Source organism: Rhodococcus sp. C1 (genome assembly GCF_020809065.1).
Classification (GTDB): Bacteria; Actinomycetota; Actinomycetes; order Mycobacteriales; family Mycobacteriaceae; genus Rhodococcus_F; species Rhodococcus_F qingshengii.
The window spans coordinates 2,647,178-2,704,056 of the sequence record NZ_CP078080.1; the positions used below are offsets into that span (position 1 = coordinate 2,647,178).

The window sequence follows — 56,879 nt, forward strand, 5'->3', positions numbered from 1 at the left end:
TCCTCGGAGCCAAGCAGGTCGGAAGTCGAGATCTCGAAGACGTCCGACGGGTACTCGACGCCGATCCGGTGGCGGCCTGCATGATTGCCGCGCGCGTCGAAGAATGCGGCGTCGACCCACGAATGATTCACGGCGAGCTGTGGAGTCGAGGCGGGCCGTTGTCCTCACTGTGCTTTGCCGGGGCGAACCTGGTTCCGCTTCGAGGCGATCCAGATGACATTCGGGCATTCGCCGACCGTGCCTGTCGGATTCCGCGCATGTGCTCGTCGGTGGTCGGCCGCGCCGAATTGGCGTTGCCGCTGTGGGAGATGCTCGAGCTCGATTGGGGAACTGCGCGGGAGGTTCGCCCCGAACAGCCGTTGCTCGCGGTTTCCGAGCCGTTGGCATGTCCGTCGGATCCGCTGGTCCGGCAGGTTCGCTCGGACGAACTCGAGATCTATCTGCCTGCCGCGATCGCGATGTTCATCGAAGAGGTCGGCGTCGACCCGCGTGCCAACGACGGTGGGCGCGGATACCGGCACCGTGTCGCTAGCCTGATCGCCGCTGGTCGAGCGTGGGCGCACATCGAGGACGGCCAGGTCGTTTTCAAGGCTGAGGTCGGTTCGATGTCTGCTCGCTGTGGCCAGATCCAGGGTGTGTGGGTCAACCCGGAATTTCGTGGGCAGGGCTTCGGCGTGACCGGTACAGCGGCTGTAGCGGAGTCGATCATGGCGACCGGTCGCATTGCGAGCCTGTACGTCAACAGCTTCAATACGATTGCGCGGTCGACCTATTCGCGGGTGGGGTTCCGACAGGTCGCGACCTTCTCGACGGTGCTGCTCGACTGACCGTACAAGCTGCGTGCAATGGTCGCGCCTACGCTGGGTGGAGCATTTGTCGCCCTACTATGGGGCTCGATGAACACTCGGCATTTCTCTCGTAGTCGCTCGGCCCAACTGTTGGCCTCCTGCACCGTGATTCTCTTGGCGGTGGGGATCAGTTCGTGTACTCCGAAACCCGCCGGCCCCGAGCCCGTCGCGCAGCAGTTCCTGAGTGCGTTCGGTGACAGGGATATCGACGAGGCAGCAAAACTGACGGACCGGCCTGACTCCGCGGGTCCTGTATTGAGTGACACCTGGGATGCGCTCCAGGCCGAGTCGATGACTGCCGAGACCACGTCGGTGAAGATGAACGGTGACACTGCGACGGTCGGCTACACCTACGAGTGGCACCTTCCGAAAGACCGCGTGTGGACGTACGACGGCGAGCTGCAGATGGGACGCAAGGACGGCGACTGGTCCGTCCGGTGGAGTTCGACGGACGTTCATCCGCGCCTTGGTGACAAGCAGACGATGTCGTTGCGGGCAACCGCGGCGCCGCGAGCGCGGGTCAACGAGCATTCAGGCACGGATGTCCTGGTGCCGGGAATCGTCTACCGAGTGAAGTTCGATCGCTCGAAGAGCAACGACATCATCGGTTCCGCGAACAGTCTCGCAAGTGTTCTCGGTCGGTTCGATTCTTCTCTGACGGGTCAATCGATCGCAGAATCCTCGACGGCCGTCAAGGGCGACTATCTGGTGACCCGCCTGCGCAGTGACGACTACGACCAGGTATCGGCGCAACTGGGAGCCATCTCGGGAGTATCTGTCTCGGACGAATCGGATCTCGTCTCGACGGACCCGGAGTTCGCGCCTGACCTTCTCGGGCAGATCAAGAAGACGATCATCGACGAGGTCGACGGCAAAGCCGGCTGGAGTGTCGTCACGGTCAACCAGAACGGCGTCGACACCGATGTGCTGACCGAGACTGCGCCGCAACCTGTTCCGTCGTTCAGTATCAGTTTGGACCGCAACATTCAGATCGCTGCTCAGCGTGCCGTGAACGTGAACAAGGATCAGGCGATGATGGTGGTCATCGAACCGTCGAGTGGGGCGATCCTGGCTGTCGCACAGAACAAGGCAGCAGACCGCGACGGACCGGTCGCGACGATGGGTCAGTACCCGCCCGGTTCGACGTTCAAGATCATCACGGCAGGCGCCGCAATTTCGACCGGTCAGGCGACCCCCGACACGATGGTGCCATGTCCTGGCCGGATCGAGATCGGTGAGCGCAGCGTCCCCAACTACAACGAGTTCTCACTCGGCACGGTGCCGATGGCAACGGCCTTCGCGCGTTCGTGCAACACGTCCTTCGCCAAGCTGGCCAGCGAGATGCAACCAGACACGTTGACCACTGCCGCAGCGCAGTTCGGCATCGGCCAGGACTACAACGTGGTGGGATTGCCGATCGATTCCGGTTCGGTGCCGCCGGCGTCGGACCTGGTGCAGCGGACCGAAGACGGGTTCGGTCAGGGAAAGGTCGTGGTCAGTCCGTTCGGAATGGCGATGGCAGCGGCGACGGTCGCGAACGGTTCGACTCCGGTGCCGCAACTGATTTCAGGGCGCGAAACCACCATCGACGGTGAGCGCCCGGCGATCTCGCCCGCCATGGTCGACGGCCTGCGCGGCATGATGCGACTCGTGGTCACCAGCGGTACTGCAGAACGCGTCGAAGATCAGGGTGAGGTGTACGGCAAGACCGGTGAAGCCGAGGTCGAAGGGGGATCGCACGCGTGGTTCGTCGGCTATCGCGGGAACCTGGCCTTCGCGACTCTGGTTGTGCGGGGCGGAAGTTCGGACAACGCCGTCGCAGTCACCCGCGACATGCTCACCGCCCTGCCTGAAGGCTACTGACCCGTCAGGGGAGCAGTCCCAACCTCCGGGCGGTCACCACGGCTTCGTGGCGTGAGCTCGCGTCCAGCTTTCCCATCGCGCTTCGCAGATAGCTCTTGACTGTTTCCGGGCGAAGGGAAAGCCGTTGGCCGGCTTCGATGTTGGTGCAGCCGAGTGCGACCTGAGAGAGAACGTCCACTTCACGCGGGGTGAGCGTGACGTCGGATTCGGCGTCGGCGGTAGGACGCAGCAGGTTGGCCAAACGCTGGGAGAGTCCGCGGAGTTTGGTCTGCAAGTCGGTGTCGGTGACGGTCTGGGCGACACTGCGTAGTTCGGCGTGGACTCCGCGGATCTCTTCCGAAGACATACCGTCGGCGGTAGTCGCGGCGGCGGCCTGCAGTAGTTGCAGGCGACGATCGACTTCGTCGCGGATGGCGAACTCCATCCCGAGACGCCGGGATGCGCCGACCATGACGTCTGCTGTGCGGTCACCCAACGGAGCGGAATCGCGGATCGCGGCGTAGAGCACAGCGCGCGATTTTCCCGAAACCATGACCGGAACGGCGATGATCGAATGCAGGCCCTCGCTGAGAACAGGACGGTCGAAGTGATGAGTGATGGACTGCGAATTGCCGTAATCGTTGACGGTGATCGGTGAACCCTGGGCTACGACGCGTCCGCCCATGCCCGAGCGCGGCGGGATGGCCAAGCCCTTGAGGTTGTTGGTGCGGGTGCCGACGAATTCGCTCAGGTGCAGGGTTCCGTCCTGGACCTCGCCTCCGAACAGCACGGGAACAACGCCCTGAGCTGCGATTGTTCGGAGTTCACCTCGCATTGCGTCCCCGTCGCGGGGGCGCAGAAGTGACGAAGCATGTCGGTTCACGCAGGTACCCCTTTCTGGGGGTAGTGAAGTTCTCTTGTGAGCTAGATCATAGGGGGTGAACAGTACGTATGACGAGCCGCCAACGTAACCGGTCGGGCCAACCATACGACGATCGATAAGGAGCAAGTTGATGAGCACCGATCCCACCGCACGGGTGCGCGAGCTGCTGGACCAGTACGACACCCCGCATGCCAGCGCCGCAGAATTGCTCTGCGATCGGCATCCCGCGGATGGCGTTGCATTCACCGTCGTCGAGGCAGACCTTAGCTCGGTGGACCTCACTTACGGTCATCTACGTGAGCAGTCGGCGCGTTTCGCGGCAGCTCTGGCCGACCTCGGAGTAGAGCCGGGTGACAACGTCGCGACCTTGATGGGTAAGTCTGCGGACCTGGTGGTCGCGCTCCTCGGAATCTGGCGCCGCGGAGCAGTCCACGTGCCCTTGTTCACGGCGTTCGCTTCGCCGGCCATCGCTTTCCGCTTGACGGCCAGCGGCGCGAAGGTGGTCATTTCCGACGCCAATCAGCTCGAGAAGCTCGCGCCGGGAGAGGACATCCCCGCCGACGCAGCGTGGCAGGTCATCGTCGCGGGCGGCGCGGCCGGTGACGAGTTGGACTTCGACGCACTTGTCGCAGCTCAGGATGCCGAAGACGCGAAGGGCGCTGCTCAGGCAGTCGGCGGCAACGCACCGATGGTGCAGTTGTTCACCAGTGGCACCACGGGAACACCCAAGGGCGTGCCGGTTCCGGTGCGCGCGCTCGCCTCGTTCCACGCCTACCAGGAGTTCGGCCTCGACGTCCGAGAGGACGACGTGTTCTGGAACGCCGCAGACCCGGGCTGGGCGTACGGGCTGTACTACGCGTTGCTCGGCCCGCTTGCCGCCGGCACGCGAAGCCTTCTGCTGCACGCCGGATTCTCCGCGCCGCTGACGTGGCAGATCATCGAGAAGTTCGGTGTCACCAATTTTGCCGCCGCTCCGACCGTCTACCGCAGTCTGCGTGCCGACAAGGCTCCCGTTCCGGAAGGCATCTCGCTGCGCCGCGCTTCCTCGGCCGGTGAGCCCTTGACTCCGGATGTTGTTGCGTGGTCGAAGAACTCGTTGGGCGTCGAGGTCCGTGATCACTACGGCCAGACCGAGCACGGCATGTTCATCGTCAACGCCTGGGCCGACGGACTTCGCGACGATGTCCGTCCCGGATCCATGGGTCGTCCGTTGCCGGGTTGGTCTGCCGCTGTGCTGGAAGACAATTCGGATGACATTGCACCGGCCCGCACTCAGGGCCGCGTGGCGATCGATACTCACAACAGCCCGTTGATGTGGTTCACCGGGTACGTCGATGCGCCGGAGAAGACGAAGCAGCGATTCAGCGAAGACGGCCGCTGGTACATCACCGGTGATGCGGGAATGACGGACGAGGACGGATTCTTCTTCTTCTCCTCGCGCGACGACGACGTCATCATCATGGCGGGCTACCGCATCGGTCCCTTCGACGTCGAGAGCGTGCTGGTCATGCACGAGCACGTCATCGAGGCCGCCGTGGTGGGCATGCCCGACGAGTTGCGCGGTGAGGTTCTCGAGGCGTTCGTCGTTCTTCGCGAAGGCGTCGACGGCGACGACGAACTCGAGAAGGAACTGCAGACGTTGGTGAAGAAGAAGTTCGCCGCGCACGCGTACCCACGCACGGTGCACTTTGTTCCGAACCTGCCCAAGACCCCGAGTGGCAAGGTTCAGCGGTACATCTTGAGGAAGGGATAAACCCTGCTGTGCGCCTTTATTAACCCCCGGCGGTTAATAAAGGCGCACAGCAAGGTCAGCGCCGACGAATTCTGCCGACCACCATGAGGGCGACCAGTGTGACTGCAAGCAGCAGTGTCGTATTTGCTGCGGCAAGAAATACCTGGCCACGGTCGGTGAGTCCGAAGATGCTGACCGGCAAGGTCTTCCATGTCGCCGGGTAGACCATGACCGTTGCGCCCAGCTCACCCATCGACAGTGCGATGGAAAGCCCGGCGGCCGCACCCAACGCTGGGAGCAGCATCGGTAGCGTTACCCGTGTCAGCACCCGCACCGGGCCGGCGCCGAGTGATTCGGCAGCTTGACGGTAGGCGGGATCGAGCCGTTCGAGCGCGGCCGATACGGAACTGAAGGCAAAGGCAAGCACCAAAACCGTGTGAGCGAGAATCACGATCCACTTGGTGCCGCCGAGCAGTAGCGGGCGCTCGTTGAAAGTGATGAGCAGACCCAAGCCGATCGCGACCGACGGAACCGCAATCGGTAAATGGAATACGGCATCGGTGATGCGCCGCAGCCACATCGGTGCCTCACGCGCGGCCAGCGCGGCCCACGTTCCGACGATCAATGCCAATGCCCCCGCGATGAATGCAGTCTGCAAACTGACGATCAGGCTGGCGAAGTTCTCGTCGGACAGCGCCGTGGAGAAGTTCTTGCCGCCGAGATTCGACGGAAGTGGACCGGTCCACGATCCGGCCAAGGCAGCCGCGACGACGGTGGCGATGGGCGCGACGAAAACCACCGCGACGACCAGGGTGAAGAATCCGAGTACGAGGGCCCTAGAGCTTCGTGTCCACAGCAGCACGGCTGCCTCCCATCAATCTGTTGAAGGTGAATCGGTAGAGGCAGTACAGGCCGAGTGAGAGTGCGACCTGGACCGTCGCGATCACTGCCGCGCCGGGCAAGTCGAAGGTGACAATGCCGCGGGTGTAGATGAGGACCGGAAGAGTTACGACGTCTTTAGCCCCGGTGAAGAGCACGATGCCGAATTCATTCAGCGTCATCAGAAGTACGAGCGATCCACCGGCCAGGAGGGCCGGCCACGCTTCCGGCATCACCACCTGCCGCAGAACTCGGACGGGTGACGCACCGAGACTGGCTGCCACGTCGAGTTGTTCACGCGGAATCTGGGTGAACGCTGCCAATAGCGGACGCACGACAAAGGGTGTGAAGAAAGTGATTTCGGCCGCGATCACACCGAACGGAGTGTTGAGGAAATTCAGTGGGCCGCTCGCATCGCCGGTGATGCGGACGATCAAGGCGTTGACGGCGCCGGCTGTCCCGTACAGGAACGTGAACGCCAGCGTGATCAGGAAAGACGGCAGGGCGAGCACCGTGTCGATCAATCGCCCCACCACCTTGGATCCGGCGAACGGAACGAAGGCCAGCACCAAGGCGAGGAAGGTTCCCAGGATCAGGCAACCCAGGGTCGACGCCACGGCGATTTGGATGGTCCGCCAGAGCGCGGTTCTGAACAGTTCCGAACCGAGCACCGAAGACCACGTGGACAACCCGGTGCCATCTGCGGTGCTCAGAGATTCCGTGAGGACACGTGCGGTGGGATAGACAGCAAACACGAGGACAAGAAGCAGTGGTGGCAGCGTCCAGCCGATCCGGCGCCACGGGATCGGGTCTTTGTGCTGGGGCGCAGCGGTTTCGGGGCGTTCCAGGGTTGTCGTCATGGGTGGCGATCCGCCGGAACCAGGACACTGCCGTCCGTGGGCAGGACGACGCCCACTTCGGTGTCGACCGGTCGTTCGTCGTGCCCTGGAACATCCGCGTCGACGCGGACATCGTCGAGGCCACATACAGCCAGCGTCAGACGCGTCGTGGAACCGCGCCAGACGCTCGAGACGATGCGCGCCGGGAATGATCCTCGTGTGCCGACGCCGCTTACGCCTACCGCATGTGGACGAACACACAGGTAGGCGTCCATGTCGGACTCCCATTCGATGTGCCCGATCTCGGGCTGCGGGGCGTGAGCAGTGAACGGCGTGCCACCGATCGAGACCAGCGCGGAGGTGCCGATGACGCGTGTGACGGTGCAGGGCAGCAGGTTGGCACCCCCGAGGAACGCCGCGGTGAAGCTGGACGGCGGACGTTTCCACAAGGCCTCAGCGGTGTCGATGTCCGCGAGTCTGGCGTTGCGCATCACTGCGATTCGGTCTGCGAGCGCCAGGGCTTCACTCTGATCGTGCGTCACATAGAGCATGGCTGTGTCAGGTAGTGCTGCGCGCAGTCTCGCCAGTTCGCCGAGCATGCTCTCGCGAAGTTGAGCATCCAGGGCGGCTAACGGTTCGTCGAGGAGGAGTACTCCAGGGCGAATTGCCAACGCTCGGGCAATGGCGATTCGCTGCTGTTGACCGCCGGAAAGTTCACGGGGAAGCCGCTTTCCGTACGCCGACATCCCGACCATGTCGAGGGCTTCGGCCACGCGAGTGCCGATCTCCGACCGCGGCACGCGATGGGCTCGGAGTCCGAAGGCTACGTTTTCGGATACTCGCATGTGCGGGAAGAGAGCGTACGACTGGACGACGACGCCGATACCGCGTCGTGCGGGAGGCAGATTGGTGATGTCTCGGGTGCCGAGCTTGACGGAACCGGACGTGGGGCGGACAAATCCCGCGAGGGCCTTCAGGGCGGTCGACTTGCCGGATCCGCTGGGCCCCAGCAGTGCCACAGTTTCACCCGGCGCCACTCGTAGATTGAAATCGACGAGTGCATGGGTTGCGGTCTTCCCGCGGCCGTAGGCGACGTTCACACGATCGAACGTGATGGCCGGAGCGGAATGTTCGATCGCTCCGTGAACACCGACGGTCTCGGGGAGCGTCCGCCCCAGTCTGGTTCTTGCCATGATCAGCTCCCGGTGGCTTTCTGGTAAGCGGCGATGTCGGCGTCGAGCGAGCTGAGGACGTCGTTCCAGTTCGGGGTCCACACGTTGACGCCCTGCAGAACTCCGGAAGGCGTGTTCTTGTCGGTGGATTTACCGGCAGCGCTTCGGACGTCCTCGCGGACCGATACGCCGAGTGCATCGGTGGCGACGGTCTTCTGGGATTCTTCGGAGAGCAGGAACTCCATCAACTTCTTGGCTTGTTCGCTGCTCGGTGCGCTCTTGGCGAGGCCCATTACGTAGGGCAGTGCAATGGTGGTGCGAGTGCCGTCGGCTCCAGCGGGGAAGAAGATGTCGAACTTCGATCCGTCGTCGGCGATGGAGGCGAGGTTCATCTGGACGTCACCGTTGGCGACCAGCAGCTCTCCGTTACTGACCTTGGGCTGGAGCTTTCCGGTGGAAGACGAGGGTCCGACGTTGTTGGCCTGGAGCTTTCCGAGGTAGTCGAGTGCTCCTTCCTTACCCATCAGGTGCTGGAGCAGCAAGAGCACCGCGGTGCCGTCGCCGGCCTGGCCGGGCGTGGAGTACTGCAACTTGCCCTTGAACTGGTCAGTGAGCAGATCGTCCCAAGATTGTGGGGCGGGTGATGCAGTCGGATTGGCGATGAACGAGAGGTAATTCTCGACGACGGGTACGTACTTGCCGGCGTCGTCCTTCTCGTCGGTAGGAACGGCGGAGGTGTCGATTCCGCTGGGCTCGAGCAGACCTTGGGCGTCGGCCTTCTGGATGAACGGGGGCAGCGTGATGATCACGTCTGCCTGTGGGTTGGACTGCTCCTTTTCGACGCGGGAGACGACCTCGCCGGATCCGGCTTCCACGAGGTTGACGGCGATACCGGTCTGCGCGGTGAAGGCGTCGAATCTTCCCTTGTACCAACCGGACAGGCCGTCGGCGCTGTAGACGGTGACGGTCTCGGTATCTGATCCGGCAGCAGTGCCGGTGCCACCGCAGGCAGTGGTGAACGAAAGGACGGACACGGCGAGAGCGGCCGCAGCGATGCTCGGGCGTAGACGCATGACGATTCCTTTTTCGGAGGTGAGATCAGGAGTGGGTGAGGAGTTCGGCGAACTCCGTCACGGACGGGACGATGTGGGTGGCTCCGGCGTCGCGAAGCTGTTGCTCGTCGTGTGCGCCGGTCAGAGTTCCGGCGACGACGGATGCGCCGGAACGAATGCCGCTGAGCACGTCGTTGGACGTGTCGCCGAGTACGGCGATCTGGTGGACGTCGTCGATCGAAAGTTTGAGCAGGGCAGTTAGAATCAGGTCCGGGTACGGGCGACCGCGACCGGCCTCGGCGGGGGAGAGGGTGAGATCGGCGAGGGTTTCCCAGCCGAGCGCGACGAGGAGTTTGTCCTGCGTCGATCGGCTGAACCCGGTGGTCAAGGCAACTTTGATGCCGGCCTCGCGCAAAGTGGTGATGGCTTTCTCGGCGCCGGGGATAGGCTCGGCCAGGCCCTGGTCGATGAGGGAGTCGTACGTGGTTTCGAAGGCCGCGTTCGCGGCCTGGGCGCGGTCTTCGTCACCGAAGATCGCCCGGAACACGACGATCTTCGACTGGCCCATCGTGTCGAGGACGTACTGGCGAGCGGCGTCGGCTTCCGGGCCTTCGGCGGGCAGTCCGCCGGCTTCAGCGGCGGCAGCGAAGGCGCGAAGAACCAGTCCGTCGTCGGCGACGGTGGTGCCGGCCATGTCGAGAACGGCAAGGGTGATCGGAGACATGAGAAGTCTTTCTTGTCGGAGAGATTCAGAGACCGAGCTGGTCGGCGGTTTGTTCCGCCAGTGCCGGGCCGAGCGTCATACCGCGGCCACCGGGGCCGGCAACCACCCAGACGTTGTCGGCGGCTTGTGCGCGGTGAACAAGTTGTGAGGGGTCGATGCACTGGCTGTAGACGCCCGCCCAACGCTTGACGATTGGCGGAAGATCGCGTCCCAGAAGTGTTTCCACGACTCCGGACAGATGGCGATAGGGCGCCTCGTCGACATCGAAGTCGAAGGGTTCCTCGTATTCGTGGGTGTCGCCGATGGTCAGCCCGCCGTGCAAGCGCTGCACGCACAGGAGTTGCATGCGGTGTTCCTCGGCAGTCGGTTCCTGCGGCTGCACTGTGCGGAGGTGATCGAGGGCAGATCCGGCGAAACCGGGGTAGTAGCGGAAGCTGTCACCGTCAGCGATTGCGGTGGTGAGCTTTTCGCCGAGTGGGGCGCTCTGCATCATCTGCAGGCGCACACGGCGCAACGGGAGATCGCCGGCGAGATCGCGAGCCAATCCGCCGAGTGTTGCTCCGGGGCAGACGATCACGAGATCGGCGTCGAAGCTGCGACCGTGGTCGTCGCGGATGTGTGCGCCGGAGGTGGTCGTCGTGATCTCGCGGGCTTCCGTTCCGGCGTGGAAAGTGTAACGGCCGGTGGATTCGAGGTAAGAACGGATGGCGGGGAGCGCTTGCCGTGACTCGACAGCGGCGTCCAGCGTGCAGTGCAGTCCGCCGAGAAACTTGCCCCGGAGCGCGGGGTTGACGACGCGAACGGCGTCGGGATCCAGAAGCGCGAACCCTCGGTTGTCGGCGTCCGGCCGAGAGAACGCTTCCTGCGCGACCGCGACCTCCTCCTCGGTGCGCATGAGGGTGATGGAGCCGGCTGGGCGGTATCCGACGCCGGGGACACGGGCGGCAAGGTCTGCCCACAGTTCGCGCGAGCGCAGCGCAGCTTCGAGTTCGTGCGGGGCTCGCCCGGATACCCAGACGAGGCCGAAGTTCCGTACCGTGGCACCGCGGGCTTCGGGCTCACGTTCGAGATGGATGACGTCGTGTCCCCGACGGATTGCCTCGTCGGCGTGCGCAGTTCCGAGGATCCCTCCGCCCACAATCAAAATTCGCATGTAGAGATAGTGACGTTTGGTCTAGACCAATAGGGGGAATCGAGACGAACTCCAGGTTAACAATTGGTATAGACCGAATTCTTGTACGCTTGCGCCATGAATCAGCAGACGTCCACCGGGCCGGGGACCTCGAGCGTCGTGATCGAACCGGAGTTGAAGTACTACCGGGTGCGCACCGAGATCGAGACCATTCTCAGTGGGCTCGAGGAGGGCGACGCAGTCCCGTCCGAGCGGGAATTGGCGGCGCGGTTCACAGTCGCACGCGAGACGGTCCGTCAAGCGCTTCGTGATCTTCTTGTCGAAGGGCGAATCGAGCGGCGGGGGCGGGGCACTGTCGTCGCGAGTCCGAAGTTGGTTCAGCCGCTATCGATTCGTTCCTATACCGAAGGTGCTCTGAGCGCTGGGCGAGTACCCAGTCGTAAGGTTGTGACCTTCGAACGAATGTCGGCCGACGACGGTCTCGCCACGGAATTGGGTATCGAACCAGGTGACAGCGTCGTTCACCTCGAGCGTGTCCTCTTCGCCGACGGAGAGAAGATCGGACTCGAATCAACGTTCCTGCCGGACAGCAGGTTCGGTGAGATGCTCGACGCTTTCGATGCGACGACGTCGCTGTACGCGGCTATCCGTTCCATCGGCGTGGTCTTTGCCTCCGCAACCGAACGGATCGAGACGGTGCTCGCTTCACCGCGGGAGGCAACCCTCGTCGAGTCCACCACCTCGATGCCGATGCTTCTATTACACCGGACGTCTGTCGACCCGGATGGTGTGCCGATCGAGCGCGTTCGTTCGCTCTACCGTGGTGACCGTATTGCCTTCTTGACGACTCTTCGCGAGTAGGAGGGGCGTCGAGGGGGTCTGCTGTTACCGGGAACGATAGGCACTCCCAGGCCCGTGGAATTTGTTCTGTACTGGACTCCATCAAACGGGAGGACAGTGAACATGGGTGACAAGAAGGTCTGGTTCGTAACCGGCGCAGGCCGGGGGATGGGAGTCGATATTGCTCAGGCTGCTCTTGCTGCCGGGCACGCGGTGGTGGCTACGGGGCGTGATGCGGACCGTGTTTCTGCAGCGATCGGTGCGCATGACGACCTGTTGGTGATTGCCTTGGACATCACCGACGAACAAGCCGCATATGCTGCGGTGGACACGGCAGTTGCACGATTTGGTGGAATCGATGTACTGGTGAACAACGCCGGAAACTTCTACGCCGGGTTCTTCGAGGTTGTCAGTCCGGCGCAACTTCGCGCTCAGATGGAGACCAACTTTTTCGGGCCGATCAATGTGACACGGGCGGTGTTGCCGGTAATGCGTAGGCAACGGAGTGGACGTGTCGTGACTGTCAGCTCGCTTGCGGGCCTGGTTGGTCAGGAGTTTTGCGCAGCCTACGCGGCGTCGAAGTTTGCGCTGGAGGGTTGGATGGAATCATTGCAATTCGATGTCGAACCGTACGGAATCGGGACGATGATCGTGGAGCCGGGATTCTTCCGGACCGAACTGCTTGTCGAGGGTGCGTCGTCGGTCTGGCCGGAATTGTCGATAGACGATTACGACGCTCGGACTGGCGAGACCGTCGAAGCGTGGAAGAGTATGAACGGTGCCCAGGGCGGGGATCCGGTGAAACTTGCCGCGGCACTTGTGGCACTTGTCGATTCGCCGCTACCCCCACGTCGTTGGGTCGCCGGTGCCGATGCAGTGTCCGTGGTTGAGCAGAAAGCCCACCAACTACTCGATCAAGTTGAAGCCCATCGCGGTTTGTCCTCGTCGCTTGCCCACGTGGACGTGACGACCTGATCCGAGTTTGTCAGGTCACGGGAGTGAGGTGAACATGTCCACGAGCCCCTGGGGTGCGTTCTCGCCGAAGCACATGTCCAGTCCATCAGCGGACTGTTGTGCCGATGCGGCGCTGCGTGGGAATAGGCGCTCTTCGTAGACAGCTAGCCCTTCCTCCGTGCTGCTGTGCGACGCGATCGCCTGGCCGAGTTCCGCGCCGTCGAGCATTGCCAGGTTCGCGCCCTCTCCGGCAAACGGCGACATGACGTGGGCCGCGTCCCCGAGCAGAGTGACCCCGGGAGTACGGCTCCAACTGTGGCCGATGGGAAGGGCATGGATGGGGCGAGGGGTCAGCGAGCTGTCGGCTTCGACGATCAGTGAACGCAGTGACTCGTCCCAGTCCGAGAAGTGTTCCAGCAGAACCTTCTTCGCGATGTGATCGTCGGAGAAGTCGACACTCGCTGCCCAGCTCTCGGGAACTCGCAGGGCGGCATAGATGTGCAGACTGTTGTCGGTCTCACGGTGGGCAAGGAAGCCCTTGTCGGCACTGAGTGCGAACATCATTCCGCCGCCGACGGTTTCAGTGGCATCCACGTGCTGGTTGTCGGCGTCGTGAAGGTCGAACTCCACGAAAGATATTCCGGTGTACGCAGGAGTGTCGTTTGAAACCAATGGACGGATTTTCGACCACGCACCGTCGGCGCCGACCAGGAGATCGGTGGTGAAGTGGGTTCCATCCGCGAGGTGAACTTCGTGTCGACCATCCGGCAACGGATGAGCACTGCGGACCTTGGCTCCCCAGTGGATTGTTTCCTTCGGAATTGAGCTGAGCAGTAGGTCACGGAGCTGGCCGCGGTCGATTTCCGGGCGGTCGCCGTCTCCGGTGTCCTGCTCGCTCAGGTGCACGACGGCATTTCGATCGAGGACGCGTGTCTCTTCCCCGCCTTGATGAACGAGGGCGCGGAACTCCTCATAGAGGCCGGCGGCACGAAGCGCGATCTGACCCGAGTCTTCGTGGATGTCGAGCATCCCGCCTTGAGTTCTGGCTGTCGGTCCGGATTCGAGATCGAATACCGCCGAATCGATTCCGCGGAGATGGAGGACTCGGGCGAGGGTGAGGCCACCGAGGCCGGCGCCGATGATTGCGATGGGGTAGTGGTTCATGGTGGGTTCCTAAGAAGTGAGTGGGGTGTTCTCGATGCCCGTGATGAGCGTGCGGAATCCCCAGGAGAGGCGCGCGGTGGGTTCACCGGCAAGTAGAGCTGTTGCATGTCTTGCGACGAGTGGGTGCGTCTGCGGGTTTGCGTTCTGGATTGCGTCGGTCAGCGCGCTCCATTGGGCATCCGCGTCGGCGGAACTGTTCGGCGCAGAGTGTTCGGCGGCAGTGGACGTCGCGTACTGCAGTAGCAAGTCCACGCCCCACGCGGCTTGACCTGGAGGGACTTCGCCTTCGTCGAGCAATGCCAGCAGGCGCTCGAGCAGGCGCACGTAGTGAACTCCGCTGGGCCGGGAAACGAGAGCCGACTGGGCGAGGCCGGGATGATCGAACAGCACGGCCGTGTACGAGGTCAACACCCGTTCAAGGCGAGCTTGCCAAGTGCCGGAGGAATTTTCGGCGAGGTCGACCACTCCGAGAAGTGTGTCCAGAACGGCGGCGTGCAATTCGGCGGTATTGCGCACGTACACGTACATCGATGCCGGCCCGGTGTCGAGTTCGAGGGCGAGTCGACGCATCGTCAATTTCTGCAAGCCCTCCGACCGCAAGATTTCCACCGCGGTACTGACGATGCTCTCGCGTGTCAGAGCGGGTTTGGCCGGACGATTGCGACGGCTCGACGGACTTGTTGGCTGAGTGGGCATGATTTCACCGTACACGAACATGTTCGTAACGAACATGTTCGTTGGATCACGCACTGAACGTCCACCGCTGTGCGGAGCCATATCGGGAGCGGTGGGTTACATGCCTGTACCGCCGGAGAGCATTGCGATCGTCAGTAGGATGCCACCCACAATCCCCACGAGCGGGCTGTCGCTGTCGAGAAGCCAGTCGTTCAACGATCCCATGAGTGCCTCTTTCGGGTTTCGATCTGCCGACGGTCGAGCCTATCGACAGATCGAAACCCGAGATGTCACTTTCGTCCGAATTGTGGATCGGACCCGAGGTGATCAGCCGTAGACGTTGCCCGGGCTGATCAACTTGGTGATCGGCACCATCAAAGCACTGGTCAGGTCGGTCTCTCCGTCGATGTCGGTGTTGATGAAGACGACCAGGGTTGTGTCCTTCTCGGGCAAGTAGACCGAGACTGTCTTGTAGCCGGGCAGGCTTCCGTTGTGACCGATCCAGCCGCCGCTGTTGAACAAACCGAGTCCGTAGCCGGAGCTGTCGTCCCCTTCGCTCAAGCTCACGGTTTGCAGGCGCTGCTTCTGAGTGGCGTCGGTCAGGAGATCGCCTTTGGCCAGCGCCGGAACCCAAATGCGCATGTCGTCCAACGACGAGATCATTGCACCCGCGGCGCCGCCCCACGACGGATTCCAGTCCGTCGCCGCGGTCACGGATTCGTCGAGCGTTTGGTTGGTGTACCCCTGAGCGTGTGGTGTCGGGAACGCGCTGGTGGTGGGAAAGCTGGTGTGCTCCATTCCGAGTGGTGTCGTGATCTTGGTGTCGATGACTTCCGACAGTTTTGAGCCGGAGACCTTTTCGATCACCATGCCCAGCAGAACAGTGTTGGTGTTCGAATAGTCGACGGTGGTCCCTGGTCGAAGTTGGAGTGGGAGGTCCTTGACGTACCCGACGAGTTCCTCCGGTGTGAAAGTTCGGCGGGGATCCGAAAGATATTCCATCACAAACTGTTCGGACGTCGTGTAGTCCACGAGGCCGCTGCGCATTCCTGCCAGGTGACGCAAGCTGATCGCATCACCTTCCATGACGCCGTCGACGTACTTGGAGATCGGATCATCGAGACCGATCTTTCCCTCGTCGACCAATTGCAGCAGGGCGGTCACGGTAAATGTTTTGGTGACGCTGCCGATCCGGTGGTAGAAGTCGGTTTCCATCGGCGCTTTGGTTGCCGTATCCGAGACTCCTGCAACCTTGACGTAGTTGCCGTCGGGCCCCCAAATGCCCACCATCGCACCGGGAATCCCGGTCGAATTCACCGCTGCGTCGACGATCGAATCGAGCTGGTCGGTGATGGCAGAGTCCATGACCTTGTCAGTGGTGGATGTGGGATTGTCTGCGGATTTGTCCGTGCTGCAGCTGATTACAGCGCCGGCAACCATGGCGCTGCACAGGCCGACAAGCATGATGCGTCTTGCTCCGGTTTTCATGAGTCGAACTCTGCCTGTCCGAGGGCACTCACACATCGACCCCGGGTACGGCAGACGCAGTCCCCAGGTACCTCCTCAACCGGTACCGGGGGACTACGGAACCCTGGTCTGAACCCTTGACTTGGGTCAGAGCCCGCCGTTGAAGAACGCCGCCAGGGCCAGCGCGGGGTCTGCCGCGGTGCCCATATTTGCTACGCCGACAACGATCAATCCCAGCGTGAACAGTGCAGTGAGAAGACCTATCGACCCCGACATGAATCTCGTCCGTCGCTCGGATCGTGCCGTTCTCGCGAAGCGTGCCCACACGACCACAGTCACGGCCAGTGATATTGCTGCCGCGATCAGCGCGATCACCGCCATGGCCAAGTGATACCGCGCGAAGTCGCTGATCATCAGTTCGAGGGCGGGACTTTGCTGATTTCCGGTGCCCGTCGACTGAGCGAGCTGTTGTCGGACCTGCCCGACAGTTTCGGAGAGTGCCCCATCCGTCTGGGCCACGGGCAACATCGAGATCAGCGAAGAGAAGGGTGCAACGACACCTTGGATATTTGCCATCACGAGTACCGAGGAAAACATCGCGAGGAGCGTGACCAGCCCTCCCGCCGAGACGAATGCGAGTTTCTTTCCAGCCGTCAGAGGGCCGGCGTTCACGAACGACGCCTTGAGCATCCGGCCGAGTGCGAGCAGAACCGTCAGCAGGATTACCGCGATCACGGCCTTGGCCACGTGGTACCGCAGCCAGTAGTCGACAGCGGACTCCAAGCTCGGCGAGAAGGCTTGGACACCGGAACTCCAGTATTCGACGAACGCGGCGCGGACCGTCTCGACGAGTTCTCCCTGGTCTGCGTACCCATCACCCGGCCTACTCGTCAGCATGCCCGGGGCGAGAACGAAGGCAGCGGAGAAACCGGCGACCAACGCGATCAACGCGGCGATCTTGCGACCTGAGGACTGCGTCGAGCGCGACGGCCCCGCAGTGTTGTGCCGTGAAGAATTGTGCAGTGGGATTCCTCCAGCGTGATGAGCGATCATCTGGTCACCGTCCACAAAGTCATGTCACCGAGTGTAGAAATCGGTACACCGGACTTCATCGTTCGAGAGGATGATATTTCCGGCGACGGCGACGGCGTCCGCCCGCCCTCGCCGCTGCCGTCGACATCCTCCTCAGCACTCGACGACATTGACGGCGAGCCCGCCTTCACTTGTTTCCTTGTAACGCACGGACATGTCGTTTCCGGTTTGGCGCATGGTTTCGATGACGGTATCGAGGCTCACCACATGCGTCCCGTCACCGAGGTATGCGAGCTGAGCTGCGGTGACTGCAGTCGAGGCGGCTACGGCATTTCGTTCGATGCAGGGGATTTGGACCAGGCCACCAACCGGATCGCAGGTCAGCCCCAGATGGTGTTCCATGGCAATCTCAGCTGCATTCTCGATTTGTCGTGGTGATCCGCCCATGACAGCGCACAAGCCGGCTGCCGCCATCGCGCAGGCAGCTCCGACCTCGCCTTGGCACCCCGCCTCCGCGCCCGAGATCGAGGCATTCGCCTTGATGATCGATCCGATTGCGGCAGCGGTGAGGAGAAAGGTTCGAACGTCGTGAACGCCGGCGCCCGTAGCGCGTATGTGGTGATAGAGCACCGCCGGCACGATGCCCGCAGCGCCGTTCGTCGGAGCCGTTACCACGCGGCCACCTGCTGCATTTTCTTCGTTGACCGCCATGGCGTAGACGGTCAGCCACTCGCGTGAGGAGGGTGCGCAGTTACGTTGTTCCAGTTGAATGTTCGCAGACCGTGCTCTTCGGCGAACTCCGAGACGCCCGGGCAATACACCTTCGGTCTGGGTGCCGCGTTCGATGCATGTGCGCATCGCGGACCAGATCGCGTCGATGCCGGTGAATGCCCGATCCTGGCCGTGTATCGCGATTTCGTCCGACAGTGCCAACTCGGCGATAGTTACGGAGCCGCATTCCGCCAGTAGCTCTTTCGCGGTTCGATAGCGTGAGTTGATCGAATGCGCGCTTGCTTGCGTCTCCGTTCCGGCGCGCAGTACGAATCCGCCACCGATCGACAGATATATACTCGTACAGACGATTTCGCGACCGATGAAGGCGGTCAGTGTCATCGAGTTGGGGTGCCCGTGACGGCGAACGAGCGGCTCGAACACCATGTCCTCGTGAGTGAACACAACGTGCCCGAGTGAGCCGCCGACGAGCTTCACCGATCCGCCGTCCGAGAGCTCGGCCCAACGCCCGTGAACGTCGTTCGGCTCGCACGTTTCAGGATCCAACCCACGAAGTCCCGCGATCACCGCGTCGGGAGTGCAGTGCCCTATTCCGGTGGCGGCGAGAGAGCCGTGCAGATTGCAGCGAATTCGGTCGACCGACGCGGTCAAGCCGGCGTCGGAGAGCTCGCCGACAAAAGTGCGGGCGGCTCGCATCGGACCGACCGTGTGTGAACTGGAGGGCCCGATGCCGATGGAGAAGAATTCGAGCGCGGAAACATAGACGCCGGTGGTGCTCATTCGGCGCTCGTGACGGTAGTCGCTCCTGACTCGCGCTGGGCCGCAATCGTCAGGAGGTTGGAGCGCGAGTCCCCGGTGGCGGCTCGGATCACAGTGCGTGCCATTGCAATTGCTCCGTGCAGAACAGCTTCGTCGCCCGCTGCGGAGCGGGCATCAGCGGCAAACTCGATCGTGTGAGGAACTCCGGTAACGCCGCGTAACGCGATCATCGGGTGGATCGAGGGAACCACCTTCGACACATTGCCCATGTCTGTCGAGCCGCCGGTCAGGGGAGTTCGGGCGGCCGCGGTGCGGCCCAGGCTCGCGATCTCCTCGTCCCAGATCGTCGCCAGCACGCGATGTTGAACAAGCTCCTCGTAGCGCGGTTCGGCGCGTTCGGTCGACCAGGAGCAGTCGCTGGCCACAGCTGCGCCCTCGAAGCAGGAGAGCATACGACGCTTGGCGTCCAACAGCACGTCGAGTTCTGCGGCCCGAACTTCCGCTCGCACCAACGTCGAGGCCGGAATGATGTTTGTTGCTTCGCCGCCGTGCTCGACATAGGCGTTGAGCCTGACGTCGGACGGAAGTTGTTGACGGAGAAGTCCGATGGCGACCAAGGCGATCGTGGCGGCGTCGCCTGCGTTGATGCCCTTGTGTGGCGCAGCGGCCGCGTGTGCGGCTCTTCCGGTGTAGGTCACGTCGAACCGGTCGACTGCCTGCGTTCCGGTGACGGTGCAGCTGACGTCTTCACCTGCAGCGCCGTGGACCATGATCGACATCGCCGCGCCCTCCCATGCGCCACGTTCGAGCAGCAAGACTTTCCCGCCGCCATGTTCTTCGGCCGGCGTACCGAGAAGGACGACGGTCAGACCGTGTTCCTCCGCGACCTCTCCGAGCGCGATCGCTGCTCCCAGTCCGGCAGCGGCGATGACATTGTGTCCACACGCATGACCGATGTCGGGAAGGGCGTCGTACTCGGCGCAGACGACGACGCGGAAGGGGCCGGAGCCCCGCACCGCTTCGAATGCCGTCTCGAGGCCGTAGGCGGCGCGAGTAACCGTGAAGCCGGCTTCCTGCGCGGCGTCCGCCAAGAGGGCCGACGCATGATGCTCTTCGAATGCCAACTCTGGGTGAGCATGGATGGTGTGGCTGACGTCGATGAGGCGTGATGCCCACTTCTCGATCGTGCTCGAAACCGAGTCTGTGCGGGTGCGGGTGTCAGCGATGGACATGGGTATTGGTTCCTTTCAACATCTTTGGTTCTCTGTGTCTTCGGATCGCGGTGTCTTCGGTTCTCAGCGTCTTCGGGTGCAGTTCTAGTGCCAGAGGCCCAGCGCGAACTCCGCGACGACCACGGAAAGTAGGTAAGAGGCGAGGATCGCGACGATTCCGACGGGCACGATCTTCCAGCCGATCGTCTTGAGCAAGGGAAGGTCCTTGCCGAGGCTGAGACCTGCGACAGTCAAGGTGAGGGTGCAGATCGAGAGAAAGTCTATAGTCCCGACGGTGCTCGAGACGAAATCACCGATGGGGGACCACGGTGTTGTCGCCAAGGCACCGATGGTGATGATTGCGATCATCGCCGCGATCTTGCCGCGGGTCAGGCGGGCCACGCCGACGCCCAGGAGCAACAATCCGGTGAGGATCAAGTAACCGACGATGATCGATCGAGATACGCCACCCGCTGCGATCGAAGAGACGATGACCCCACCGACGAACAGAATCGGAACGATGGTGGTCAGCGGCACGGTGACGCTCGGCGCAACCGCTCGTGGGGCAGTGTCGGCTTTCCGTTCGCTGGTCGTCTTCGAGCGCTTGGTGAGTGCGCCGTAGATTCGATCAGCAAGGGGGAGTGCGACATACATGCCGACATACACGCCGAGGAGGCCGGTGATGATGTTGGATGTGGCCGCCACGGCGAGTACCTGGTCGGCCATCTCGGGGTGCGCCGAAACGACGCTGGCGGCAGCGGCAGCCATCATCGAGCCGGATCCGACGCCGGCACCCATCGCCAACGCGAGGGGGTCGAAGATGTTGAAGGATGTAGCCAGTGACGCAATCAGGCTGATCAGCACGGCACCGAACAGAGTGCCGAAGACGTACATCGACAGGACTCCACGGTACTGGTCGGAATCGGGGCCGTAGCGTTCGCTGACCATCGCGAAGGAACCCTCGCGGTCGATGGAGAAGGATGCTCCGACGGTGGCCGGCCCCATCCGAAGGAGTACCGCCAGCGGGAGTGCGAGAGCGATAGTGCCGAACAAGTGCCCCAATTCCTGCAGTAGCAGTGCGGGGCCCGCCTCGAACAACAATTGGATGTTCGGGCCGATGGTGAAAGACAACCTTGCACAAAGCAAGAGAACAGCCAGGCCCATGATTGCCGAGGCCGCAGCCTGAAGGTCGAGGCCGAGTGGTTTCCACTTCTGGCTCGAGACGACACCGCCGGCAATCAGTCCCCACACCATGGGCAGGATCGTGATGGCGGCAGCGCCGACGGGAATCACTGCGGGGCCGATCAGTTGCGCGCCTGCCGCAAGCCCGAGGAGCAGAATCACCACGATCCACAGGCGTGGCGACCGCATGGCGAAAACGACTTTTTGCGTCGCGGTTTGATCGCTGACTGGGGAATCGTCATGCGAGACAGGGAATGCTTCGGTCATGTCGGTGTCTTTCTCGAGGGGGCGAACGAACGCAAGAAGTAAGGGTTCTCGAGGCTCAGGATTTGGTGGACTATTGATGTGATGAAGTTAGGATCGACGCGTTTCGATCCTGTTTCGGTGCAGCATTCTTTTGAAAGTGAGGTCCTCGGTGCAGGATCAGATGCTCAAGGACGACGATCTTCGGCTGTTGAACGCACTGCAGATCAGGCCGCGAGCGTCGTGGTCCGAGCTTTCACGCGCGATCGGTTCCGACCCGGTCACCCTGACCAGGCGTTGGGAGCGTCTGCACTCGCAAGGAATAGCGTGGATCGCTGCGTACCGTGGTGGACCCATCGTGTCGGCGACCGCACTTCTCGAGATCGAATGCGCACCGGCACAGACCATGAGCGTTGCCGAACAGATCGCGCACGATCCCGAAGTTCTCACAGTCGATCTCACAACCGGCAATCGGGATCTGCTCGTCACGCTCACCTGCACTGACCTCGATCAATTGTCCAGGTACGTGTTGGAGCGAACACAATCCCTGCCGATGATCACCGCGATGCGAACTCAGATCGTGTCCTCGGCGAACTCCGACGCGAGGAACTGGCGTCTACGTGCTCTCGATGCGGAAGAAATTGCCGCGCTCGAGTCGGCCCCGGCGGGAAAGATTCGTGGTGTACGCGCCGGCGAAGAGGAACAGTCGCAGCTGTTCGACATTCTTTCTCGCGAACCACGTGTCACCGTCTCGGCACTCGCTGCGGCCCTCGGAGTCACGCCGGCTCGCGCTGGGGCGCTCCTTTCTCACGAGCTGTCGACGGGGCGACTGGTCGTCCGCACGGAGATTGCTCGGCCCTACTCCGGCTGGCCGGTCTACGCCTGGTACTTCTTACGTCTCGACGGGCGAAAGGAGGCAATTGCTCAGCGTCTTTCGCACCTGCGTGAGGCGAGGCTTGTTGCTTCTACGATCGGCAGCTACGACATCGCATTGGCGGTGTGGCTGCGCTCGATCGACGACGTGCAGCGTCTGGAAGGTTATCTCGCCGAGCAGTTTCCGGGCGTATCCGTGGTGGACCGGTCGATCGTCCTGCGTACGCCGCATCACCTGCATCGGACGATCGATGTGTCGGGTCGAAGCATGCCGAAGCACGGGTGATCCGCAACTCGTTCGCGCGGGTCGGGTGCTCTCCGACTAGTTGGGGATCGCCACGTCGACGATCAAGCCGAAGTGATCGGAACCTTCGATCTCGATCCGCTCGAGTGACTTCGCCTGACCGCCCCGCAGAAGTACATGGTCGATGCCGACGATCGCGGGAAATTTCTTGTCCGCCGGATAGGTGCGCACGATGCCTACTCCCAATTGGTCTGCGGCATCGGAGTAGCCGACATCGAGGAGGTCACGGAATTGCTTGTGCGTGAATGTGGTGTTGAAGTCGCCACTGACGATGACGGTTTCCTCGGCGGCAGCAGCGTCGAGCGCGTTTCGCAAAGTGCTCAGCTCGGCAGTCCACACGTCGGGCGGGGTCACGTACGCCGGTCCGGGGTGAACCGCCAGAAGGGTGAACGAAGTTGAGAAGCCCACTTCGGCAACAAGATTGGTCGGTCCGAATCCGTTCAATTCCCGAGTGTCCGTCAGCGGATAACGGCTGTAAATACCGGCGCCACCCCCGCCGGCCTCGTCCGGTACCAAGTAGTGATGCGGCAGCAGTTGCTCGAGTCCTTGATCTCTGAGAGAGCCTTCGAGTGATGTGGTCAGTTCCTGAACCGTCAGGACGTCGACTGCCTTCTCGCGCACCGTCGCAGTCAAACTGGCGGGATCTGCCTGCCCGAAGAGAAGATTTGCTTGCATTACGCGCAGAGTCGGCCCGTCGATTTCGGAACTGTTTGCCACATACAGTGGACTGATCACCGACGCGCCCACCGCAATCAGTACCACCGAGATCGCCAGCAGGATCCAGCGGCGAAAGACCAGGCATATCAGGGACGCTGCGAGTGTGACCGCAAGCAGTATCGGGACGAAGGAGGCCACGGCGATCAACGGGTTGATCGGCTTGGTGGAGTACAACGCGATCAGCGCGACAACGCCGACGGCGATACCGCCCACGCCGGCGACCTGAGCGATACGGCGTGCCGGAACATTGTCCGTCGTGAATCCCATACCAAACGGTACCCAATGCAGCCACGGCTCCCGACTGCCTGGCGTTTGTCAGTCGCCGGTTCGGGTGCGGAATGCGTTCACGGCGGCTTCGACGGTCGGGTAGAAGTGCGTCGAATCGAATCGATCCCCGACTCCGAATCGGATGAGTCGATCCTTGATCGGACCTTTCATCTCTGCGAATGCCAACCGAATTCCTTTGCCTTCGAGGAATGTATCCAGATCGACGAGTTCGTCGACTGCCGTTGTGTCGAGTCCGGTGATCGGTTCGGCGGCTATAACCACCCAGTCGACCGGATCTGGCGCCTTGGCGACGACGGAGCGAACGTACTCGTCGAAGATCTCGCCGTTCGCGAAAAACAGTGGCGCGTCAAACCTCACCAACACCAGGCCGGGGATGCGATGCCCATCTGGATGGCGTTCGATGTCGTGGAATCCGGTGGGTTCGCCCGTCTCGACGAGTTCGGTTCGATGTGGCTGCCATACCTGCGCGATGACCGCTGCGAAGGACAGTCCGATCGCAACAAGGATGCCTTGTAGCACACCGACCAGGGCGACGCCCAGAAACGCCGCGACGGCGAGGCCGAATTCCACGGTGCTCATGCGCCACATGCGGACCATGCCGCCCACGTCGATCAGTGCACACGCGGCGACGATGACGACGGCGGCCAGTGTTGCATCGGGCAGATATGCCGTGAGTCCGGGAGCGACGAGGACGAACACCAGGACCGCGAGCGCCCCGACGACGCCGGCCAATTGTGTGTGCGCCCCACTCTGTTCGGCTACCGGAGTTCGTGACCCGCTCGCCGAGATCGGGAACCCGCCGAACAGCCCGCCGGCCACGTTCGCGACACCGATCGCCTTCATTTCGGTACTGCCGTTCACGTCCTCGCCGTGGCGGGCGGCGAAGGTGCGCGAGAGAACGCCGGTGTCGGCGAAGGCAATCAATGCGATACCGGCGGCGGGCCCGATCAGATGGCCGACGTCCTGCCACGTGACTCCACCGACGGAAGGGAGGGGGAGTCCTTCCGGCAGTGCGCCGACCATGCCGATGTCATCGGTGAGACCGGCGGCAGCGGACAAGACTATGGCCGCGACAACGGCCACCAGAACGCCGGGAACAACAGGTACCCAGAGCCGGAAGGCGACTATGACGACTAGCGAACCGACACCGATGGCGGCAGCGAGGGGGTCGACGTCGCCACCCACCAGGGCCTTTGAGATCCCGCCGATTTCACCGAGTAGACCGGACGCGTCGACGGAGAATCCGAGCAGCTTGGGAATCTGACCAACTACGACGACGAGTGCAATGGCGTTGAGGTAGCCGAGGCGGATCGGTTTCGAGAGGAGTTCGGTCACGAAGCCGAGACGAAGGAATCCGCCGATCACGAGGATGAGTCCGACAAGAATGGCGAGAACACCGGCTAGTGCAAGCGCATTCTCCGAATCGCCGACCACTGCCAGCGGTATGACCGCGGCGGCAATCAGCGGCGCCAGTGACGAATCAGGTCCGAGTACAAGGATTTTCGAGGGCCCGACTACCGCGTACGCGAGCAAAGGCACGATGGTGGCGTACAGCCCGGCGTACGCAGGCAACCCGGCGGCCTCGGCGTAGCCCATGCCTGCCGGGATGAGCAGGGCAGTCAAGACGAGTCCGGCAGTGACGTCTGTTCGCAACCACTCGCGGCGATACCCACGGGCAGTCGCGACGCCCGGTAGCCGACCTAGACTCTCCGCCCACATCATCGTTTGATTGTCCTCCCTCAGTGGAGCGAACGGGCGCGCTCGGGGGCAACCGCGGTGGTCGCAGGGAGGGGCGCAGGTGCCTGTGCGAGGCGGCGGCGTCGAATTGCCTTGTCCAACTCGACGACAACCGGGATGATCAGCGACCAACCCAGGCAGGCGAGCCACTGGGCGCCGGTCAGTGAGGTTGTCATGAGGAGGTCCTGGAGGACGCCCGCCTCGACGGCGAATACGGTCACGACCGTGGGGATCGTCAAGATCTTGATGGCACCGAGCACCGGTGGAACCACGCCGGACTCGGGATCACGCCGCATAGTCAGCCCCGCGAGAATCGAACCGAGAGAGAGCACTACGAATGCTGTGGTCATGGGAACATTCGCCTCGGAAGTACTCATTTCACCGGGTGCGAGAAGCATCGCCGCGAGTGTCACGGCAAATTGCAGGACACCGTACGCGAGCCACTGAGCGACTGCGCTTCGATGTGCGATTGGCATCTTGGGATCGCGCGGAGGCTTGTTCATCAGATCCGGTGGCGGCGGGTCGAGCATGATCACGGCGACGGGGAACAGTGTGATGAAGAAGTGCTGGAACAGCACCATCAGTGGCGTCAGTGCCACACCCTCGTTGATGTTGAAGATGCTCGCAGCGAGGAAGAGGAGAACCAAGGAGAAGAGTTTCGACATCTGGTACCGGATGTATGAGACGATTTTTCCGTAGATGTTGCGGCCCAAAGTGATCGCGGTGATGAGGGTACCGAAGTTGTCGTCGGTGAGCACCATCTTGCCCGCCTGTTTGGTCACCTCACTGCCCGAGCCCATGGCGACGCCGATGTCTGCCTTCTTCAACGCGGCGGCGTCGTTGACCGCGTCTCCGGTCATCGCGACGACGGCGCCACCGCTCTGCATGACATCGACCAAGCGAAGTTTGTCCTGCGGAGTGACGCGGCCGAACACGTGCAGGTTCGGCAACGCGGTCGATAGTTCTTCATCGGTCATCGCTTGCAACTCGCCGCCGCCCACCGAGCCCGGGCCGAGTCCGAGTTCGGCACCGATCGCTGCGGCGGTGATGGCATGGTCGCCGGTGATCATGCGGACCTCGATGCCGGCCCGGTGTGCGGTTCGCACCGAATCGACCGCCTCCGGACGCAGCGGGTCGATGATGCCTGCCATACCGACAAACGTCAGGTCCTCGACGCAGGACATGGGGTCGGCCACGACAGCGTCTTCCCGTCCGTCGAGGCGTCTGACCGCGAATGCCAGCACCCGAAGACCCTTTTCGGACATGGACTGATTTGCTGCCGTGAGTTCGTCTCGGACTTCCTCGATCGGGACCTGCCGACGGCCGGGGAGAAAGGCCGAAGAACACCGAGCGAGGACGACATCGGGTCCGCCTTTGACCAATCCGACGAACTGACTTACGCCGTCGACTTCGAGGTGGTGGTACGTGGCCATGAACTTGTACGCGGAATCGAACGGAACCGTCGCCACCCGCGGGTAGGTCCGTCTGGTGAGTGGGGCGTCGGCACCGATCTTTGCCGCGAGCACCACGAGCGCGGCCTCGGTCGGGTCGCCGACAACTTCCCCGGAATCGGAAACCGTTGCATCGCTGTCGAGACACAGTCCGTATGCGAGAAGGGTGAAGTCGGGTGGTGCCTCGCCGGCAACCTGCGTGATCCTTCCCGCTTTGGCGTAGCCTTCGCCGTCGACCGTGTACCAACGGCCGTGGACGTACAGCGATCGGACGGTCATCTGGTTCATGGTCAGCGTGCCGGTCTTGTCCGAGTTGATTGCACTGGTCGCGCCGAGTGTTTCGACGTCGGTCAGGTTCTTCACGACGGCCTTGGCGTCGGCCAGTTGACGGGCACCGTAGGCCAGCATCGCCTGGACGAATGTTGGCAGGCCGGTCGGAATCGCGGACACTCCCATTGCGATACCAAGGAGCAGAAGCGTAGTCAGGTCCTGCCCACGAAGGAGCCCGATGACGACGATGACGATCACTGCCGTCCACGCGATGATTCCGAGAAGTTTGGTGAGAGAGTCCAATTCACGTTGAAGTGGCGACTTGCCAGGGGCGACCGCCGACAACATCGACGCGATCTGGCCTATCTGCGTCTGCATCCCGGTCTCGGTGACCACCATGGTCGCCGTGCCGCGGGTGACCGAGGTGTTCTGGAAGACCAGATTGCTGCGGTCTCCGAGCGGAATATCCGCGTTGTTCAGCGTATTCGGGTCCTTCGGTATCGGCGCGCTTTCCCCGGTCAATGCGGCTTCCTGCGTCTCCAGGGTGGTGGTGGCGAGCAACCGTCCGTCGGCAGCGATGATGTCTCCTGCCTCGACTTGGACGATGTCACCCGGCACCAGTTCGGTAGCGTCGAGTTGAATCAGGTTCCCGTCACGAATGACCCGTGCTTGGGGCGTCTGCATCTTGGCGAGGGCGTCGACGCTGGCCCGTGCCTTCAACTCCTGTCGAGTTCCGAGGACGATGTTGAGCACGACGAGCACCGCCACCACGATTGCTGTCGGCACTTCACCGATGGCGATGCTGACCGCGGCCACGGCGACGAGCATCAAGTTCATCGGATCTTTCAGCTGCAACAGCGCGATCGACCACGTCGACGGCGGTGGCGTCGAGGTGATTTCGTTCGACCCGTAGCGTCGTCGCCGTTGGTCGGCCTCATCCGACTGCAGTCCGCGCTCCGGGTCCGACTGCAGTACGGACACGACTGATTCGCCACTCTGCGCATGCCACGGCGTGGGGCTCATGACCGCACATCCTTTCCTTGGCGATCGTCAATACCGGGTCGGAATCCAGTGCAGCGGTTGTTTGGGCGTCTGGTAGCCGTGAGCCTTCTGCCGTTTCGGCAGGGTGATGTCCGTGGATTGCACGGGCTCGTAGGGGATCTGACTCAGAATGTGGCTGATGATGTTGAGTCGTCCGCGTTTCTTGTCATTGTTGTTTGCGACATACCATGGCGCCCAGCCGGTGTCGGTGAAGCGAAACATCTCGTCGCGGGCACGCGAGTAGTCGTACCAATGACTGAACGACTTCAGATCGAGATTCGACAGCTTCCAGATCTTTCGAGGGTCGTCGATCCGGCTCTGCAGACGTAAGAGCTGCTGTTCTTCGCTGACCTCGAGCCAGTACTTGAGCAGAATGACTCCCGATTCGACGATCGCGCGTTCGACGGTCGGAATGAGCTGGAGAAATTGATGTGCTTGTTCTTCGGTGCAAAAGCCCATTACTCGTTCTACACCGGCACGGTTGTACCAACTTCGGTCGAAGATGACGATCTCACCGGCAGCCGGAAGATGCGGGACGTAGCGCTGGACGTACATCTGCGAATGCTCTCGCTCGGTCGGGGCGGGTAACGCAACGACCCGGAACACTCGCGGACTCACTCGCTCGGTGATGGCTTTGATGACACCGCCCTTCCCCGCGGTATCTCGACCTTCGAATACGATGCAGACCTTGGCTCCAGACGATTTGACCCACTCCTGCAAAGCCACGAGTTCGCCGTGCAACGGCTTGAGTTTGCGGCGGTACACCTTGTTCTTCATCGGCTTTTCTGCCACGGGCGGCGCGTCGTCGGTAAGGGTCGACGGGGTGTCGTCGTGAAGAATCCGAGCGTTCTTTCCCACTTCCACTCCCTGGCATCATGAGCGCAACGCGAGCGCGCGGGGAACCGTCCGCCCTTATGTGTATGCCCCATATTCGGTGAACCTATTCTCTTTGCAATCGAGACCCGAATCGTGTTGTTTTCGAACCCTTTCCGAGTCTTGACGTGCTCGGCTGGACGGACGACCATTAATGGATGACTGGCGACGAAGAGTTGCTCCACGTCGAGCGGGTGATCACTCGCCTGATTTCCCGCTATCCCGCCGTTCCTCCACCGGAGATCGAAAACAGAGTGCGAACAATTCACCAGCGTTTTGCGGGATGTCGGATCCGCGACTTCGTGCCTCTTCTGGTCGAAAAGGCGGCCAGACAAGAGATCTCGGATCGGAGAATCGTGATTCCGATAATGGATGAGCGGTCGGCGAGTCTGAACTCTCTCGAGCTGTAGCCGGAACGGGGATCGTCGGCGCATACTGAAATGACCTTGGACCAGGGAGTTCTGGCCGAATGCAGGAGCTCAGGCGCGGAACGTCAGCCTCCCGAACTCCTGATGTGTAAAACCGAGTACAGGGAGCGTTGACATGGAAGGCTTCTGGGAATTCTTCTGGTTCATCTTCGTCTGCTTTGCCTTTGTGGCGTACTTGAGCGTGTTGTTCTCGATCATCACCGACTTGTTCCGTGATCACGAGACTTCAGGCTGGGCCAAGGCGTTGTGGATGATATTCCTCTTCGTCATTCCATTCCTGTCCGCGATGATCTACGTGGTCGTCAAGAATGACGGAATGACGAGGCGGTCGATGGAAGCCGCTCAACAGCACATACACGCGCAGAGTGATTACATTCGAAAGGTCGCCGGGAAATCGCCGACTCAGCAGATCGCCGACGCCAGAGAGCTTCTCGACTCAGGCGCGATCAACGAAGAGGAATTCCAGGCCATCAAGGCAAAGGCGCTGGCGTAGTTTTCGTATCTTCTGCCCCGGGCCTGGCGTCGTCGGTTCCGCCGTCGTCAGGCGCGGCGTCCTGCGCGGCGGCGCGTGCGGGACGAACCAATACTTCCAGTGCGACGAGAGCAACGAGCGCAATGACGACGATCCAACCAACGACCAATCCGGTGGGGTAGCGCCAGAAGAGCAGCAACAGTGCGGCGATGCCGATGATGGCACAGCGCAGTGGGATACGAAGCTGATTGGCCCACCGCTCCACCTGATTCGGCGTTCGGCCGCTTGCAGAATGCCGGACGAAGTCCAACGCCTGCCCGTAGCCTCGACGAACGGCGATCGCCGACGACGACCCACCGATCAGGTAGGCGCCGAGCCCCACCACCACACCGAGGAGCGCAACCGCGCGAAGGCTCGTCCGAAGCGGAACCAGAACTGTGTCGATGACAGCGGTGGCGGCGTCTGGCGAGAGGATATCGGTAGGGACACTGTCGAGGTAGATTGCACGTCCGATCAGAATTCCGATCGCAAGAACAAGCATTCCCAACGCAATCGACAGACCGACCAGGGACAGCGTACGAAGCCTGCGACCGGTTGGCGCAACGGCGACAGCGGCTGCTGCGCAAGCGATTCCCAACCACGGCAGCACCGCCGAGACCTTGTCGAGTGCCGAGACGGCTCGCTGCGCCTTCACCAGCTCGGGGGACTGGAAGAGAACAAACTCCTTGTCCACGGACGGGATTTTGTCTGCGAAAGCGAAGCCGCGGTCGGTCAGCGCCGTTTTCACCCGGTCGATGATCGTGCTCAGTGAAATGCTGACCGTTCCGCTCTGGTCGACCTCGACCGAGTCGGGTCCGTAGTTTCCGGTCATGACGGCGACGAGGGAGTTGTGCGCCGCTCGGTTCGCCTGAATCCAAAGGTCTTCGAACTGCTGCGTCCGAACGAGCGAGGCCACTGTGTCGTGGACGAAACTCTTCGCCTGGCCGGCGATCACCGGTGCCAAACCCACCAACGCCTGGTCCACGCGAGGGGCGTTGGCTTCGAGATTCGACACGTCCGTCAATGCTGTGAGTGCCTCGGTGGTGAGCCCTTCGACGTCGACGCGATCGAAGATCTCGTCCGTGACTTGATTCGTGATCTCCGCTTGCACGGCTGGATTCTCACCCAGTGGCGCTACCGTGCTGACGTAGCGGTCCGTGTCGAGGATCTGACTACGTACGAAGCGGGTGGTTACCGACAAGACTGCGAGCAGTGCGACCAGCACCAGCAGGATTGTCACCGCGGTCCACCGCAGCCCATGTCGAGGTGGTCGGGAGACTTTCTCGACGGTCGTTTCGCGGGCGCTGGAAGTCTGCTCGCGAAGTGTTGCAACCTCTTCGCGCAACCGGGCTAGTTCGGCACGTTCGTCCTCCTGGAGTGGTCCGTCGCTCGTGCCGTTTGCCATGATGGTCCTCCCGGGACGGAAACTACTGGCGCACAGTTGAAATGCTGAACTGCGAAGATGATTCGGCGGGTGACCTCAGATGACCTCGGGATTCCAGGTCGCGACGGCCCAGATGACGAATACGTCGAGCGCGATGATGATGATCGACCACCACGGCGAGTGGGGTAGCCACAGGAAATTCGCGAGGATCGACAGAGAACAGATGACTATCGCGCCTACCCGTGCCCACGTCGCGCCGGTGAAGAGCATGATTCCGACAGCGGTGACGAGCACGCCGAGTACGAGGTGGATCCATCCCCACGAAGTGAGGTCGAATTGGTACGTGTATTCCGGGCCGACGACTGTCACGTCGTCCTCCGATATCGCCGAGATGCCTTGGAGGATTTCGAGCACGCCGACTGTGATGAGGAGAACGGCTCCGCCCAGCGCGCTTCCTTTTGCCACACCCTGCTTTACCAGTGAATCCTCGGACATGACCGCCCCTAGATTTCAAGCGCGAAATAGCCTGGCATATTTCCCTGTCCCGACCTTTTACGGTGGTGAAGTAGCCCGTCGGAGGGCAAATCAAACATTGAGCGCTGCACAGCATTGCGATATTCATTCGCCTACGAATTCGAAAGAACCTACCGTGACGGCATGGATATGGCGGACGTAGGTGTGGCGATGAGGCCTGCACCGGGTGTGATCCGGACGGACCGGCTGGTGCTCCGTACCTACCGCCCAGACGATCACCGGGATCTTCTCACCTTCTACGGGCGCAGCGACGTATGCCGATATTTGCTCAACGAACCCTGGAGTCTCGCGGAGGCTCGGGAGGCCGTGCAGACCAGAATGTCTCGCCGCGACCTGGCATCGGGCGCGGTGGCACTTGTTGTCGAGTACGGGGGCCGGGTTGTCGGAAGCGTGAGTGCTTGGCGAGTCGAAGAATCTGATTGCACAGCCGAAGTCGAGCACACCGCCGAACTCGGGTGGGCATTTTCGCCCGAGTTCGGCGGCCGAGGATTCGCGACGGAAGCAGTGACCGCTCTGATCGACCTCGCGTTCGCGACACCCCGATTGCGCCGCGTGGTCGCGCGAATGGATTCGAGAAACGAATCCTCGGCGCGACTCGCGCAGCGGATCGGTATGAGGCGAGAGGGACATTTTCGGCAGAACGCGTGGATCAAGAACGAGTGGACCGACACCGTGGTTTTCGCGACACTTCGCGGTGAGTGGCCTTCAGTTGCTTGATCAGACCGAGCGGGCTGCTATTTTGCGACCAGTTCGGTCAACTGTGGCACGAGTTCGTCGGTCGCCCACGGAACACTCAGAAGGCTGACGTACATTGTCGCTGCAGTCAGGCGATTGTCGGTGATCCACAGGTCCTTGCCGTTGGCGATGACCGGCCACCGCGAGAACAGAGTGTTGGCCAATGTGCTGTCGACTTCCGACTGATCGCTTGCCCAACCGAGATACACGTCGGTGTCGATCGTGTCGAGCTTTTCCATACTGATGCCGAAAAGGAACGAGTCGCCGGCAAAGTTCTTGGCGCCGTTCACCACGTCGGGAGCGACTGTGAGCCCGAGGTTTTCGACAAACTTGACGCGCGGATCGTCCGGACCGTAGATGGCGGTTTCGGTTTCTCCTTCACGGATGTAGGAACCGAAGGCGAAAGTGACTCCGTTGAATTCGGGATGACTCGCCTTCGATTCCTGGACCGATTCCTCAACCGACTTGATCAGCGCCGCGGTTTGAGCGGGACGCCCGAGTGCCTTGCCGACATCGGTGGCGAGGTTTTGCCACGAGCTGGGCTGATACGGCTTGGTGTCGTACGGGAGGGTCGGGGCGATCGAGCTCAGGCGCTGGTAATCCTGCTCGGAGAAGCCCGAGTACGGGGCAAGAATCAGATCAGGCGCGGCATTGAGAATCTGCTCGAACAGTAGCTCGCCGCTGTCGGAGTAGTACGGCGCAGGCGTGGGCAGCGTCTGGCCCGACTTTTCGAGTTCGGCGCGGGTCCACGGCAGGAACCCGTCGGCGTCGCCGGCCCAAGAGTCCTTCTGCATCGCGATCGGAGTGACACCCAGGGCGATGACCGTGTCTGCCGCTGCGGAATCGAGGGTGAGGATCCGTGTCGGCTCCTTGTCGATGGTGGTCCCGCCGAAAGCGTGCTTGATCGTCACGGGATAGGCGCCGTCCTCGACGGCGGATGCCGATGAATTGTTTTCCTGGGCGTCCGATGACGACTGTGTGCAGGCGGTCAGAGGCAGTGCCGCCGCCAGCATGAGCGCAACAACGATTCGTCGCCTCCGCTGGGGACGAATTCTCTGACGGGCAGATCTGAACACGCGAAACTCCTCGGGATTGATCAGGGAAGTGCTTGCACGACTCAGCGCAGTACGCGCATGAGAGCAGGCTTACCTAAGTGAATGTAGGGCGCGTGCGTGTAGCGAAGGGGCCAGCCGATGTCGACAACAGGTCAGGCTCGAGTCAGTTGACAGCGGCGAGCGCATTGCCGGGGGTGTAGCCGACCGTCTTGCGAAAAGCGGCGATGAAGGAACTCGACGTCCCGTAACCGACACGGCGGCTGACGGCGTTCACACTCATTCCGGTCCCGAGCATGCCGAGGGCCGTGCTCATACGAACCAGAGTGCGCCACTGCGCAAAGCTCAAGGCGAGTTCCGCGGCAAAAATCCGGGTGACCGTACGTCGGCTGAGATTGAGAACGTGAGCCCACTGATCGAGTGATCGATCGTCGGCGGGATCCGACAGCACTTTGTCGACGAGCATCCGTAGCCGCGGATCTCGGGGGATCGGTACGTCGAAGTGAGGTGCTGATGCCGGCGTGAGGAGATCGACACAAACCTGCTGTGCCCGAAGGCGTTGTTCTGCAGGCATTCCGGTGTGGGCGAGGTATATCAGCAGTGCCCGGGCTGCCTCACTCAGTGTCACGATGCACGGTTCGTTCCAGGCGGGGGTCCACAGCTCGGGGGTGAAGAGCGTGGCGCGGAATGCGACGTGGGGATTTGCCTGACCTTCGTGGAGGACCCCGCGGGGGATCCACAGGCCGACGCCGGGCGTGACGGTCCAGAGTTGATTGTCGATGATCATGTTGACGACACCGCGGTCGGACCAGATCAGTTCGTGCTCGATGTGAGCGTGCTCTGGCCACCGGGTGATGTGGTCGGTCTCGACGATGTACGTCGTGAGTTGGAACGGCGCCGGGACGGCGCGCGCCATCGGAGTGTGGCGGTCGGATTCCCGTAAGTGGGAATCGTCGTCCAGCTGTGGACCGTCGTCGATTTCACGAAGGGCAGGGATCAGCACCGTGGACTACCTCCAGAGCAAAGTTAGGTAAACCTTACACTGATGTGGGCAGCGATCAGTGACTCGCACCGAGTTCGATGAGAAGCACGCCTGCCGCGATGAGGCCGATCCCGACCATCATGAGCCTGGTCAGCGGTTCGCGAAAGAGAATGCGGGATGCGATTGCCGTCAACGCCACTCCACATGCGGTCCAGATTCCGTATGCGACGCCGATGGTGAGGCCCGCGTCGAGCGCGAGGGTCAGGAAGGCGAAAGCGGCGAGATACCCCACGGTGACAACCGCGAGCCATCGTTTGTCGCTGCCGTCCTGCGACGCCATCCGTAGTGACAACGTCGCGGTGACCTCGGAAATAATTGCAGCGATCAGAAATACGAAGGTCATGCTGGGTCCGCCGGCCCGCTGTCGGCGGCAGCCTGAGAGCCGAGTTCGACGCACAGCACTCCGCCGATGACCAGTGCAATCCCGATGCCCATGGTGGCCGTCAGAGGATCTCCGAAAAGGAAAGTTGCGAATACTGCGGTCAGGACAACTCCGGTTGCGCCCCAGATTCCGTATGCAACACCGAGTCCCATGCCCTCCCGCAGGACGAACGACAAGGCGGTGAATGCTGCGAGATATCCGCCGACGACCACGATGTACCAAGCCGGGTGATCGAGGGCGGCGCGCAACGACAGCGTCGCAGACACCTCGGTGAGGATCGCGGTGATCAACAACAGCCATTTCTTCACGGTTGGGATTCTGTCAGGCTCCACCGATTCCGGTCGCGCACTACGGTTGAGACATGACGTGCGTACTGCTCGGTGGAATCCGCAAAGGTGACATCCGCCACGACGCGTCGGTTGGCGATGTGGCCGCAACTCCGATCCTCGACTGGGGCCACGACGACGTGGCCCGCCTCTACGAGGACATTGCAGAAGGTGCGATCCAGTCGGCGCAGGAGTTCCTGGTGTCGGCGCATCGCAGCGTCGCTGCAAATATTCGGCCGGTGTACGGCCTCGACGACCGGCAACCCGTCTCGGTGACATTGAGTCGAGAGCGCGGATCCTGCAGTCAGAGACTGGCTATCGTCGAAGCGTTGGCTCGCCGCCGAGGTATCGCCACCCGAGTACGCGGTCTCGTACTACGCGGGGAATTCTGGTACCCGAGATTTCGGCGTCTACATGCGGTGATTCCGAAGTCAGTGCTGCTGGCGTGGCCGGAATTTCTGGTCGACGGACGCTGGCAGGACGTCTCCGAGATCGTTTCACCTGCGGTGGTCTCAGCGCTCGAACCGTTCACGAATACCGGCGAGGAGACACTGTTCGACGCGATCGGACGCGCTCCGATCAGTTGGGGCAAGTCTGTTTCGTGTGATTGCTTGGACTTCTCCGAATTCGTCGACCGCGATCTGGGCACCTTCGAATCTCGCGACGTGCTCTTCGAGGAATTCGGACAGACGATGTCGACCCCCGTCAGAATTCTCGTCGACCCGGTTTTCCGGAACTGGAGTGCATCCGGCTGACGCGCGACGCGAGGTCTAGGCTGTTCTGCATGTCTGTGCGTACCCCATTGGTCCCTGGAACCGTCTCTCCCGTCCTCGCTGTGCCCTCGAAGATCGAGCGGCCCGAGTACGCGTGGAAGCCGACCGCCAAAGAGGGCAACGAGCCCTGGGTTCAGACGCCGGAAACGATCGAGGCGATGCGCATCGCCAGCAAGATCGCTGCAGGCGCGCTGCAGGAAGCCGGCAAGGCTGTCGCTCCCGGTGTCACGACCGACGAACTCGACCGCATCGCACACGAGTTCATGCTCGACCACGGTGCATACCCGTCGACGTTGGGCTACAAGAGCTTTCCCAAGTCGTGCTGCACGTCTCTCAACGAGGTGATCTGCCACGGAATCCCCGACTCGACTGTGATCCAGGACGGCGACATCGTCAATATCGACGTCACCGCGTTCATCAACGGGGTACACGGCGACACCAATGCGACATTCCTCGCCGGTGACGTGTCCGAAGAGAACCGCTTGCTCGTCGAGCGCACACACGAGGCAACGATGCGGGCCATCAAAGCCGTCAAGCCCGGCCGCGCGCTCAACGTGATCGGACGTGTCATCGAGTCCTACGCCCATCGGTTCGGGTACGGCGTCGTCCGGGACTTCACCGGACACGGAATCGGCGAGACCTTCCACAACGGCCTCGTGATCCTGCACTACGACGAGCCCGCGGTCGAGACGATCATCGAACCGGGCATGGTCTTCACGATCGAACCGATGATCAACCTCGGTGGTATCGACTACGAGATCTGGGAGGACGGTTGGACCGTCGTCACCAAGGACCGTAAGTGGACGGCGCAGTTCGAGCACACCTTGGTGGTCACCGAGACCGGTGCAGAGATTCTCACCCTGCCTTGAGTTCGGAGATGCGCGGCGCTCTGCTGGTAGCCGGCACTACTTCCGACGCAGGCAAGAGCGTTCTTGTGGCCGGATTGTGTCGCATGTTGGCGCGTCGAGGCGTCCGAGTGGCGCCGTTCAAGGCGCAGAACATGTCGAACAACTCCGTGGTCACGCTGGACGGCGGAGAGATCGGCCGTGCGCAGGCACTTCAGGCGCGTGCATGCGGTCTGGAGCCGAGTGTTCGATTCAATCCGGTGCTGCTCAAGCCTGGAAGTGACCGCACTTCGCAATTGGTCGTTCGGGGCAAGGCTATGACCACAGTGGGTGCTCGCGACTACATGCAGCATCGGCAGTGGCTTCGCGCCGTCGTGGCCGAAGATCTCGAATCGCTTCGATCCGAGTTCGACGTCGTGATCTGTGAAGGTGCCGGTTCACCGGCCGAAATCAACTTGCGCGCAACGGATCTTGCCAACATGGGATTGGCTGAGGCTGCGCGGATTCCGGTCGTCGTCGTCGGTGACATCGATCGCGGCGGCGTCCTGGCCCATCTGTTCGGGACCGTTGCTGTGCTCTCGCCGAGCGACCAGGCATTGATCGCGGGATTTGTGATCAACAAATTCCGCGGTGACGTTGCACTGTTGGAACCCGGACTGGAACAACTGCGCAGCCTCACCGGTCGACCCACTCTCGGAGTGATCCCGTTTGCCGACGATCTTTGGCTCGACGCCGAGGATTCGCTTGGCGTCACCGGCAATGCCCCGGTAGGGCGCCCGGGCCCACCCGTCGGTTCGGCCTGGCTCACCGTTGCTGCGGTTCGGCTCCCGCGCATCTCCAACTCCACGGACGTCGAGGCACTGGCATGTGAACCGGGCGTGGCAGTTTCGTGGGTGACCGATCCGTCGCGGATTCGCGACGCGGACCTCGTGGTGATCCCCGGTAGTAAGTCCACCGTGAGTGACCTCGAGTGGTTGCGAAGTACCGGCCTGGCCGACGAGATCGTCGCGCGAGCAGGTCGCGGGCAAGCAGTCCTGGGAATCTGCGGCGGTTACCAGATGCTGGGTAATTCCATCGTCGACGACGTCGAATCAGGATCAGGGACCACCGCGGGACTGGGTCTGCTGGACCTCGATGTCGAGTTCGCTCCGGACAAGGTGCTGGCGCAGATGACCGGTACGGCAGACGGTATCTCGGTGTCCGGGTACGAGATTCATCACGGACGCGTCGTGCGCAACGGGGACCGCCCATTGCTGGCGGACTCGAGCGGTATGCCGGAAGGCAGTGTGCGAGGGCCTGTTCGAGGGACACACTGGCACGGTCTCCTGGAAAGTGACGACTTTCGGCGCAGCCTGCTGCGTGAGCTCGCGGTTCCCGGTTTTGTTGCTGCACCCGACACCGCGGTTGCCGCGGTGCGAGAACAACAACTCGACCTTCTCGCTGATCTCGTCGAGCAGCACCTCGATCAGGATCTACTCGAGAAACTGATCAACGGTGGGGCGCCTATCGGGCTCCCCGTCATTGCTTCCGCACTCGAAGCCTGAGAGCGCTCCCGCGGGTGTCGACGTGGACGCGGTAGAATAGCCAGGCCTCACTCCCGCGACGGCTCCCTAGTAGGAGTGTGCGCGGTGACAGATCAATTCGACGGCTTGCTGACCGACTTCAGTGACGAGGTGCTGGTCGACTCGGCAATGCTCGGCGATCACGCGGCCTTCGACGTCATCGTCCGCCGATACGGCCCGCACTTGTATCGATTTGCCCGTCGACTGCTCGCGAGCGAGAGTGACGTCGACGACATCGTCCAGGAAACCTGCGTCGCTGCGTGGCGCCAACTTCCGGGGTTTCAGCGGCGCTCGAGCACCAAGACCTGGTTGTTCGCGATCTGTTCTCGCAAGATCTCGGATTTCTATCGAAAAGTCGGCTCCTGCGCCGCCGATATGGACGAACTCCGGGAAGAAGCTGATCCCCGTTTGCGTGATCCGAGCGAAGAAGTCTGCGGCACAGCATTTCTCGATGCCCTGGAATCCGAACTCGATCGCCTGCCACTGCGTCAGCGTGCTGCCTGGGTCTTGCGAGAAGTGGAGGGCATGACGTATCCGCAGATCGCTGTTGTCCTGGAGCTGAGTCCGGACGCGGTTCGTGGCCAGCACACTCGGGCGAGGCGGAATCTCGGTGTCGCACTCGATCGATGGCGATGACGACTCGGCGGTTTGCCGGGTTCTGTCACCGAACTCACTCTCCTTGGTGCCCGTGAAACTGGAAGAATGCTTCGTCGTGGATACCGCTTTCGACCCCAGAGGCTTCGACCCGAGAACCGAGGATTCGGTGCCGTCGGTACTGCCGGACGATGCGACGGCATCGGGTGCTGACGTCGCCGTCGAGGCTGCGGAAACTCGGCTGACGGCACGTGCGGTCAGAGAGTTGCTGGCAGCGCTCGGGGGAAGTATCGGCGACGAGGACGAACTCGTGGTTCTACTCCAACGCGCCGTCGAAATCGCGAACGACGCCATCGACGGCGCCGACAGCATCGGCGTCACCATCGATCTTGCCGGGCAGACCTACACCGCCGTTCACACCGATTCGCGGACCCTACGCGTCGACATCGAGCAATACGACGCCGGCGACGGACCATGTCTGCATGCGGCTCGAACCGGTGAAACCGTAGTCGTTGATGCCGAGACCAGCGCAGAACGCTGGCCGCGGTTCGCGGCTGCCGCGAAGGACGAAGGGATCAAGTCCTTTCTCGCGGCGCCGCTCTTCACGCCGGATCAGCGACTCGGTTCGTTCAACCTGTACGGACGTGCCCCAGCGGCCTTCGACAGCGTCGACGCGGAAGTCATGGAGATTCTCACGACAACAGTCTCACGCGCGATCGGAGACTTCTCCCGCTTCAAATCTGCCAAGGCGGTAGCTGACGCCTTGCAACGCGCGCTCGAGACTCGGGCGCCGATAGAACAGGCCAAAGGCATGCTGATGGCCATCCATCGGATCGACGCCGACACCGCATTTCACATGCTGCGCAGGCAGTCTCAGACCACGAACACCAAGTTGCGTGACGTGGCAGCCGAGATCGTCGAGACGTATTCCGCGCCGCCTACCGCGGTCTAGTTCGACGGAGACCGACGTACGGCCTCGAGCGCGACGACCACGCTCGCGGCGACAACCACGTGCATCAGCGCGAGCGTGACCGTGCTGGCGGCGTCGAAGTCCGCGGCGATCGTCAGGGCGATGGTGCCGAGCGCAAACACTGCACCCACGACCTGAGCGATGCGGATGATCGGCTCCCACTTCATTGAGATCAACATTGCGAGCGACAAACCGACCAGCAACGGCACTACCGTAAGTGTGATGACCCCGCCGGGAGCTACGCTCGCCACCTTTCCTTGATCTGTCATCTCGAACGATCCGCCCGATGCCAGGCCGATCAGCCACAGGATCAGGTTGGCGACGAGGGCGATGACCGTGGCCCCGAGTACGGCACGCGGCTTGGTGAGGTGGAGGTTGTGTGCGGTTGAAGCGATTGCAGACATGATGTTCTCCCGGCTCGATGCGATGCTCTTGTGACGTCGCTCTGGTGAATAGACCCGCCGGCCGGGAGAAACTCATCGCTGGTGGTTACCGGGGGTCGTCTGTCGGCACGGCGGTGCCGGTGACCGCGATACCGCCGTCGACCGGGATCTCGACCGCGAGAACGCTGGGTCGCCCGACGTGTCGGCCCTGGTGGATGGTGATCCGCCGCGGAGTGGCCGCGGGTTCGAGTTTGCGCAGGTAACCGCCGGTCGACGCCGCTGCGGACCCGGTCGCGGGATCCTCGACGATGTTTCCCACCGGAAACAGATTTCGAGCTTCGAAGGTGTTGTCGTCGAGGGGATGCAGGATCGTCACCGTGCCCGCCCACCCCTGCGCGTCCATCAGAGTTCGCATTGCGGATGGATCGAAGGTGAACTCGTCGAAGGCCGCCTGATCACGAAGTACGACAATCGGGTGCGTGTTGCCGGCGTACGAGAGCATTGCGGGATACCGCGCGTCGAGCGCAGACGAATCGACGCCGATGAGCCCGAGCAGTGCTGTCAGTACAGCATGATCGATCGGCGAGACCGATGGTTCGACGCTGGTGAAGGTCGCGGTGGACGTTCCGTCCTCGTCGGTCGCCGTGTCGATGGATACCGGTCCGATCGGTGTTTCGAATGTGAAGGTTCCGTCACCGTCTCGCTCGGTGAGAGCGATGGCCGTCGCAATAGTGGCATGACCGCAGAACGGTACTTCGGCGATGGGGGAGAAGTACCGGATCCGGCTGTGGCGCGGGTTGCCTCCGAGTTCCGGTTCGATGAGGAACGCCGTCTCGGCATACCCGACTTCGGCTGCAACGGATTGTAATTCGGGGTCGTCGAGCCCGCGGGCGTCGAGCAGCACGCCGGCGGGATTACCGCCGGCCGGATCCGAACTGAACGCAGTCAGTCGGAGGATGTCGTGAGAAGTTGCCATGTCGACCATCTTTGTCCGCTGTCGTCCATCGGGGGAAGAGACATCGCGCGATTGCGGTCCGCGATCTTCGAACTGGACTGCCTCCGGAACAAACCGGCCGCACGGCGTCGTTGGTGCAGATATGAGCGATGACACAGACACCGACGACGCGTTGTTCGCACTCGTGGCCGAGGGAAAACAAGGTGTGTTGGCAACCGTCAAGCGTGACGGCCGCCCACAGTTGTCCAACATCATTTACCGCTGGGATGACGAGTCGAAGACGGCTTCCGTGTCCATCACAGCCGATCGCGCCAAGAGTAAAAATGCGATCCGTGATCCGCGGGTTTCCCTCCACGTCAGCGCGCCCGACTTCTGGAGCTACGGCGTGATCGAAGGGCTTGCTGTGGTGACACCCGCAGCGGCCGATCCTCACGACGAAGTGTCGGACGCCCTGGTCGAGCTGTACCGGGACATCAGCGGCCAGGAGCATCCCGATTGGGAGGAGTACCGCGAAGCGATGGTGGCAGAGCGTCGACAGATCCTCACGGTGCGCGCTGATCACGTCTACGGAATGACGAGGCTCCCCAAGCCGTCCGGTACCTAGAGCCGCGCCCCACTGGAGTTCGGCCCACCCCCACTTTCGAGCGAACGGTACGTCCGTCGCCTCAGATGCGCCGAAAGCCACTTTCGCTCCGAGTGGAGGCGGTACAGAGCGAACAATTCGGGCTCGTAGCGGCGCGTGAATGTATGAGTGGTCATACTTCTGTCGACTCCAGGGTCCTCCACTGTGTGGATCGCGTACCGTTTCCAGACATGGAATTGACTCGAGTAGCGGTGGGCAGTGGTTCGTGCACCGTTCGGATCGACGGGCCGGTCAGCAAGCATGCGGTACTCCTGCTTCCCGGCAAGGGCGACCCCGTCGACTTGTACGACGATGTGTGTGAGCGACTGCACCATTCGGATCTGCGGACCGTCGCGGTGGAATCGATCGAGAATCTCGACGAGACCTCGGCAGTGGTACTTCTGGACGAGTTGAACATCGCCTGGGTGAACCTGGTCGGTCACCGGGAGGGCGCCGATCTCGCGTGGCTGTTGGCTGCACGTCAGTTCGGCCGCTTCGCGAGTTTGATCGCCGTGGACCGTGGACATCCGTCGGCCAGCGATATTGCCGGCGTACCGCCGGTCGAGGTTCCGACCACCGTAGTCGTGGGCAGTGGAGGTCGGGCCATCGCCGACGCCAGCGGTCGTTTCGTGTACTCCGACTTTCGCGTGACGGAACTTCCGGGTGTCGACGACGTCGTCAAGTCGGCACCGGCCGAACTCGCAACCGAGATCGTGCTGCGTACCAGCCCCTGGTGAAACTCTGACCGACGAAAAGGCGGGCACTCCCATTGCGAGGAGTGCCCGCTTTTTCGGCGTCATAAGGGCTGCGGGGCTCAGATGTCGAGGCCGAGCAGCGCGTTCTCGACCACTTCGGCCAGGGCCGGGTGGATCCAGTACTGGCCGCGCGCCATGTCCTGAGCTGACAAACCGAAGCTCATCGCCTGAATGAGCGGCTGGATGACGGTCGGAGCCTGCGTACCCATGACGTGGGCGCCGAGGATGCGTCCGGTGCCGCGCTCGGCGATCACCTTGCAGATGCCCTCCTGATCCTCCATCGCCCAGCCGTACGCGACGTCGCCGTAAGCCTGCACCTTGACGGTGATGTCGAGCCCGGCGTCGCGAGCCTGCTTCTCCGTCATTCCGACGTCGGCGATCTGCGGGTCGGTGAACACGGCTGCCGGTACGAAGCGGTGATCGGTGCTGCGAAGCCCGGACGTGTCCTTCCACGCGTCCTGGAGCAGGTTGTGCTGAACAACGCGCGCTTCATGGTTGGCGACGTGCTTGAGCTGGTACGGCGAGGAGACGTCACCGAGTGCGAAGACGCCCTCGGCGGTGGTGCGTTGGTATTCGTCGACCACGATCGAGCCCTTGTCGTCGAGTTCGACGCCGGCCTTGTCGAGACCGAGTAGGTCACCGTTCGGCTGACGACCCACCGCGACGAGGAGAACGTCACCGGAAACGACTGTGCCGTTTGCCAGTTCGACGGCGATGTTGTCGCCGTCGCCGCGTACCGACGTGAGGGGGGCGCCCAGATGGACGTCCCACTTCTGTTCGGCCAACTCGGTGAAGCGCTCGGAGATCTCGTCGTCGAGGTGCCGCAGCAGTCGCTGGCTGCGACCGATGATCGACACGCGAGAACCCAACGCGGAGAACACGTGTGCGAACTCGGTGGCGATGAATCCGGAGCCGACGATCACGAGGTGCTCGGGAAGTTCGGGCAGTCGCATGATGTCTTCGTTGGTGTAGTACTTCACACCACTCGACGCGATCTCGTCCGGGATGATCGGACGCGAACCGGCTGCGATGACCACCTGGTCAGCGGTGATCGTCTCGCCGGTTCCGGTGTCGATCGTCTTGTCGCCGGTGAACGTGGCGTGGCCGCGGTAGACGGTGGTGTTGGGACTGTCTTCGCTGCGGTACCGCTCACCACCTGCAGAAATGGGATCGATGCGGCCGAAGACACGCTTGACGATGTCGGACCAACGAACGCCGTCGAGCGTGGCGTCGACGCCGTACTTCTCGGCAGTGGTGACGGTGCGTGCCACCTCGGCGGCGTAGACGAACATCTTGGTCGGGATACACCCGACATTGAGGCACGTTCCGCCGAAGGTGCCCTCTTCGAGGATTGCGATCTTCTTGCCGTCGAACCGCTCGTCTGGCAGCGAGTTTCCGGATCCGCTGCCGATGATTGCAAGGTCGTAGTGCGTCACTGCGCGATCTCCTGTGTGTTGCTTGCTGTGCTTGCCGGACTTTCTGCGGCCGGCGTGAGGTGGCCGTCGAGCCACTCCAACCACAGGTCGAGTTCGGAAAAGGCTGTGGCCAAGGGCTTCTCGGTCGAAAGGAACACGTCGTGACGGGCGCCGTCGATCGGGACGATGGTGGTGCGATCGCCGAGGCAACCGGCCCAACGTGCGATCTGCTTGACGTCGAGCACGGAATCGGCGAGGTCGACGCTCGGGTTGTACGCCTTCGCGAACTGCGACTTCTTCGAGCGCAGAATCAGCGCGGGCACTCCGATGTCTAGGCCGCGGTGAAGTTTTGCGTGACCCGCTCGGACGGCCCGCATCCAGCCGAAGGTAACGGGGCAGCCTGCCAGTGGCTTCCAGTCGAGGTTGTAATCCCAGACGCCGTTGGCCGAAACATGAAGACTGGAACCGTAAGTCGGTAGCCCAGTTCCCGGGATCACCGTCTTCGCCGATACCCGTCCGAGCGCATCGATCGCCGTAGTACCGACGTTGCGCACCACTGAGGGACCCTGAAGGTCGAACCAGGGGCTGTTGAGTACCAGCCCGCAGATTCCGGCGCCGTCGCTGCCACCGGGCTTGCGCTGCAAACGGTTCAGCCAGAGCGGAACGATCAGACCGCCGGTGGAGTGCGCCATGAGCAGCACCTCGCTGCCCTCGGTCTCGCTGCGGACGATGCGCAGCGCTTCGTTCAGTTCGGCGTCGTAGAGCGCAAGGTCGGAGACGTAATGAGCTGTGTGCCCCGGTTTGAGGGAGCGGCCGCACTTACGCAGGTCGAGTGCGAAGAAGGCGTAACCCTGCTCGGCAAAGTGCTCGGCGAGGTGCTTCTGGAAGAAGTAATCGGTGAAGCCGTGCACGTACAAAACGGCACGGTGTGTCTTCACCGCCTCCTTCTGTGGTTGGTAGCGGACCAGTGTTGCGTCCACCTCGCCTTCGCCGTCCGGATCCGTTCCGAGCGGGATCGTCAGCTGCTGATATCCGTCACCGAGGACGTCTGGAACCCAAGTAGTCACAAATCACAATCTAATCGTCGTTTCGAGTGCGCGTTGTAGAGCACAATTGGGGGTGGTGAACCGCGCGTGTACGCACGGGTAACCTATTCGGCGTAACACAGCAGGCGGATGCGCGCACGGCTAATGACAAGGAAGTCGATTCTCCAGTGTCGAATCAGAACGCGGTAGAGACGAAGACGGATGTAGTGCTCGTGGGCGCAGGCATCATGAGCGCCACGCTGGGTGCATTGCTGCGCCAGCTGCAGCCCGATTGGTCGATCTCGACCTTCGAGCGGCTCGATGCCGTCGCAGCCGAGAGCAGCGACCCCTGGAACAACGCGGGAACCGGTCACTCAGCCCTGTGTGAGCTCAATTACACACCTGAGAACTCGGACGGCACGGTCGACATCAAGAAGGCCGTCAACGTCAACGAGCAGTTCCAGGTGTCACGCCAGTTCTGGGCACACGCGGTAGAGCAGGGCGTCCTGACACAGCCCAAGGAATTCATCAACCCCATCGCGCACGTGAGCTTCGTTCACGGTGAGGCCAACGCCAAGTACCTCCGTGCTCGTTACGACGCACTTGCCGGCCACACGCTCTTCCGCGGTATGGAGTACATCGACGATCCGGCCGAGTTCAGCAAGCGTTTGCCGCTCATGGCCAAGGGACGCGACTTCTCCGATCCCATCGCCCTGAACTGGAGCCAGGACGGCACCGACGTCGATTTCGGAGCGCTCACCAAGCAGCTCATCGGCTACATCGGCAAGACCGGCGGCAAGATGTACTTCGGCCACGAGGTCACCAACCTGACCCAGAACTCGGACAAGTCCTGGACCGTCAAGGTCACCAACCGTCGCACCGGTGAAAAGCGCACCGTTCGCTCGCGCTTCGTGTTCGTCGGTGCCGGTGGCGGCGCCCTGCACCTGCTGCAGAAGTCGGGCATCAAGGAAGCCAAGGGCTTCGGTGGCTTCCCGGTCAGCGGTGCCTTCCTGCGATGCACCAACCCCGAACTCATCGACCAGCACAGCGCCAAGGTCTACGGCAAGGCTGCCGTTGGCGCCCCGCCCATGTCGGTGCCTCACCTGGACACCCGTGTCATCGGCAACAAGCCGGGTCTGCTGTTCGGTCCCTACGCTGGTTGGTCGCCGAAGTTCCTCAAGCAGGGTCGCGTCACGGACCTGCCCGGCTCGGTCAAGCCGAACAACATCCTCTCGATGCTCGGTGTCGGTGTCAGCGAGCTCGGCCTGGTCAAGTACCTGGTCAGCGAGCTTGCCAAGAACGAAGCCGGTCGCATCTGGGATCTGCGTGAGTTCGCGCCCAAGGCGCAGGCCCAGGACTGGGAACTCATCACCGCGGGCCAGCGCGTCCAGGTGATCCGCCGTGCCAAGGGCAAGGGTGGTGTCCTCGAATTCGGTACCGCTGTGGTCGCCGCTGAGGACGGTTCCATCGCCGGCCTGCTCGGTGCTTCGCCCGGTGCGTCCACGGCCGTCCCGGCGATGCTGGACGTACTCGAGCGCTGCTTCCCGACCGAGTTCCAGGGTTGGAAGGGCAAGCTCCGCGAGATGGTTCCGTCCATCGGCGTCAAGCTCACCGACAACGAAGGCCTGTTCAACCAGGTCTGGGATTGGTCCTCGAAGGTTCTCGAGCTCGATTCCGCCGGTGCTTCCGAATCGGCTCCGGTCGCGGATACCGCCGCGACTGTGTGATAGTCCAACCCATGACGGCAACAGCAGCTTTGAAGCGTTCATGGGCACTCGATCTCGACAACAAGACGTTCTACGAGTTGTTGAAGCTTCGAGTGGAGGTCTTTGTCGTCGAGCAGGCTTGCCCGTATCCCGAGTTGGACGGGCGGGACCTGCTGACGGAAACACGCCACTTCTGGCTCGAGCAGGACGGCCAGGTGGTGTGCACGCTCCGGCTGCTCGAAGAGCACGACGACGGAAACAAGAGCTTCCGAATCGGACGCCTGTGCACGTCGCGTCAGGCTCGCGGCCAGGGCCACACGACCCGCCTCCTGCAGGCCGCACTGGCCGAGGTCGGCGAAGCGCCGTGTCGGATCAACGCCCAGACCTACTTGGTCGAGATGTACGCCAAGCACGGATTCAAGGCTGACGGCGAAGAGTTCATCGAAGACGGCATCCCGCACACCCCGATGCGTCGTGGTGGGGGAGAGCCTTTCGTGGCCGTCAGCTAGTTTGTCGGAGAATTGACCCTGGTCGGCTCGTGGGAAAGCGAGCCGACTAGGGTTTTTTCGATATCGAATGTTCGCGGGGAAGTCCTGTTCGATCCAGGCGCGGTCCCGCCACTGTGAAAGATCTCTCCTCTACCGATAAACCGGGAGATCTCAGCCAGGTTGCCGCGACATTCGAGTGCAGCCAAATTCTCGGCGAGGAAACCGAGAGGTGGAGGGATATCGACTTGCGAAGTGAAGAAGATCGACCAGTGGCGGGCTTCCCGTTCAGTGCTGTGGTCGGCCAGGATCAATTGCGATTGGCGCTGATCCTGTGTGCGGTGCATCCAGGGATCGGCGGGGTCTTGGTCCGCGGTGAGAAGGGAACTGCCAAGTCGACGGTCGTGCGCGCGCTGACTGCGCTGCTGCCCGCGGTCGACGACGCCGGAACGACACGACCGGCCCGCTTGGTCGAACTGCCCGTAGGCGCCACCGAAGACCGGGTGATCGGTTCGATCGACTTGGAGAAGGTTCTGCGTGACGGTGAGCGCGCATTCCAACCTGGACTGCTCGCCGCCGCTCACCAGGGTGTTCTGTACGTCGACGAGGTGAATCTGCTTCACGACCACCTGGTCGACGTGCTTCTCGACGCCGCGGCGATGGGCCGGGTTCACATCGAGCGTGACGGCATCTCCCATTCGCATCCGGCCAAGTTCGTACTCGTCGGCACGATGAATCCCGAAGAGGGAGAACTGCGTCCGCAACTTCTGGACCGTTTCGGTCTGGCTGTCGACGTCGCCGCGTCCCGCGACGTCGACATTCGCATGGAAGTGGTGCGTCGCCGACTCGACTACGAGCGTGACCCCGATGCATTTGTCGCTCGGTACGTATCCGCCGATGAGGAGTTGGCGTCCGAAATCCTCACGGCGCGTGAGAAATTGGACTCGGTCGAGCTGAGCAACCGCGAACTGCGTCGTATCGCCTCGCTGTGTGCGTCGTTCGACGTCGACGGTATGCGCGCGGACTTGGTGCTGGCGCGCACCGCGACGGCCCACGCTGCCTGGCGCGGCGACAGTGAAGTCACTGCGGAGGACGTACGAGTAGCGGCGGAACTGACGCTGCCGCATCGCCGCCGCCGCGATCCGTTCGACGAGCCCGGCTTGGATCAGCAGCAGTTGGACGATGCGCTCGAGCAGGCCGACCAGGATGCTCAGTCGCAGGTAGAGGACGACGCGCGCGACGGAGAGCCCGAACCTCCCGAGAATCACGAAGACCGTGGCCCGGAAGATGGCGGCTCCGATGACGGCGGTCCCGGACACGAAGGGCCGGACGACGACGGGCCTGACGACGACGGCCCGGACGACCCTGACGGACCTGGTGGGGGAGTACGCGCCACCGATCGCCCCTCGGCTCCACCGGCCGGCGAATTCAAGGCCAAGCTCCTCGAAGTTCCGGGAGTCGGTGAAGGTGCACCGGGACGACGCTCGCGGTCCATGTCGTCCCGTGGACGAGTTGTGCGGTCCACGCGGGAGCGTGGGCACGGATTGCATCTGACGAGCACGGTCTTTGCCGCAGCCGAGTCTCAAGTTGCCCGTGGTCGCACTGCTGGACGGTTGCGGCTGGCACCGGCTGACCTCCGCGGCGCGATACGTGAAGGGCGAGAAGGCAATCTGATCGTCTTCGTTGTCGACGCGTCGGGGTCGATGGCAGCACGCGACCGCCTCTCCGCGGTCACCGGTGCGGTTGTCTCGTTGCTCCGCGACGCCTATCAGCGCCGCGACAAGGTCGCCGTCATCACTGTCCGTGGTCGTGAAGCGGAGCTCGTACTGCCGCCGACATCTTCGGTGGACATCGCTGTCCGTCGCTTGCAGTCGATGCGTACCGGCGGCAAATCCCCACTCGCAGAGGGATTCCTGCGTGCTCGCGAAGTGGTTCTGCGTGAACGACTTCGTGACCCGCAGCGTCGCGCCCTCGTCGTCACACTCACCGACGGCCGGGCAACCGGCGGCAAGGATGCGCTGCACCGCGCCCGCGTCGCCGCGCATCTTCTCGCCGACGCGTCCGTCGCGTCCATCGTCGTCGACTGCGAGACCGGCCTCGTGCGTCTGGGGCTGGCGGCCGAGTTGGCGCGAGAACTACGTGGCGGATACGTCCGCCTCGCCGAATTGTCAGCGCAGCAGGTCGCGGGTGTCGTCCGCGCCGCAGCCTAGATCCCAGCTCAGGAGTTCACGATGCCCAAGGGTGTTCCCGAGACAGTTCCCGACGACGGTCTGACCACGCGTCAGCGTCGTAACGCGCCGGTACTTGCCGTGCACACCGGCCCGGGAAAGGGTAAGTCCACCGCCGCTTTCGGCATGGCGCTGCGTGCCTGGAATCAGGGGTTCGACATCGGCGTGTTCCAGTTCGTGAAGAGTGCCAAGTGGAAGGTCGGAGAGGAAGCCGCGTTCCGCGCGCTCGGAAACCTGCACGACGAAACCGGCGTCGGTGGGCCGGTGCAGTGGCACAAGATGGGCGAAGGTTGGTCATGGACACGCAAGGCCGGTAGCGAGGAAGATCATGCTGCTGCCGCTGCGGAGGGTTGGCAGGAGATCGCGAGAAGGCTTGCGAGCGAGGAACATCGATTCTATGTCCTCGACGAGTTCACCTATCCGCTCAAGTGGGGCTGGGTCGACGTCGACGAGGTCGTGCAGACACTGCGCGATCGTCCGGGCAACCAGCACGTAGTCATCACGGGACGCGACGCCCCGCAGGCGTTGATCGACGCCGCCGACCTCGTGACCGAGATGACCAAGATCAAGCACCCGATGGATGCCGGCCGAAAGGGCCAACGGGGCATCGAATGGTAAGTCCTTCCACTCCGGCCGTGGTGATCGCTGCTCCTGCCTCGGGTAGCGGAAAGACCACGGTGGCAACGGGATTGATCGGCGCGCTGCGACGGTCCGGTAGCAGCGTTGCACCCTTCAAGGTGGGGCCGGACTACATCGACCCGGGTTATCACGGACTCGCGGCAGGGCGGCCCGGACGCAACCTCGACACTGTTCTGGTGGGCCCGGATCGCATCGGACCGCTCTACCGGCATGGAACCGCTGGTTGCGACATCGCCGTGGTCGAAGGCGTCATGGGTCTGTTCGACGGGAAGATCGACGAGGCAAACTCGCAGCCGTCGGCGGAGGGATCGACGGCGCAGGTCGCGTCGATCCTCGGTTCGCCGGTAGTGCTCGTGATCGACGCCCGTGGGCACAGTCAGAGTCTGGCCGCCGTACTCCACGGCTTCGCGACCTACGACGCAGGTGTGCGCATCGGCGGCGTCATTCTCAATCGCGTCGGGAGCGCTCGTCACGAGCAGGTGTTGCGTCATGCGTGCGACAAGGTCGGCGTCGCAGTGCTCGGAGTTGTGCCGCGGTTGACGGAACTCGAAGTTCCCTCCCGGCACCTCGGCCTGATTCCGGCGGCCGAGCACGGCGCCGCCGCTGTGGCGGCAGTGGACGCGATGTCCGATTTGATTGCCTCGCACGTCGATCTGGGTGCTGTTCGCGCACTGGCCGCCTCGAACGTGAGTGCAGCTGCATGGGATCCGGTTGCCGAGGTCGGCGCACACGCAGAGTCTCGGCCTGTGGTTGCCATGGCGGGTGGCCCGGCCTTCACCTTCGGCTATGCCGAGCACCGGGAGCTGTTGACTGCCGCCGGCGCGGACGTGCAGGTGTTCGACCCGTTGCGGGACGAGCTTCCTGCGGGAACTGCCGCTCTGGTCCTTCCCGGTGGCTTCCCGGAGGAACACGCGGTAGACCTTGCGGCCAATACCGTACTGCTGCAGCAGGTTCGCGATCTGGCGGACGGCGGTGCACCGATCCACGCCGAGTGTGCCGGTCTGCTCTACCTCGCTCGCAGCTTGGACGGTCACAGCATGGCCGGTGTGGTCGGAGTGGATGCGACGTTCGGGAAACGCCTGACCCTCGGGTATCGCGAAGCAGTGGCGATCAGCGACTCCAGCCTCTTCGACGCAGGCTCCCGCGTCACCGGTCACGAGTTCCACCGAACGTCTCTCGTCTCGGCCGACGCGGACGGTTGCGGAAGTGCGTGGGGGTGGCGGCCCTGGGACGGCGGCAGTGTCCGCGAAGGGTTTGTTCGCGGTGGCGTCCACGCGTCGTATCTGCACACTCATCCGGTGGGGCAGCCCGAATCGATCGCGAAGTTCGTCGATGCCGCACGGCGATGACCTCTGTATAGGCGTGGGATTCACGACGAGTGTCACCGCGAAGGACATCGTCGCTGCGGTGAAGGCTGTGCCCGCGGCGCAAGGGAAGATCGTGGTACTCGCCACTGTGGCGGCAAAAGCTGAGTCTTCGACTCTTCTGACAGCGGCCCATGAACTGAACGTCCCGATTGTGAGTTTCGCCCCGGACGTACTTGCGCGAGTTCAAGTTCGGTCACCATCGCCTCGCGTCGAGAATGCCGTCGGAACGGCAAGCGTCGCGGAAGCGGCTGCGATCCTCGCGTCCGGGGGCGGCCGACTTGTGTTGGCCAAGACTGCCAGGGATGGAGTGACCGTGGCCGCGGCCCGTAAAGTTCCCTCCAGCTTGACCAATTCTGACAACGAAACGGAGTGCGAGTGAGCGAGTCCACCGCAGACGAGACCAACTACCTGGTCGGCCTCAACCTGACCGATCGACGCGTGGTCGTGTTCGGTGGCGGCACTGTGGCTCAGCGCCGACTCGGACTGCTGGTCGCCTCTGGTGCCCGCGTTCACGTCATCAGTCGCGCGTTCACTCCAGCCGTCGAAGGTATGGCCACTGCCGGTCAGATCACGGTCGAAGAGCGTCCGTACGCCGACGGCGACCTCGAAGGTGCGTGGTACGCCATCGCCTCGACCGACGAGCCGGAAACCAATGCGGCGATCGTCGCCGAAGCGGAGCGTCGCCACATCTTCTGCGTGCGCGCCGACAACGCGAAGCACGGCACCGCCGTCACTCCCGCCAGCGCCGAGTACGACGGTATGAGCATCGGAATTCTGGCGGGCGGCGATCACCGTCGTTCGGCAGCAGTCCGCACCGCCGTCGTCGAAGGTCTTCAGTCGGGCGTGCTCGCCGATACGGCCGAGCCTGCCGCTGCGGGTGTTGCTCTCGTCGGTGGTGGCCCCGGTGATCCCGATCTGATCACCGTGCGCGGACGCCGTTTGCTCGCCCGCGCCGACGTCGTCGTGGCCGACCGATTGGCTCCGCCGGAGTTGCTCGCCGAACTGGGTCCGGACGTAGAGGTGATCGACGCCGCGAAGATCCCGTACGGCCGTGCCATGGCTCAGGAGGCCATCAACGCCGCGCTGATCGACAACGCGAAGGCAGGCAAGTTCGTGGTCCGCCTCAAGGGCGGGGACCCGTACGTCTTCGGACGGGGATACGAAGAACTCGAAGCGTGTGCCGCTGCCGGCGTTCCGGTGACCGTAGTGCCCGGAATCACGAGCGCGATCTCGGTCCCGTCGGCCGCAGGCATCCCGGTCACCCACCGCGGCGTCACCCACGAGTTCGTCGTCGTCAGTGGGCACGTGGCTCCGGATCATCCGGATTCGCTGGTCGACTGGTCGGCGCTGGCCAAGTTGCGCGGCACGATCGTGCTGCTCATGGCGGTCGAGCGCATCGATCAGTTCGCGAAGGCACTCGTCGACGGTGGACGCCCGGCAACCACGCCGGTCACCGTGATCCAAGAGGGCACGCTGCGCACTCAGCGTGAACTTCGGGCCGATCTGGCGACCGTTGCTCAGCGCGTCAAGGACGAGGAGATCAAGCCTCCGGCGATCATCGTGATCGGGCCGGTCGCGGGCTTTTCCGTCGACGCTGGGTAACGTGAAGTCTTGTGTCTGACTCCCCAACATCTGAAACCGCTTCGGCGAATGCCCCGGTAGCGACTCGAGTCATCGGGCTTGCCATCATCGTCCTGAGTGGTTTGCAGATGATGGTGGTGCTCGACGGTACTGTCGCGAACCTCGCTCTGGCGCCATTGCAGGCCGACCTCGGGCTGAGCGACAGCGGCCGCAACTGGGTGTTGACCTCCTACGCGCTTGCGTTTGGTGGGCTCATGCTCCTCGGTGGTCGGCTCGGCGACGCGTTCGGACGCAAGAAGATGTTCATCGCGGGAGTCTCGCTGTTCACGGTGGCGTCGTTGCTCTGTGGACTCGCCCTGAACGAGGGCATGTTGATCGCAGCGCGGGCGCTTCAAGGTGTCGGCGCAGCCGTGGCGTCGCCCACTGCCTTCGCCCTTGTTGCCACGACTTTCGCCGCGGGTCCGGCTCGTAATCAGGCCATCGCGATTTTTGCCGCCATGACGGGCGTCGGATCGATCGCCGGTCTGATCATCGGCGGCGCATTGACCGAGGTGTCGTGGCGTCTGATCTTCCTCATCAACGTCCCGATCGGCATCGCGCTCGTCGGCATGGCGTTCCGCGCCCTTCGCGAGACGAATCAGACGCGTCTGGCTTTGGATGTCCCCGGCGCGATCCTCGCGACCCTCGGTTGTACCGGTGTTGTTTTTGCTCTCACCGAAGGCCCGGAAATGGGATGGGGGAGCATCGCCGTCATCGGTGCATTGGCGGCCGGATTGGTCGCCCTCGCCGCCTTCCTCTTTGTCGAGCGAACTGCAGACAACCCGCTCTTGCCCTTCTCGTTGTTCGCCGATCGCAACCGTGTCGCGACGTTCCTCGCCATCTTTTTCGTCGGTGGCGCGATGTTCAGCATGACGGCCTTCGTCGCACTGTTCGTGCAGGACATCATGCAGTATTCGCCGTTGCGTGCCGGTATCGCGTTCATTCCGTTCGCGTTCGGATTGGGCGCCGCCGCGTCGGTTGCTTCCAAGCTCGCCGTGAAGGTTCAACCCCGCTGGCTGGTCCTCACCGGCGTCGTGATCATGATCGTCGGACTCCTCTACGGCTCTACTCTCGATTCCGACTCCACCTACCTGGCCAACTTGTTCGTGCCCGTGATCGGGATCGGATTCGGTATCGGCCTCGCGATGGTGCCCTTGCCACTGTGCGCGATCGCCGGTGTCCCGGAGACCGAGATCGGCCCGCTGACCGCAATCTCCCAAGTTGCCCAGACGCTCGGTGGACCATTGGCGCTGTCGGTGATCGGTGCAATGGCGACGTCCAAGACGCTCTCGCTCGGCGGCACTTCGGGCAAGGCAGCGGACATGAATCCGGCGCAATTGATCGCACTCGGAGAGGGGTACACCTTCGCACTTGTGGGCTGCGCGGTCTGCGCCGTGTTCGCCGGTATCGCGGCGCTGTGCATCAGGTTCACACCTTCTCAGGTAGCCCAGGCTCAGGCTGCGGAGAAGGCAGCTCAGGGAATCGCCTGATCAGTCCTGTTTTTCCGCTTCGCTAGCCGATACGATCGTTGCAGGACGTGCCGAGAGTCTCGACGGATCGGGGTGCCGTGATGCGGATCGCGGACATATTGCGAAACAAGGGCAACAGCATCGTCACGATCGACGCCCACACGACGGTCAACGGGCTGCTGTGCGATCTTGCCCGCCACAACATCGGAGCCATGGTGGTGGTCGACGACGACGCGGTGGTCGGCATCATCTCCGAACGCGATGTCGTTCGACGCCTGCACGAGCGTGGCCCGGACCTTCTCGGGATCCAGGTTTCCGAGGTCATGACCGCTCTGATGTACACGTGTGTTCCGGCAGACGCAGTGGACAGCATTGCCGCGATCATGACCGAGCGTCGAATCCGGCATCTGCCGGTGATCGAGGACGGCAACCTCCTCGGCATCGTCAGTATCGGCGACGTGGTGAAGAGCCGCATCGACGAGCTCAAGAGCGAACGCGATCAGCTCGAGTCGTACATCGATCAGGGCTGATCGATAGGTTGTCGCACGGTGACTACTCTCGTGTGATGGCCGCATTCCAGGAATCCACAGCAGACACGGTCACCATCGTGGCCTGCCTCGAGAGCACGTTCGCCGACGAACTCGGCGCTCTGACGGTGCCGTGGCAAGGTGCTGCCGCCCCTGACCCGCAGTTGCTCGTGGTGAACGAGCAGCTGGCTGCGTCGTTGAGATTGGACGTAGCAGCGCTGCGAAGTGTGGACGGGATCGGCGTCCTGTCCGGGTCGACGGTGCCGGTCGGGGCCACACCGGTGGCGATGGCGTATGCGGGTCATCAGTTCGGTGGGTACGCACCGATTCTCGGGGACGGTCGGGCGTTGTTACTCGGCGAACTCGTCAGCAGTGCCGGGCAGCGAGTGGACTTGCATCTGAAAGGCTCCGGGCGCACACCGTTCTCTCGGGGCGGCGACGGGTATGCGGTCGTAGGGCCGATGCTGCGCGAATATCTCGTCAGCGAGGCGATGAACGCCCTCGGTGTCCCCACTACACGCGCGCTGTCGGTGGTGGCGACGGGCCGAGACGTTCGCCGCAACGGCGCAGAACCCGGTGCCGTGCTTGCACGGATCGCGTCGAGTCACCTACGCGTTGGGACCTTCGAGTTCGCGGCCCGGCAGGGCGAGGTCTTGCAGCCGCTCACCGACTACGCGATCGCCCGGCACTACCCGGAGCTGACCGAACTTCCGTCAACGGGTACACACAATCGCTATCTGAGGTTCCTCGAGGCGGTCGTCGAGGCGCAGGCGTCACTGGTGGCGAGGTGGATGCTCATCGGTTTCGTGCACGGGGTCATGAACACCGACAACACGACAATTTCGGGAGAGACCATCGATTACGGTCCGTGCGCCTTCCTCGACGCATTCGATCCGGCGGCAGTGTTCAGCTCGATCGACCACGGGGGCCGCTATGCGTTCGGCAATCAGCCCGCTGTACTGAAGTGGAATCTGGCGCGCTTGGCAGAAACACTGTTGCCGCTGATCGATTCCGCACCCGACAATGCGATTTCCGCGGCGTCGGCAGTTCTCGAGACCTTCGACGAGCGCTACGAGGGACACTATGCGGCCGGTCTCGCGGCAAAGATCGGTCTGGCCCAGCCGTTTGTCGATCGGGCGCTCGTCGACGATCTGCTGACGTTGTTGGCGGAACACGGAGCTGATTGGACAGGCAGTTTCCGCGCACTCGCGGACGAATTGCGCGGAAATTCGGCGCCTCTCGACCAACTCGTGCCACGGGAGCACATCGCGCCCTGGTTGCAGCGGTGGCAGGGAGCCCTGACCGAAAACGGACAAGGGGCCGCGGAGACCGCGAGCGCGATGGATCGCGTCAACCCGCTGTACATTCCGCGTAATCATCGGCTCGACGCTGCCCTGCGCGCCGCGACCGACGGCGACCTCGCTCCATTCGAGAAGCTGCTGGAGGTTGTCACGCATCCATTCGACCGACGCGACGAGTGGGCTGACTACACCGAGGCGGCTCCGCGGTCTTTCAGCGAGACGTTCCAAACCTTCTGCGGCACTTGACAGACGAAGCCATCAATCCGTCAGGATGATCAGTTCACGCTCCGACGCGATTTCCACCCGCAGGCCGGCCTTCGACGCCACC

The 56,879-nt window shown here is 62.7% G+C and carries 55 protein-coding genes (2 of these 55 running past the window's edge); 26 read left to right on the forward strand and 29 right to left on the reverse strand.

Annotated elements, in window-relative coordinates; all coding sequences use genetic code 11:
• On the forward strand, positions 1-827 hold the 3' portion of the coding sequence (locus tag KTR60_RS12250) for a GNAT family N-acetyltransferase (protein WP_003942692.1). It extends 10 nt beyond the left edge of the window; the window shows 827 of its 837 coding nt (coding positions 11-837); its start codon lies off the left edge, out of view; its stop codon occupies positions 825-827.
• A 69-nt stretch (positions 828-896) separates the two neighbouring features.
• Positions 897-2,711: a penicillin-binding transpeptidase domain-containing protein gene (locus KTR60_RS12255; protein ID WP_047271308.1), complete on the forward strand. Its 1,815-nt coding sequence runs from the start codon at positions 897-899 to the stop codon at positions 2,709-2,711.
• 4 nt (positions 2,712-2,715) lie between these two features.
• Here KTR60_RS12255 and KTR60_RS12260 read toward each other — a convergent pair whose 3' ends face one another.
• A complete protein-coding gene (locus tag KTR60_RS12260) occupies positions 2,716-3,525 on the reverse strand; it encodes a LuxR C-terminal-related transcriptional regulator (RefSeq protein ID WP_042450799.1) in 810 nt (269 codons plus the stop codon).
• A 178-nt stretch (positions 3,526-3,703) separates the two neighbouring features.
• On the opposite strand from KTR60_RS12260, the gene KTR60_RS12265 reads away from it, so the two are divergent.
• Positions 3,704-5,326, forward strand: a complete 1,623-nt coding sequence (locus tag KTR60_RS12265) for an AMP-binding protein (RefSeq protein WP_042450797.1) — start codon at positions 3,704-3,706, stop codon at positions 5,324-5,326.
• Positions 5,327-5,381: 55 nt separating this feature from the next.
• On the opposite strand, the gene KTR60_RS12270 is transcribed toward KTR60_RS12265, so the two are convergent.
• The 6 genes from KTR60_RS12270 to KTR60_RS12295 are packed head-to-tail and all read right to left on the reverse strand — an operon-like array spanning position 5,382 to position 11,124.
• Positions 5,382-6,167 carry an ABC transporter permease gene (locus KTR60_RS12270; RefSeq protein WP_064112692.1) on the reverse strand — a complete coding sequence of 262 codons (786 nt, stop codon included), beginning with the start codon at positions 6,165-6,167 and terminating at the stop codon, positions 5,382-5,384.
• Positions 6,142-7,044: a 2-aminoethylphosphonate ABC transporter permease subunit gene (locus tag KTR60_RS12275; RefSeq protein WP_042924412.1), complete on the reverse strand. Its 903-nt coding sequence runs from the start codon at positions 7,042-7,044 to the stop codon at positions 6,142-6,144. Before KTR60_RS12275 ends, KTR60_RS12270 begins: the two co-directional genes overlap by 26 nt.
• Positions 7,041-8,216 carry an ABC transporter ATP-binding protein gene (locus tag KTR60_RS12280; RefSeq protein WP_228402195.1) on the reverse strand — a complete coding sequence of 392 codons (1,176 nt, stop codon included), beginning with the start codon at positions 8,214-8,216 and terminating at the stop codon, positions 7,041-7,043. Before KTR60_RS12280 ends, KTR60_RS12275 begins: the two co-directional genes overlap by 4 nt.
• A gap of 2 nt (positions 8,217-8,218) precedes the next feature.
• Positions 8,219-9,268: a 2-aminoethylphosphonate ABC transporter substrate-binding protein gene (locus KTR60_RS12285; protein ID WP_228402196.1), complete on the reverse strand. Its 1,050-nt coding sequence runs from the start codon at positions 9,266-9,268 to the stop codon at positions 8,219-8,221.
• A gap of 25 nt (positions 9,269-9,293) precedes the next feature.
• Entirely contained in the window at positions 9,294-9,971 is a 678-nt protein-coding gene (locus KTR60_RS12290) for a phosphonatase-like hydrolase (protein ID WP_228402197.1), read from the reverse strand.
• A 25-nt stretch (positions 9,972-9,996) separates the two neighbouring features.
• Positions 9,997-11,124, reverse strand: coding sequence for a TIGR03364 family FAD-dependent oxidoreductase (locus KTR60_RS12295; RefSeq protein ID WP_007734899.1), 1,128 nt, complete (start codon positions 11,122-11,124; stop codon positions 9,997-9,999).
• Between the two features lie 96 nt (positions 11,125-11,220).
• Here KTR60_RS12295 and KTR60_RS12300 point away from each other — a divergent pair, with 96 nt between their 5' ends.
• Both KTR60_RS12300 and KTR60_RS12305 read left to right on the forward strand, forming a co-directional pair.
• Positions 11,221-11,964 carry a GntR family transcriptional regulator gene (locus KTR60_RS12300; RefSeq protein ID WP_007734901.1) on the forward strand — a complete coding sequence of 248 codons (744 nt, stop codon included), beginning with the start codon at positions 11,221-11,223 and terminating at the stop codon, positions 11,962-11,964.
• A 102-nt stretch (positions 11,965-12,066) separates the two neighbouring features.
• Positions 12,067-12,918, forward strand: a complete 852-nt coding sequence (locus KTR60_RS12305; RefSeq protein WP_058226315.1) for an SDR family oxidoreductase — start codon at positions 12,067-12,069, stop codon at positions 12,916-12,918.
• Between the two features lie 15 nt (positions 12,919-12,933).
• On the opposite strand, the gene KTR60_RS12310 is transcribed toward KTR60_RS12305, so the two are convergent.
• The 7 genes from KTR60_RS12310 to KTR60_RS12340 form a co-directional block, all read right to left on the reverse strand.
• Complete coding sequence (locus tag KTR60_RS12310) at positions 12,934-14,061, reverse strand: FAD-dependent oxidoreductase (RefSeq protein ID WP_228402198.1); 1,128 nt, start codon at positions 14,059-14,061, stop codon at positions 12,934-12,936.
• Positions 14,062-14,070: 9 nt separating this feature from the next.
• On the reverse strand, positions 14,071-14,757 hold the full coding sequence (locus KTR60_RS12315) for a TetR/AcrR family transcriptional regulator C-terminal domain-containing protein (protein ID WP_228402199.1): 687 nt from the start codon (positions 14,755-14,757) through the stop codon (positions 14,071-14,073).
• Positions 14,758-15,063: 306 nt separating this feature from the next.
• A complete protein-coding gene (locus tag KTR60_RS12320) occupies positions 15,064-16,224 on the reverse strand; it encodes a serine hydrolase domain-containing protein (protein ID WP_228402200.1) in 1,161 nt (386 codons plus the stop codon).
• Positions 16,225-16,350: 126 nt separating this feature from the next.
• Positions 16,351-17,256 carry a hypothetical protein gene (locus KTR60_RS12325; protein WP_228402201.1) on the reverse strand — a complete coding sequence of 302 codons (906 nt, stop codon included), beginning with the start codon at positions 17,254-17,256 and terminating at the stop codon, positions 16,351-16,353.
• 132 nt (positions 17,257-17,388) lie between these two features.
• On the reverse strand, positions 17,389-18,747 hold the full coding sequence (locus KTR60_RS12330) for an L-serine ammonia-lyase (protein WP_064112699.1): 1,359 nt from the start codon (positions 18,745-18,747) through the stop codon (positions 17,389-17,391).
• Positions 18,744-19,958, reverse strand: coding sequence for an amidohydrolase (locus tag KTR60_RS12335; protein ID WP_064112700.1), 1,215 nt, complete (start codon positions 19,956-19,958; stop codon positions 18,744-18,746). Before KTR60_RS12335 ends, KTR60_RS12330 begins: the two co-directional genes overlap by 4 nt.
• Before the next feature lie 84 nt (positions 19,959-20,042).
• Positions 20,043-21,308 (reverse strand): DUF3100 domain-containing protein, encoded by a 1,266-nt coding sequence (locus tag KTR60_RS12340; RefSeq protein WP_228402202.1) that lies wholly within the window; start codon positions 21,306-21,308, stop codon positions 20,043-20,045.
• A gap of 214 nt (positions 21,309-21,522) precedes the next feature.
• On the opposite strand from KTR60_RS12340, the gene KTR60_RS12345 reads away from it, so the two are divergent.
• Positions 21,523-22,521, forward strand: coding sequence for an Lrp/AsnC family transcriptional regulator (locus tag KTR60_RS12345; RefSeq protein WP_228402203.1), 999 nt, complete (start codon positions 21,523-21,525; stop codon positions 22,519-22,521).
• Positions 22,522-22,557: 36 nt separating this feature from the next.
• Here the strand turns inward: KTR60_RS12345 and KTR60_RS12350 are convergent, their stop codons facing one another.
• From KTR60_RS12350 to ppk2, 4 genes are read right to left on the reverse strand one after another with little or no spacing between them, the layout of a single operon-like run.
• Complete coding sequence (locus tag KTR60_RS12350; protein ID WP_116056849.1) at positions 22,558-23,523, reverse strand: endonuclease/exonuclease/phosphatase family protein; 966 nt, start codon at positions 23,521-23,523, stop codon at positions 22,558-22,560.
• Between the two features lie 48 nt (positions 23,524-23,571).
• Positions 23,572-25,266, reverse strand: a complete 1,695-nt coding sequence (locus KTR60_RS12355) for a SulP family inorganic anion transporter (protein ID WP_058038641.1) — start codon at positions 25,264-25,266, stop codon at positions 23,572-23,574.
• 17 nt (positions 25,267-25,283) lie between these two features.
• Positions 25,284-28,025 (reverse strand): cation-translocating P-type ATPase, encoded by a 2,742-nt coding sequence (locus KTR60_RS12360; RefSeq protein WP_228402204.1) that lies wholly within the window; start codon positions 28,023-28,025, stop codon positions 25,284-25,286.
• A 27-nt stretch (positions 28,026-28,052) separates the two neighbouring features.
• The gene (gene ppk2, locus KTR60_RS12365) at positions 28,053-28,883 is read right to left on the reverse strand and encodes a polyphosphate kinase 2 (RefSeq protein ID WP_228402274.1); all 831 of its coding nucleotides are present in this window, start codon (positions 28,881-28,883) and stop codon (positions 28,053-28,055) included.
• A gap of 191 nt (positions 28,884-29,074) precedes the next feature.
• On the opposite strand from ppk2, the gene KTR60_RS12370 reads away from it, so the two are divergent.
• Together KTR60_RS12370 and KTR60_RS12375 are read left to right on the forward strand one after the other, a co-directional pair.
• Positions 29,075-29,326 carry a three-helix bundle dimerization domain-containing protein gene (locus tag KTR60_RS12370; RefSeq protein ID WP_007734945.1) on the forward strand — a complete coding sequence of 84 codons (252 nt, stop codon included), beginning with the start codon at positions 29,075-29,077 and terminating at the stop codon, positions 29,324-29,326.
• Between the two features lie 133 nt (positions 29,327-29,459).
• Entirely contained in the window at positions 29,460-29,837 is a 378-nt protein-coding gene (locus KTR60_RS12375; protein ID WP_003942794.1) for an SHOCT domain-containing protein, read from the forward strand.
• Here the strand turns inward: KTR60_RS12375 and KTR60_RS12380 are convergent.
• Positions 29,815-31,260 (reverse strand): hypothetical protein, encoded by a 1,446-nt coding sequence (locus tag KTR60_RS12380; protein WP_064112706.1) that lies wholly within the window; start codon positions 31,258-31,260, stop codon positions 29,815-29,817. The two genes, KTR60_RS12375 and KTR60_RS12380, sit on opposite strands and share 23 nt — an antisense overlap.
• Before the next feature lie 75 nt (positions 31,261-31,335).
• Entirely contained in the window at positions 31,336-31,734 is a 399-nt protein-coding gene (locus tag KTR60_RS12385; protein ID WP_007734954.1) for a hypothetical protein, read from the reverse strand.
• 162 nt (positions 31,735-31,896) lie between these two features.
• Between KTR60_RS12385 and KTR60_RS12390 the strand changes: the two genes are divergently transcribed.
• Positions 31,897-32,490 (forward strand): GNAT family N-acetyltransferase, encoded by a 594-nt coding sequence (locus KTR60_RS12390; protein WP_082900842.1) that lies wholly within the window; start codon positions 31,897-31,899, stop codon positions 32,488-32,490.
• A 17-nt stretch (positions 32,491-32,507) separates the two neighbouring features.
• Here KTR60_RS12390 and KTR60_RS12395 read toward each other — a convergent pair whose 3' ends face one another.
• The 4 genes from KTR60_RS12395 to KTR60_RS12410 form a co-directional block, all read right to left on the reverse strand.
• On the reverse strand, positions 32,508-33,584 hold the full coding sequence (locus KTR60_RS12395; protein WP_223304443.1) for an iron-siderophore ABC transporter substrate-binding protein: 1,077 nt from the start codon (positions 33,582-33,584) through the stop codon (positions 32,508-32,510).
• A gap of 142 nt (positions 33,585-33,726) precedes the next feature.
• Positions 33,727-34,563: a helix-turn-helix transcriptional regulator gene (locus KTR60_RS12400; RefSeq protein ID WP_064112707.1), complete on the reverse strand. Its 837-nt coding sequence runs from the start codon at positions 34,561-34,563 to the stop codon at positions 33,727-33,729.
• Positions 34,564-34,618: 55 nt separating this feature from the next.
• Entirely contained in the window at positions 34,619-34,945 is a 327-nt protein-coding gene (locus KTR60_RS12405) for a DMT family transporter (protein ID WP_003942819.1), read from the reverse strand.
• Positions 34,942-35,292: a DMT family transporter gene (locus tag KTR60_RS12410; RefSeq protein ID WP_064073692.1), complete on the reverse strand. Its 351-nt coding sequence runs from the start codon at positions 35,290-35,292 to the stop codon at positions 34,942-34,944. The genes KTR60_RS12405 and KTR60_RS12410 overlap by 4 nt, the downstream gene beginning before the upstream one ends.
• Positions 35,293-35,345: 53 nt before the next feature.
• Here KTR60_RS12410 and KTR60_RS12415 point away from each other — a divergent pair, with 53 nt between their 5' ends.
• The 5 genes from KTR60_RS12415 to KTR60_RS12435 all read left to right on the forward strand — a co-directional run bounded on the left by KTR60_RS12415 (position 35,346) and on the right by KTR60_RS12435 (position 40,036).
• Complete coding sequence (locus tag KTR60_RS12415) at positions 35,346-36,065, forward strand: transglutaminase domain-containing protein (RefSeq protein WP_064112708.1); 720 nt, start codon at positions 35,346-35,348, stop codon at positions 36,063-36,065.
• Between the two features lie 29 nt (positions 36,066-36,094).
• A complete protein-coding gene (map, locus tag KTR60_RS12420; RefSeq protein ID WP_042925817.1) occupies positions 36,095-36,952 on the forward strand; it encodes a type I methionyl aminopeptidase in 858 nt (285 codons plus the stop codon).
• Positions 36,953-36,960: 8 nt separating this feature from the next.
• The gene (locus KTR60_RS12425; protein WP_030535634.1) at positions 36,961-38,472 is read left to right on the forward strand and encodes a cobyric acid synthase; all 1,512 of its coding nucleotides are present in this window, start codon (positions 36,961-36,963) and stop codon (positions 38,470-38,472) included.
• A gap of 84 nt (positions 38,473-38,556) precedes the next feature.
• The gene (locus KTR60_RS12430) at positions 38,557-39,126 is read left to right on the forward strand and encodes an RNA polymerase sigma factor (RefSeq protein WP_007734974.1); all 570 of its coding nucleotides are present in this window, start codon (positions 38,557-38,559) and stop codon (positions 39,124-39,126) included.
• Between the two features lie 76 nt (positions 39,127-39,202).
• Positions 39,203-40,036, forward strand: coding sequence for a GAF and ANTAR domain-containing protein (locus tag KTR60_RS12435; protein WP_003942693.1), 834 nt, complete (start codon positions 39,203-39,205; stop codon positions 40,034-40,036).
• Here KTR60_RS12435 and KTR60_RS12440 read toward each other — a convergent pair.
• Both KTR60_RS12440 and KTR60_RS12445 read right to left on the reverse strand, forming a co-directional pair.
• Positions 40,033-40,458, reverse strand: a complete 426-nt coding sequence (locus tag KTR60_RS12440; protein ID WP_042925815.1) for a DUF6069 family protein — start codon at positions 40,456-40,458, stop codon at positions 40,033-40,035. The genes KTR60_RS12435 and KTR60_RS12440 overlap by 4 nt on opposite strands.
• An 85-nt stretch (positions 40,459-40,543) precedes the next feature.
• Positions 40,544-41,413: a PhzF family phenazine biosynthesis protein gene (locus tag KTR60_RS12445; protein WP_228402205.1), complete on the reverse strand. Its 870-nt coding sequence runs from the start codon at positions 41,411-41,413 to the stop codon at positions 40,544-40,546.
• A 121-nt stretch (positions 41,414-41,534) separates the two neighbouring features.
• Here KTR60_RS12445 and KTR60_RS12450 point away from each other — a divergent pair, with 121 nt between their 5' ends.
• Together KTR60_RS12450 and KTR60_RS12455 are read left to right on the forward strand one after the other, a co-directional pair.
• Positions 41,535-41,996 carry a PPOX class F420-dependent oxidoreductase gene (locus tag KTR60_RS12450; protein ID WP_064112709.1) on the forward strand — a complete coding sequence of 154 codons (462 nt, stop codon included), beginning with the start codon at positions 41,535-41,537 and terminating at the stop codon, positions 41,994-41,996.
• A gap of 209 nt (positions 41,997-42,205) precedes the next feature.
• A complete protein-coding gene (locus tag KTR60_RS12455) occupies positions 42,206-42,751 on the forward strand; it encodes an alpha/beta fold hydrolase (protein WP_003942671.1) in 546 nt (181 codons plus the stop codon).
• Between the two features lie 77 nt (positions 42,752-42,828).
• Here the strand turns inward: KTR60_RS12455 and mtr are convergent, their stop codons facing one another.
• Positions 42,829-44,205 (reverse strand): mycothione reductase, encoded by a 1,377-nt coding sequence (gene mtr, locus KTR60_RS12460; protein WP_064112710.1) that lies wholly within the window; start codon positions 44,203-44,205, stop codon positions 42,829-42,831.
• Positions 44,202-45,251, reverse strand: coding sequence for an alpha/beta hydrolase (locus KTR60_RS12465; protein WP_064112711.1), 1,050 nt, complete (start codon positions 45,249-45,251; stop codon positions 44,202-44,204). Before KTR60_RS12465 ends, mtr begins: the two co-directional genes overlap by 4 nt.
• Positions 45,252-45,457: 206 nt before the next feature.
• Here KTR60_RS12465 and mqo point away from each other — a divergent pair, with 206 nt between their 5' ends.
• The 10 genes from mqo (at position 45,458) to KTR60_RS12515 (ending at position 56,797) form a co-directional block, all read left to right on the forward strand.
• Positions 45,458-46,936: a malate dehydrogenase (quinone) gene (mqo, locus tag KTR60_RS12470; protein ID WP_230359902.1), complete on the forward strand. Its 1,479-nt coding sequence runs from the start codon at positions 45,458-45,460 to the stop codon at positions 46,934-46,936.
• Between the two features lie 11 nt (positions 46,937-46,947).
• On the forward strand, positions 46,948-47,424 hold the full coding sequence (locus KTR60_RS12475) for a GNAT family N-acetyltransferase (RefSeq protein ID WP_003942808.1): 477 nt from the start codon (positions 46,948-46,950) through the stop codon (positions 47,422-47,424).
• Between the two features lie 224 nt (positions 47,425-47,648).
• Positions 47,649-49,610, forward strand: coding sequence for a magnesium chelatase subunit D family protein (locus tag KTR60_RS12480; RefSeq protein WP_064112716.1), 1,962 nt, complete (start codon positions 47,649-47,651; stop codon positions 49,608-49,610).
• 21 nt (positions 49,611-49,631) lie between these two features.
• Positions 49,632-50,246, forward strand: coding sequence for a cob(I)yrinic acid a,c-diamide adenosyltransferase (gene cobO / locus KTR60_RS12485; RefSeq protein ID WP_003942784.1), 615 nt, complete (start codon positions 49,632-49,634; stop codon positions 50,244-50,246).
• Positions 50,240-51,616: a cobyrinate a,c-diamide synthase gene (locus KTR60_RS12490; protein ID WP_064444481.1), complete on the forward strand. Its 1,377-nt coding sequence runs from the start codon at positions 50,240-50,242 to the stop codon at positions 51,614-51,616. Before cobO ends, KTR60_RS12490 begins: the two co-directional genes overlap by 7 nt.
• Before the next feature lie 13 nt (positions 51,617-51,629).
• Positions 51,630-52,013, forward strand: coding sequence for a cobalamin biosynthesis protein (locus KTR60_RS12495; RefSeq protein WP_267133028.1), 384 nt, complete (start codon positions 51,630-51,632; stop codon positions 52,011-52,013).
• Positions 52,010-53,236: a uroporphyrinogen-III C-methyltransferase gene (gene cobA, locus KTR60_RS12500; RefSeq protein ID WP_007735001.1), complete on the forward strand. Its 1,227-nt coding sequence runs from the start codon at positions 52,010-52,012 to the stop codon at positions 53,234-53,236. The genes KTR60_RS12495 and cobA overlap by 4 nt, the downstream gene beginning before the upstream one ends.
• A gap of 11 nt (positions 53,237-53,247) precedes the next feature.
• The gene (locus tag KTR60_RS12505; protein ID WP_003942680.1) at positions 53,248-54,744 is read left to right on the forward strand and encodes an MFS transporter; all 1,497 of its coding nucleotides are present in this window, start codon (positions 53,248-53,250) and stop codon (positions 54,742-54,744) included.
• Between the two features lie 80 nt (positions 54,745-54,824).
• Complete coding sequence (locus KTR60_RS12510; protein WP_007735005.1) at positions 54,825-55,253, forward strand: CBS domain-containing protein; 429 nt, start codon at positions 54,825-54,827, stop codon at positions 55,251-55,253.
• A 35-nt stretch (positions 55,254-55,288) separates the two neighbouring features.
• Positions 55,289-56,797, forward strand: a complete 1,509-nt coding sequence (locus KTR60_RS12515) for a protein adenylyltransferase SelO (RefSeq protein WP_047271358.1) — start codon at positions 55,289-55,291, stop codon at positions 56,795-56,797.
• A 12-nt stretch (positions 56,798-56,809) separates the two neighbouring features.
• Here the strand turns inward: KTR60_RS12515 and yaaA are convergent, their stop codons facing one another.
• Positions 56,810-56,879, reverse strand: partial view of a peroxide stress protein YaaA gene (yaaA, locus tag KTR60_RS12520; protein ID WP_047271360.1) — the final stretch only. 674 nt of this gene lie beyond the right edge of the window; 70 of the gene's 744 nt are visible here — the last part of the coding sequence; its start codon lies off the right edge, out of view; the stop codon is at positions 56,810-56,812.

Excerpts from the sequence above, each read along its gene's own strand:
- KTR60_RS12255 (WP_047271308.1), top strand. The coding sequence starts at position 897 with ATGAACACTCGGCATTTCTCTCGTAGTCGCTCGGCCCAACTGTTGGCC.
- KTR60_RS12260 (WP_042450799.1), bottom strand. The coding sequence starts at position 3,525 with ATGCGAGGTGAACTCCGAACAATCGCAGCTCAGGGCGTTGTTCCCGTG.
- KTR60_RS12265 (WP_042450797.1), top strand. The coding sequence starts at position 3,704 with ATGAGCACCGATCCCACCGCACGGGTGCGCGAGCTGCTGGACCAGTAC.
- KTR60_RS12275 (WP_042924412.1), bottom strand. The coding sequence starts at position 7,044 with ATGACGACAACCCTGGAACGCCCCGAAACCGCTGCGCCCCAGCACAAA.
- KTR60_RS12280 (WP_228402195.1), bottom strand. The coding sequence starts at position 8,216 with ATGGCAAGAACCAGACTGGGGCGGACGCTCCCCGAGACCGTCGGTGTT.
- KTR60_RS12285 (WP_228402196.1), bottom strand. The coding sequence starts at position 9,268 with ATGCGTCTACGCCCGAGCATCGCTGCGGCCGCTCTCGCCGTGTCCGTC.
- KTR60_RS12290 (WP_228402197.1), bottom strand. The coding sequence starts at position 9,971 with ATGTCTCCGATCACCCTTGCCGTTCTCGACATGGCCGGCACCACCGTC.
- KTR60_RS12295 (WP_007734899.1), bottom strand. The coding sequence starts at position 11,124 with ATGCGAATTTTGATTGTGGGCGGAGGGATCCTCGGAACTGCGCACGCC.
- KTR60_RS12300 (WP_007734901.1), top strand. The coding sequence starts at position 11,221 with ATGAATCAGCAGACGTCCACCGGGCCGGGGACCTCGAGCGTCGTGATC.
- KTR60_RS12305 (WP_058226315.1), top strand. The coding sequence starts at position 12,067 with ATGGGTGACAAGAAGGTCTGGTTCGTAACCGGCGCAGGCCGGGGGATG.
- KTR60_RS12310 (WP_228402198.1), bottom strand. The coding sequence starts at position 14,061 with ATGAACCACTACCCCATCGCAATCATCGGCGCCGGCCTCGGTGGCCTC.
- KTR60_RS12315 (WP_228402199.1), bottom strand. The coding sequence starts at position 14,757 with ATGCCCACTCAGCCAACAAGTCCGTCGAGCCGTCGCAATCGTCCGGCC.
- KTR60_RS12320 (WP_228402200.1), bottom strand. The coding sequence starts at position 16,224 with ATGAAAACCGGAGCAAGACGCATCATGCTTGTCGGCCTGTGCAGCGCC.
- KTR60_RS12325 (WP_228402201.1), bottom strand. The coding sequence starts at position 17,256 with ATGATCGCTCATCACGCTGGAGGAATCCCACTGCACAATTCTTCACGG.
- KTR60_RS12330 (WP_064112699.1), bottom strand. The coding sequence starts at position 18,747 with ATGAGCACCACCGGCGTCTATGTTTCCGCGCTCGAATTCTTCTCCATC.
- KTR60_RS12335 (WP_064112700.1), bottom strand. The coding sequence starts at position 19,958 with ATGTCCATCGCTGACACCCGCACCCGCACAGACTCGGTTTCGAGCACG.
- KTR60_RS12340 (WP_228402202.1), bottom strand. The coding sequence starts at position 21,308 with ATGCGGTCGCCACGCCTGTGGATCGTGGTGATTCTGCTCCTCGGGCTT.
- KTR60_RS12350 (WP_116056849.1), bottom strand. The coding sequence starts at position 23,523 with ATGGGATTCACGACGGACAATGTTCCGGCACGCCGTATCGCTCAGGTC.
- KTR60_RS12355 (WP_058038641.1), bottom strand. The coding sequence starts at position 25,266 with ATGATGTGGGCGGAGAGTCTAGGTCGGCTACCGGGCGTCGCGACTGCC.
- KTR60_RS12360 (WP_228402204.1), bottom strand. The coding sequence starts at position 28,025 with ATGAGCCCCACGCCGTGGCATGCGCAGAGTGGCGAATCAGTCGTGTCC.
- KTR60_RS12370 (WP_007734945.1), top strand. The coding sequence starts at position 29,075 with ATGACTGGCGACGAAGAGTTGCTCCACGTCGAGCGGGTGATCACTCGC.
- KTR60_RS12375 (WP_003942794.1), top strand. The coding sequence starts at position 29,460 with ATGGAAGGCTTCTGGGAATTCTTCTGGTTCATCTTCGTCTGCTTTGCC.
- KTR60_RS12380 (WP_064112706.1), bottom strand. The coding sequence starts at position 31,260 with ATGGCAAACGGCACGAGCGACGGACCACTCCAGGAGGACGAACGTGCC.
- KTR60_RS12385 (WP_007734954.1), bottom strand. The coding sequence starts at position 31,734 with ATGTCCGAGGATTCACTGGTAAAGCAGGGTGTGGCAAAAGGAAGCGCG.
- KTR60_RS12390 (WP_082900842.1), top strand. The coding sequence starts at position 31,897 with ATGGATATGGCGGACGTAGGTGTGGCGATGAGGCCTGCACCGGGTGTG.
- KTR60_RS12405 (WP_003942819.1), bottom strand. The coding sequence starts at position 34,945 with ATGACCTTCGTATTTCTGATCGCTGCAATTATTTCCGAGGTCACCGCG.
- KTR60_RS12415 (WP_064112708.1), top strand. The coding sequence starts at position 35,346 with ATGACGTGCGTACTGCTCGGTGGAATCCGCAAAGGTGACATCCGCCAC.
- map (WP_042925817.1), top strand. The coding sequence starts at position 36,095 with ATGTCTGTGCGTACCCCATTGGTCCCTGGAACCGTCTCTCCCGTCCTC.
- KTR60_RS12425 (WP_030535634.1), top strand. The coding sequence starts at position 36,961 with ATGCGCGGCGCTCTGCTGGTAGCCGGCACTACTTCCGACGCAGGCAAG.
- KTR60_RS12440 (WP_042925815.1), bottom strand. The coding sequence starts at position 40,458 with ATGTCTGCAATCGCTTCAACCGCACACAACCTCCACCTCACCAAGCCG.
- KTR60_RS12445 (WP_228402205.1), bottom strand. The coding sequence starts at position 41,413 with ATGGCAACTTCTCACGACATCCTCCGACTGACTGCGTTCAGTTCGGAT.
- KTR60_RS12450 (WP_064112709.1), top strand. The coding sequence starts at position 41,535 with ATGAGCGATGACACAGACACCGACGACGCGTTGTTCGCACTCGTGGCC.
- KTR60_RS12455 (WP_003942671.1), top strand. The coding sequence starts at position 42,206 with ATGGAATTGACTCGAGTAGCGGTGGGCAGTGGTTCGTGCACCGTTCGG.
- mqo (WP_230359902.1), top strand. The coding sequence starts at position 45,458 with ATGAGCGCCACGCTGGGTGCATTGCTGCGCCAGCTGCAGCCCGATTGG.
- KTR60_RS12475 (WP_003942808.1), top strand. The coding sequence starts at position 46,948 with ATGACGGCAACAGCAGCTTTGAAGCGTTCATGGGCACTCGATCTCGAC.
- cobO (WP_003942784.1), top strand. The coding sequence starts at position 49,632 with ATGCCCAAGGGTGTTCCCGAGACAGTTCCCGACGACGGTCTGACCACG.
- KTR60_RS12490 (WP_064444481.1), top strand. The coding sequence starts at position 50,240 with ATGGTAAGTCCTTCCACTCCGGCCGTGGTGATCGCTGCTCCTGCCTCG.
- KTR60_RS12510 (WP_007735005.1), top strand. The coding sequence starts at position 54,825 with ATGCGGATCGCGGACATATTGCGAAACAAGGGCAACAGCATCGTCACG.
- KTR60_RS12515 (WP_047271358.1), top strand. The coding sequence starts at position 55,289 with ATGGCCGCATTCCAGGAATCCACAGCAGACACGGTCACCATCGTGGCC.